We start from the raw sequence: 57,671 nt of genomic DNA, 5'->3' as shown, positions 1-57,671 counted from the left end.
TGGGCACTGTTCCAAAGTGTGCAAAATATAGGGTTGCCGCAAAAAGTGTAAATGAAATAATAAAATTTAGGCTCCAATATATAACCGCACGTCTGCGCCACTGAGTTGGAATTATCAGCTCGATGGTAAATAAAAGGAGTAACAGCGATAATATGTCACCAGGCATCCCTTTTGCGTGAATACCATCATAAAAGAAATATCTAAGTAATATCACCTTAAACACAATTAGAAGTAATGTAAGCCAAAACTGAGACTTACTTTTAAATAAATTAAAAATAATGTCCATCTCATTTCTATAATAAAATTAACTTTTTATAGTTTCCTATTATAACATGCTCATTTTATTTCTCCACCCCACAATAAATAGATGAATATAGCCATGCTTTAGTTCATTTTTAAATTTTGAGGTAGTGATTGTTTAGACACAACCTATATAAAAAAAGAAGCCTTCTCTTCGCTTACGCGATGGGCTTCTTCTTATATAAATCATATCGAATTTTATTATATTTATTAATCAATTCATCTAAGAACATAGATTGCTCTAATACCCTTTGGTCCATAAACCCGTTTATCTCAGCTAAATGATGTAACTCTACTCTTGCAACTTCTATTTTATTTTTCAAGCCCTCATGCCCTAGCACACGATGCACCTCCCATGAATATTTTAGGAGATGATGCTAAATATTTGATACCTGAGCCTTGTGCATATCATAAAAATTCCCATTAAAATAATAAATGACTATTTCGCTATTAGTGATTAATAGCAAATCCATTGGATTACATTATAATAGAAATAGTAATATATATCAGGAGGATAACTTAGATGGGAAAAACTGCACTAATTATAGGTGCCAGCGGGTTAGTAGGTCAGCACCTTTTGCAAATATTATTACATAATGAAGCCTATGACCATATTGTTGCACTTGTTCGTTCATCATTAAATGAACAGCACTCGAAGTTAACTGAACATATCGTAAATTTCGATAAGCTAGAGGACCAACCTTCTTTATTTGCCGTTGATGATGTGTTTTGCTGTTTAGGGACAACGATTAAAAAGGCTGGAAGCCAAGAAGTGATGTATCGGATTGATGTAGAGTATCCGGTTACAATTGCAAAATTGTCACAGCAGCAAGGCGCACAGCAATTTCTCGTAGTTAGTGCTATGGGGGCAAACCCTAACTCTTCTATTTTTTATTCTCGCATGAAGGGCGAACTGGAGCAGAAGCTCGCAAGACTTGCCTACCCTTCTCTATCGATCCTCCGTCCTGCATTATTACTTGGAGAACGGAATGAAGTAAGAGTTGGTGAACAACTAGGCGCGATTGTGGCAAAAGGGACGACTTGGTTGATGGCAGGGCCTTTAAAGAAATATAAGGCGATTGAAGGCAAGCAGGTGGCACAAGCGATGTATAACCTAAGCCAGCAGAACAAGGCTGGGGTTCATATTTATGATAATAAGCAATTACATGAATTAGCTTTCTCTTTATAAATAAGCAAATTCACTTCTAATTAAACTGTAAAAACAAAAAATAGAGACAATGTGGTTTCTTCTGTTAAAAAGTAGTCACCACAACAAACTTTTTTACGAAGACGAAATCACTTTTGTCTCTATCACCATCATCTCCTATCACCATCGAACAAATTTGACTCTTTTCTGACTGGTATATTTACTTTTGTAATGAAATTTCAAATTTAGAACCAACCTCACCTGCAAATACAATGCGGCCGTTCTCTGGTAAGACAACCTCATTATTACCGCTGACTACGGTGTGATTAATACAAATTCCAGTCTGGTCATAGATAGCAAAGGCTCCATTTGCAGGCAACTGCACTGTCATAACTTTTCCTTTTGCAGTAGCTGGTACTGAAAACCATTTGGCATATCCATCTGCTTGAATGGTTGTTGCAGATTTTTTGCCCGAATAGAGTGGTTTCACCAGTTCCTCACTAGCGTATACATAACCTAAAGCTGTAAGATACTCGCCTCCGTCCTTTTGAGAAAAATGAATGTGCATCGTATCACGTCCGGCAATGCCAGGAATCTGCAATAGATTTTCTGCTTCGTTTGCTCCAATAATTTTATGATTAGACATATACCCTGGATTCTCTTTATTCAACTGAATAGGCAGGATGGATTTAGAATTAAGATAAAGCATGGATGTATATTTCTCATTCACCACATAGTATTTTTTACCATCACGCTTTTTCCATGTGTCTGAAATCTCCTTGGATAATTCATTGGCTGTAAGCTTCTCCGCTTTATATTCTGATGTAGCCACTTGTCCGAGTCCTGGAACGGATATATACGATCGAGACCATAGGTAGGTATGCCCGTTTTTCTCCTCAACAAATTTCAACTTTTCTGTGCCTTTATCGTTAACAAACGTACCATCCGCGGTATATGTGTATTCTTGATCCGGGTTATTTGGAGCTGTTAGCGCGGATACAGTCATTTGTCCGGTGGGATTTATTTTGATCTTCGTAACTGAATTATTTCCACCATACATCCCCGCAAACTCGGAGATTTCTTTAGGCATATCAGCCTTCACAGGTACACCAAATGATTTTTCCGGTTTCCGTTCTTTAATAATGCCCTTTTCTTCAAGTGCGTTAAGTAATAGCTCACTCGCAATGAATTGATTGGTTGTGCTTGCTCCGCCTGAAGAGGTTACGGCTGCAGCCATCTTATATTCCGGAAGTATGACGAGTGAAGAGTGATAAGATAACGTATCTCCACCTTTCGTAACAGCCTTGATGCCATAGTCACTGAATGGGAACAAGTCCACACTATCCCACCCTAATCCGTAAGATATAGAAGAATCACTATCCTCTGGCCACATGCCTCTTCTGTATTCTTTTTGCTCCATGGCTTCTACCGACTTGTTGGAAAGAATGCCTTTGACCTCACCCGTGAAGATTCGTGAAAATTTGACCAGATCTTCAGCAGTGGAATACAAACCTCCAGAAGCAATAACATTATAATTTCCTGTTGGAAGTTGTCCTTCATAATTAGGGGAATAGACTCCTGCCATTTCTGCCGAATTAACCACATCCTGTGGTGTTATCGTATGGTTCATATCCAAAGGCTCCGTGAAATACTTGTGTATAAATGCGGTAAAGTCGAGGCCGCTAACCCTTTCAACCAGAATTTCACCTAACGTAAAGCCGTCATTGCTATAGACTGAGTATGCCCCAGGATCTGCCTTCAGATTTTGATTCGCCAGTTGATCGAGAAACGTATCATGTGAATACGTGTCATTATCTCCATACAATGCGGCATTGCTGGCTGAGGTACCTAGAAGACCCGAAGAGTGATTTAATAACATACGGGGTGTAATTTGTTTGTATCGATTATCTTTCATTGTAAAATCAGGCATATAGTTCACAACAGGCACATCCAAATTGATCTTGCCCTCATCAACCAGCTTCATAACAGAAGCTGTAAGAAACATTTTACTGGTTGAACCAATACCATAGATGGTGTTCGAAGTAAGAGATACCTTGTCATTTATGTCGTTTTTTCCGGTTTGATCGGACACCACAATCTCTCCACCATCAATAAGTGCATATTGCAGACTCGTCGTACCGTACGTCTCAGTCAGTAATTTGGATTTTTCAATTGCAGCATTCTTCGTTTTTTCATAAGTAAGGATATTGTCGTTATTCGTGGCAACGGGTGTGGCAATTGCAGACGTTGGGGCAAGTATCGTCAGCATAAGAGTCACAGCAACGATAGTATTTCTTTTTATCGCTGTCCTCATACTCATTTTTATTTTAGTGTCTTTTACTTTCATTCTTCATCTACTCCTATCTCCATTAATGTGTTAAGTCACCTTAACAGGGGTGCTAAAGACAATGTAACTAATCAAGATGTCCCCCTTATGACTACATTATGAACAGAGAATGAACAGGAAAAAATCTGATTAACAAAAAAGTGCTTGATTGTGAGTGAAAGAAATTTTGTTGCTTCTTCCACTTTTATCAAGCACCAATTTGGTGTAGAGCCCATTTTATCAAATTATATTCTAAGCAATCAGGCTCGATGCTGTTCTTCAAAGCATTATAGTTTATTTATCTAACAACCTCGCAGCAGCAGCATTACTACTCACTTGCTCTGGGCTTTTACACCCAGGGATAACTGCGGTAACTGCCTCATGCCCCAGACACCATGCAAGTGCCCATTGTGCCATATCCACACCTTCTGGTACCTCATGTTGCGCAATACGCATCACTTCCTCCAGCTTCTGGCGTGTGGCTTCAGCATCATGCCGATGACGAACATCATTTTGCTCAAAGGTTGCTCCTGGCTTATATTTTCCACTCAAATAACCACTTGCTAATGGCACACGCGCAAGCACCCCTAAATCCTGACGTTGGCAGGAAGGAAACACAGTATCCTCTGGCGTGCGATCAAGACGATTATATACGACTTGGATTACCTTTGCATTCACACTTGAAGCTGCATCTGTCTGATGTAGATTGTTATTTTTAGCAATAGATAAACCAAGATGACGGATTTTCCCTGCCTGCACCTGCTTGTCCAACATCGTCCATAACTCGTCGTTATCAAACACTTGATCAGGGCCAGAATGGAATTGATATAGATCAATATAATCTGTACGTAAAGCACGTAAGGAAGCATCTAACTGCTGTAAAACATCTTGGGGTGCAAATACGTCTGTACGAGAGAAGTTATAATGAAAGTGATGACCAAATTTCGTAGCAACAACCCAATCCTCGCGCCGACGGCGGTGAAGATAATCACCAATCAAGCTCTCGGATAAATGATCCCCATAACATTCCGCTGTATCAATAAGGTTAATGCCTTCCTCTTTCGCTTGGTCCAAAATAGCATCGACTTCAGCCTGAGAAAAGGAACGCCCCCATTCCCCACCAAATTGCCACGTGCCAACTCCAATAACGGATACCTCAAGCTCCGTTTTCCCTAAACGGCGATAGTTCAATGATAACATCCTCCTTTATGATGGTTTGTTATCATATCATTATAAATGAAAACGTCGTTTACTCAAAAAATCTTATTTCTGGCTCAAGCCAAAATTAATGATTAACTACAAGAGAAGGCACTACGTCAAAAGGGTTGCTTCACTTGCTGTTAAAACTGGATTCATATTATGCAATCTATTCAAGGTAAAAATCCAGTTTTAAAGGCAACCATTCCATTGTTCCACAATCCCTTTTTCCTTCGTTTAGTGTCTCTTTGAGGTTTAACCATTAATTTAAAGCAAAAACCAAAAATAAATGGGCTACCTAATCAGCCAAAGCGCTGCGTTTTATACCACTTATTCCCCTCTCGTCCTGTTATCTTATCCACGATAATGACCCAAAAGGCTTTAACCGATATGACAAGAAACAGTTGGGAATAGGTGAAATAAGATACGCAAGAAACGATAAAGTTTTCAATGTTACTTTGCCCGATATCGGAGGCTAAGGCTAAGTTAATTTGCAGTACGTAGATAAAGTACATCAATGCCCAAGCGATGACGAGATATACATAGACGTCGCTGGAAAATTGAATTGGGCTTTGCAACGCAGGATTAAACAATCGAGCGATCTGGTAGCCAATATTAAACAAGAAAATAATATCTGAAATAATAATCGCCAGCATAAACCAGAAATAACTAGCGGCAAAATAAAGCACATGAAGCTTGATACGCCAGCTTGTACGATCAAATAAATGATGGAAATTGTCCATAATGACATGAAAATTCCCTTTAGACCACCGACCACGCTGCTTCATATATACACTTAGCTGCTCTGGCTCCTGTTGATATGCCTCGGCTTGAGGTGCTAATGCAATCAGCTTGCCCTTTTTCATAATCTCAAAAGAAACTGCCGTATCTTCTGTAATCGCATTTTCATCCCAGCCGCCGATCTCACGCATCAGCTCTGTACTGACAATAAAATTCGTACCTGGAATCGTTCCCACCTGAAATAATTCCCATAAGCCAGTATGATGAACACGTTGAATGGTAACTAACTCTTGATTAATGCATTTTGACAAAAAGTTCTGACCGCGATTGCGTGCCTTGTTACGTCCAAATACTGCTCCGTATAAGTCTGGCTTCTCTAATGCCTTTTGCACCAAAAACATAAGCGCATTTTTTTCCGGTGCTGCATCCGCATCATACACACAAATCCAGTCACCTGTAGTTAGCTTTAATGCATCATTTAAAGCGCCTGACTTCCCGCCTTTTCCAGTCCGCTCTAAAATCTGAAAATTACGATGCTGGTAGCTTGGACGATTTTTAAGCTCCTTTAGCTTAGCAGCCGTTGAATCTGTGCAATTATCCGCAATCATAATGATCTGAACCTTATCCTCAGGATAATTAAGCCGTAAAATATGCTCTGCGGTAATAGCAACCACAATTTCTTCATTATGTGCAGGCACTAACACGGTTACCGTCGGATAATCATCCATGGATTTTGGGAAAATAACTTTACTTTTATTTTGTCTACTCATAAAGCGAATCGCGCCAATCATAATGACAATGGCTTCCGTCACGGCAATCCAAATACTAATAATCGAAAACAGTAATATAAAATCAGTCATTATTTTGCCCTCGATCATATTTACGATACACTTGGGCGCGGAATCTTAATGTCGCAATCGTTAGACCAACAATCGTAATTGCAAAAAAGGAACTCACTGCAATACATAGCGGGATAAACCAATTTAAATAACTCGCCATTACCCCAATTCCTTTCCTAATTAAATGAATTCAGCGATTAAGTCCGTCTCTGTACTTCTCTCTAACGTATTAATGATATCATCTGCGGTTTCATATTGACTAAGCTGATCCGGTTGAAACACAAGAGTGCCTGCGCGAATAACAAGCTTCAAAGAACCACCCTTTAAATCTGTCACAGGCATATCCATCATCGCCCATTTAATTCGATTCGTTAACGCATCTAAAAACTCTGGACGTGTTAATGGACAAATGACAACAAAACGTCCACCATCAATCGAAAATTTATAATCTTCGTATCTTAATTGCTTCTGGATTGTTTCAGATAAATTAAGTAGCAAATCAGAATAACCCTCTGCACCAAGCGATTCCTGAACTAAAGGTAAAAATTCAATTTTAAATAAGGCAATACAGAAATTATATTTATCAGGATAACGTCGTGCTAAATTTGATTGTTTCACAAAAGCATCTGCAAATGCAAGCTTGTTGCCCAGCGCAGTATCTAAGTCAATTTGCGGATTTCTTTGCTCTAAGTTTTCTAAGCGTTCGACAAATTGATGACTACGAATAAAGTACGTTTTAATAAGTGCAGCAACAAGCATATTAGCAGGAATCACTAATAACCAAGTGATCGTTATAACCTCTGAGGGTGCATAGGTCGCTAACCAAACTAAATACAACACAAAATATACAAATATAGAAACCACGGTAACTCCGAAAGGTAAAACAACACCTGCAAGCAATCCAAGCAAAGCTATAACGTTAAAAACTAAATCTAACGGTGTAAAGGCTTGTGTGTTTTGGATATGCCAGAAAACAAAAACCTCCTGTAGCAAGACCAGCATAATAAGTAAAATGTAACCTAGCTGTAAGCCCTGTAGAGGAGTTTGTGGTATAATACTACGTTTAACTTTGACTGGTTCCAATTACTCACCCTCTTTTCTTATAATTAAACATTCTGGCTAATTTCATTCACTAGTAGTTAATAAATTTTTGATAGAGTAAAAAAACAATTTTTATAGTTCTTTGTACCTACAATACAATAGTACGCTCAGAGCAACATAATATCAAATTGAAAAATTATGAAAAAAAATGAGATTAATTTCTGTGCTATGCCACATTTCAACTACCCTTAATCGTAGTACTAAATATAAGGGCAAATCTTCGACGTCGAATAGATTTTAAAATGTAATTCATGTCCCTTTAATATTCTAACAGAGCCGGCTTTTAGTTAAGGAGTGAAGAAATGGATGAAATTGACCTAAATCAAGCTATAGTAGAAGTTTTGCAGGGTGATTTGTCCTTATTTGAAAAAATTATGAGGTCCTATCAGCAACAAATTTTTACGTATTGTTATCATATGTTAGGGCAGCATGCAGAAGCCGAGGACGCCACACAAGATACTTTTATTAAGGCTTACCAAAGATTAGGTTCCTATCAGCCTGACAAATCCTTTGAAGCTTGGCTATATAAAATTGCTTCGAACACATGTATTGATGTTTTGCGTAAACGTAAGCTCTCTAAATACCTCCCATTTCTATATAAAAGTGATGAAACCCATCGCCCTGTAGATCAGGCCATTGAGGAGCATTACTGGGATGAAGCTGTAGCCAAAGCGATGTCTAAATTGTCACCTGAAGAACGTAGCCTACTTATTTTAAGGTGTGTTGAGGATAAAGACTATAAGGAAATTGGGGAAATTCTACAACAAAATAGTAATAATCTTCGAAAAAAGTTTCAAAGGACGGCATCAAAATTTAGAAAACATTATGCTCAAGCTACAGGAGGTAAAGTAGATGAAGGACACTCAAGCTCAAGACCTCAAAAAAATATTTCATAATAGCGATATTCCACAAATTGATGTGACAAACGCTGTTATGACTAAACTAAAGGAGAATAACATGATTAAGCCTAAATCATTTTTCAGAGTGGGTACAGTGGTTGCACTTGGGAGCGTAATGCTTGCTTCCTCTGCATTTGCAGCTTCTCAATTTTTAACTATAGATAACAAAAAAGGCGAAGTGGTATACGAGGAAAAACAATATGAACGTCCTGCGGATTATAGTAAAGATAAGCAATTACGCAGCTTAAAAGCACATCATTTTGGTTCTAAGCTATTAAATCCTGGAGAAACTGCTGTTGTTTATGTAGCTGGTCCAGATAATGAAGGTGAACTTTATAAGGTGAATGGGATGGGAATTGGGTTTTCTAGTCCTGCTGAGTTACGCACAAAATTAAAAGGCTCTGGCGCTACAGTGTTAGATACTGTATTAAAAAAATATAAATATACAGACGGAAGTATTTCGTACAGTCTTCCTTCTTTAAGTGATACAGAGGAAAGTACGCTGATCGCTGAGTTGGAACCAAAGGCGAGACAATCTGACGAACAATTCGCAGTAAAGAAAATCCAACATTCAAGTAAAATTTGGAATGCAACAAGTAATTATGGAAATGGAACGATTAGACTTACACAGATGAGAACCAATGAGAAGATCACATTGAATTTAGATAAAGAAACCTATGAGAAGTTTAAATCAGAGGAACTGCAAATTGGAGATAATAAGGTTATTTATGCCGAATATGATCAAGAACGTACGATGCGCTTTATTACGGAAACAGGTGAAGAAGGTTATCACATCCAGCACTTTTTGACCGTAAATAAAAATAAAATAAACAAAAACGAAATGATCTCTATCGCAAAATTGTATTTGAATGTAAAGTAGGATTAACAAAGACGTATAATGGGACCCTTGTTCAGCTTGAATAAGGACATTGTACGTCTTATTTTTGGTGAGCATTTATGTATACTTTTATTTTATTTTATACATATGTCACATTTCATGGACAAACCTTCGTTAAACCAATTGAAGGAAGGGAGGGAACAAAGGCACCTTGGATATCACAAATGAACAGATTGTTAAGGATGTGCTAGCAGGAGAGAAGGATCAGTTTACGATCATCGTTATTCGCTGTGAGAAATTCATTTTTAATTACTGCTACCATATGCTAGGGGATTATGGGGAAGCGGAGGATTGCACGCAAGAGGTATTTCTAAAAGCTTATCGGGGACTAAGCAGCTATCAGCCTGATCGACCTTTTGAAGCATGGCTATATCGTATAGCCTATAATCAATCAATTGATATGCTCCGTAAACGAAAAGTAATGAAGCTACTCCCCTTTTTATACAAAAGTGATCGGGACAACAACCAAGTGGATCAAGCCATTGATCATAAATATTATAATCCTGCTGTACTATTTGCACTAGCCACACTGTCTAATGAAGAGCGTAGCGTAATAATTTTACGTTGTGTTGAGGATAAAAGCTATAACGAAATCAGTCTTATCCTTAATCAAAGCTCCACTTACTTACGTAAAAAATATCAGCGAGCTGTTGAAAAATTCAGAAAAAACTATGATCGGACGAGGGAGGAAAAACAGTATGCAACCGAACCATCCGGAAGAAGATCTGAAGCTACTGTTTCAAAAGGTTGAGCCTTCAGGAACTACCCTACAGAATCGAATTATAAACCAGATTGAAGCTGAAAAGCCATCATACAAAAAGGAGCGATTTTTAGTGAAATATAAAGTTAGCTTTCTTATCCTGCTTGGTGCATTGTTAACTGCTTCCACAGGATTTGCTGCGGTAAAATACCAGTCTTTGACGAGCGAATCAGGAAAGGTGCTGTTTGAGGAAAAGCCTTTCACACATACTGAAGATAAACGTACCGAAGAGGAATATAACAGAATATCAAGAATGAACGAGATATGGGTAAATAAATTTAAACCAGGTCAACTAGCGTTTATCTATGTTGTGCCAAACAATCCAAATCAAGAAATAGACCTCAAAGGAACAGCACATGAAATAACTAGCTTCAATGAATTGCAAAAAATGGTTAAAATTCCAGATAAGCCTCTTTTAAAGGAGATTTCAGCCAATAATAAATACAAATTTAAAAATGCAAGCGTCCATATGGAACATGGAGTTGACATTTACAAGCTGTCAGACGAGGAAAAAAAGGAGATTGCAAACAAACTCCTAGCAGAAGCTCAAGCTAACGGGCAAGATTATGCTTTAATGCCGGTTCCGTTCAAAGATGACTTTTGGCTTGCAAATATTAATTATGTAAGTGGGAAAAAGGAATTTACATTACAAATTATACATGCTACCTCAGTCTCAGCCTCCACACAAAATAAAAAAAATGTCAGTGAAAAAATCAAGATAAACGGGGAGGATGTCATTAAAAAAACTGACGGTAAAGAATTGATTTGGGCTTATGAGGCACCAAAAGCAAAAACAGCATACGTCTATAGTCTGAGAACTAATAAAGGTGAAGTTTCTGATGAGGAGTTAATTGAAGTTGCAAAACAAATCATTCCAAAGGCAAAGGCAAAAAAATAACAGTGGGTTATAGTTTGTATCAATAAGGAGCTTATTTACTTCTAAAAATGAAGCTAGATAAGCTTCTTTTTCTATGTTTAAAGAAAACTCCCCTTACCCTTTACGCCCGTAGTCCGCCTTAATTTCACCCCACACCTCTGTTTCCCATTTCAATACTTTATTGCTGTAGGTATTGTTGTGAAGCCAGTCAAGTGCGCGATCAACCAAATTCCATACTTCTGCTGTCGTCTCATCACGAACAAGTGTGGTCGCCACTTTTTTATCACGTAGCCATTTAAGTGCTGTTCTAGAATCACTATACACCGTTTTATTGCTGCCTAACTTCTTTAAATAAGCTAATGAATGCACGATTGCCAGAAACTCCCCTAAATTGTTAGTCCCCTTCGCAATCGGTCCTTTTGCAAATAAGACTTCCCCTGTGCGTGTATCTACGCCCTGATATTCAATTGGCCCAGGGTTCCCATGTGTGCCAACATCGACGGAAATGCTGTCATAGTCAATTTCAGCACTAGTTGCCTTACCAGCAGTAGAGGTAAGATGCTTATTAGAGCCCCATTCCCCTGATTTCTCTGCTATTATTGCTGATCCTGCTTTTCCTGTATTACCTCCTGTTTTACTCTTACTCCCACTTGCTGCGCCTTTGCCCCAATGCTTTTTCCAGCCTTCCGCATACGCGTTTTCCGCCTCTTGTTTAGAAGTATACGACTTGAATTTAGCATCTTTGTATCCAGAGACATGCTTCTGACATTCCGCCCAACTCGTATATATACCTGGCTTATGCCCTTCCCAAATAACATAATATTTAGATCCTGCCATAAATAATATTCTCTCCTCTACCTATTCGCTCACATAAAAGGCTGCTCCAAAGATAAATCTAATTGGAACAGCCCCAATTTAAAATGAATTAGACTTTTAAGCCTGAATGACCTTAATTAAGTTCGTATTCCCAGCTTGTCCTAGCGGAATTCCTGCGGATACGACAATGGAATCGCCTTCTTTAGCGTAACCGGTTTTGAATGCCGTTTGCTTTGCCGCCTCAAACATATCATCCGTTGTAGGGTAAACCTCTCCCTGCACAGGGATTACACCAAATAATAAACTAAGCTTAGCTAAAACGTGCTTTTGATGTGTAATCGCAATAACAGGCACATTTGGACGGTACTTCGAGATCATCCGAGCGGTAAATCCACTTTCAGTTGCCGCAACGATTGCTGTTGCTCCAATTTCAAGCGCTGTGCTTACAGCCCCTTGGCTAATAATCTCTGTAATATCTGTCGCATGCTGCTCACGTTTTTTATTAAACTGATTACGATAGTCGATCATGCCTTCCGCTTTACGAGCAACCGCAGCCATCGTGGTTACTGCCTGTACTGGATATTTCCCTGCCGCAGATTCACCAGATAACATAACAACATCCGCACCTTGTAAAACAGCGTTAGATACGTCACTCACTTCTGCTCTTGTAGGACGCGGATTAACCTGCATCGATTCAAGCATATGTGTTGCAACGATAACTGGCTTTCCAGCTAAGTTACATTTCTCAATCATCGTTTTTTGCAGCATCGGCACATCTTCAACTGGGACCTCAACGCCAAGATCTCCACGAGCAACCATAATGCCATCTGAGGCTTTAATGATATCATCTAAGTTATGAAAGCCTTCTTCATTTTCGATCTTAGAATAAATTTGTACATGCTCTGCATTGTGCGATTTTAGAATAGATCTAATTTCCTCAATATCTTCCCCTTTACGTACAAAGGAAGCCGCGATCATCTCTACATCATTTTCTAAGCCAAATTGAATATGCTTAACATCTCTTTCTGTTACACCTGGCAATGTCGTTTTAATCCCAGGTAGGTTAACACCCTTACGTGGCTTCAATACACCACCACTCACAATTTTACAATGGATATCATTGCCTTCCGTAGATAAAACGGTTAGCTCAACTAAACCATCATCAATCAATAGACGATCTCCCACTTTAACGACTTTTGGCATATCAGGATAGTTGACACTAATACGCTCTGCATCTCCTAGAATCTCATCCGCCGTTAAAATCAATTCATGCCCTGCCTGTAGCAAGCATGACTCTTCTTTTAGCTTACCAATTCGCACCTCAGGTCCTTTAATGTCCATCATAATTGGGATAAAGGTATGTAGCTCTTCTGCTGCTTGACGTACACGCTTAATTCTTGCTACATGCTCCTCGAGTTCTCCATGTGCCATATTAAGTCGTCCCACGGTCATCCCAGCCTGAATCATTTGTTTTAGTGTATCTACTGAATCACATGCAGGGCCTAACGTACAAATAATTTTAGTTTTAAGCAAACGTTCCGCCTCCTACCATTTAATATGTAGCCTGTCTTTATCTTACCCAAATGCCGGACTTCAATCAAATGATAAAACTCTCTAAGTCTGTTGAAATAATGTCGTTGTCAATTGATCCTCAGCACATACAAACATATAATAAATCCCTTCATAACCCTCGACTACCTGCTCAAAGTCAACTTGTCCTATAAAAGTCATCTTTTTGCTACAGCATGGACACGTCGGATAATAAGCATCTTGAATCCATGCAGGATGTCCTCCAATTTGAGAATTTGTCCCCTCTAGCATCCATTCTGCGCTATGGTACAGGGCTCTTGGCTGTTGTGCTAATTTAAAGGTTTCTTTTAACGTAAAGGTTATAGCCTCTTCATCCAGTTCTGGTAAATAACTTGGTTTACGATTATATTTACTCCATATCCCTTCACCGTTTTCATTCATTTCCATAAAAATTTCACCATAGGCACTACAGTTAAGACAGGTTTCAATCGTAATGTAGGGATAAGGCCATCCTAGTTCCTTCACGGAAGCATGCTGACTGCCTAGCTCAATCAGCTTCGTTAGTTCCCCACCACACCACGCACAGATATGCTTGCTTGGGGCAAGCAGCTTAAACTCTACGTGATCATTATTATGAAAATGATCCTGTTCTTGTCTCTCAGCATTGTTTTCATTATGATCGTTACGATATTCGATCGCATAATTCACAGGTAAAAATAAATCCTGCCTTTTACCCTCAGCAGTTAATTCCCAGCCTGCTTCATAACTAAATTTTTCTACTGGAATAAACATTTCATTTGCCCAGCTTGGCGGATTGTGACGCCATTGATTAAATTGCTGGACAACCTGATCATCTCCAATCCATGCTAGGGCTAATAAAAGTGCATGTCTCTTATTTTTATCTACCTCAATCTGAGCTAGGCATTGACTACGAATAGAATCAGGAGCATTTCTAAACAAAATGGCAGCATTATAACTTCCTTGTAGCACAAGCAGAAGCATCTCATCGGAAATAATATAGTCACGATAGCAGCTTAAACTCAACAAAATTCTCCAGCCAACGTTTTCATCTCCAAGTAACCACTTCTCTTTTGCGTATTGCTCCATTTCCATCATCTGGCGTCTATCTAATTGTAAATAAAGCTGCTCTTCTGTTAACGGAGCTGGTACATATTTTATAAGTTCATCATAGGTTCTAGGTGTATACATAATTTTAAGTATTTCAACAGGGTTGGTTACCCCTGCATATAAATCAACCGTTTTCCGGTTATCTTCTACATAGCGCATGTGTGCTTCACGCTCGATCGCTTGATAACATGGCATACAATACCCCCCTGTCTTTGCGGCAGTGGTTGGTAAAATTGTTGCAGTACAATCCAAGCTTATACATGGAATCCGTTCAGTCATAATCTCCCCTCTTCCTAATATTCATTTTTTATAGATATCCTGTTTTTATTATCAACTTAAAGGAAAATATAAACAAGAATTAAGAATAGTTTGAAAAAGGGGTTGCATTTTTAAAAGCAATATATTATATTACTTGAGGAGTCAATCATTGATACATCAATCAATCGAGAACAATTAAATTTAATGAAGGGGGTATCTCTTGACCTACTCTAAACAAGATGCAACGGAAGCTTTTGACCAACTGCAATTGCTAAACAAGCAATTAAGTCTAAAGTTTGAACGATGCGCGGGCATCAGTCCATCTCGCTTACATTTATTAATGACTTTATTTGAAGCAAATGAACTGAGTCAAACTGAATTACAAAAGCAGGTGGGCATTGATAGTGCTGCGATTACTCGCCATTTGAAGCAGCTTGAGGCTTCTAATATGGTAACTAGACGTACCAATCCCGATGATAATCGGATTACATTAGTATTACTTACAGAACAAGGTCATCAGAAGATGGAAACCTACTGTTTGGAAAAACAAACCTTTATGAACCAACTATTTTCTGGCTTTAGCGCTGAAGATACTCAAGCATTAACTGCCCTGTTGACGCGATTAATTCAAAATATTGAAAAATTATAATTGTATATTATAAAAGGAGAGAAACATAATATGAGTAAAACTAATGATTTTAACGCAATTGTAACTGGACGTCATTCTGTACGGAGCTATGACCCAACCGTAAAAATTAGTAAGGAAGAAATGACTGAAATTCTAAACAAAGCAATGACAGCTCCATCCTCTACCAACATGCAGCCATGGCGTTTCCTAGTTATTGATAGTGAAGAAGGTAAAGCGAAATTGGCGCCACTTGCTAAATTTAATCAAACCCAAGTAAATACATCCTCTGCGATGATTGCCCTGTTTGGCGACCTTAGAAACTACGATAACTTGGAAGAAATTTATGGTACCGCAGTAGAGCTTGGACTAATGCCACAAGAAGTGAAAGATAGACAAGTTGCAGCACTATCCAACCATTTTGCAAATATCGATCCACAGGTTAACAAAGATACAGTTTTAATTGATGGGGGTCTAGTTGCAATGCAGCTTATGCTAGTTGCTCGTGCTTATGGCTACGACACTTGCCCAATTGGTGGATATGAAAAGGATCAAATCGCAGAAGCATTTGGCCTAGACAAAGAACGTTATGTTCCTGTAATGTTGATTTCTATTGGTAAAGCCGCAGATGCAGGATACGAATCTTATCGTCTACCTGCTGATAAAGTTGCGGAGTGGAAATAAGGAGGCGTCTCAATCCATGATCATTGTTCACGCTAAAATGCAAATTCAAGCTACCGCTAAAACACAATTCTTAGAAGAAATGAAGACGCTACAAGCAGCATCCAGACAAGAACAAGGGAACATTTCATACGAGCTACTTGAACATACGGAGCAACCTAACACGTATATCATGATCGAAGTATGGAAGGATCAAGAAGCGATTACTGCGCATAATGCAAGCAGTCATTTCCAAGCCTTTGTAAGTCAAGCTCCACAATTTATGGCAGCTCCATTGCAAGTACAAGCATATGAGGCATCTAGTTTGCAAGCCTAAAATAGAGTTGATTGAAAATAAACCTTATGATTATTTAGATCATAGGGTTTATTTCTTTGTATGCTTGTAGGTGTAAGTGCTCTTTTATCGTGACGCTCATAAGCAACTTTTAATTTGCCTGTTACGTTATAATAGATGACAAACTTAACAAAGCTTCACCAAGGGGGATCATAATGAATATCAAAAAGAATACTAAAAAGAAAATGTTAGCCCTTACCATGATGGTATTGTGCCTCATACTGGTTAGCGCTTGCTCTTCAATGAATGCGTCCTCTAAAGAGGAGAAACCAAAAACCGATCAAAATCCACAAAATGTCCAAACGGTAAAAAATGAACAAGAACAATCGGAACCCATCAGTCCAGCGACAGCCGAATCTACAACGGTGACGAAAGAGGAAAACCTTTTAACCATCTTCAACAGTAAGCTGGAGGTTCAAGAAAAGGTTGCGGAATTAGTGAAAAACCTGGACGGTGTTGATTTCTCCAAGTTAACAAATGGAGAACAAAATGATGGCATCAACATTATGGACTACTTGGTCAAGCATAGTGATAAAATTACGCCCGACAATTATAATGCGTTGTTCTTTGCAAGCAACAATCAATTTGATGGTGTTCTATCGGAAAGCTATGCCAGCATTGTGGGTCAAGTGTTTATGAAGGATAAGGAAGCAGTCATTATTACACTGGCGAGTATGGAAAATGAAGCCACGCAAAAGCAAGTAATTTCTTCGATTGGCTACAATCTTAGCTATGTGGAATATACCAAAGTAAAAAAAGAGTTAGACGAATTTAAGGAAAGTACACCTTTAGGTGAAAAGGAAAAATCAATCGTGGATCAAATTTTAAAAAAGGTTGAAAATCCTTACTAAACGTAGAAAAGTGAAAAGTATCATTCACGACTCATTACTAAAGCTCCTAAATGTCCATGGGATTAGTCCCTAACTGACATCTAGGAGCTTCTGTTTTTGTTACAAACCAATTTTCGTGCGATTTTCCATCTATTTCTCTTTCTATTTCTCTTTCATTTAATGACTTGAATCACTAGCTGTTGGCGTAAACTCACTGCCATTACTTTCAATGACCTTTTTATAAAAATGGAAGCTATCCTTTTTAATTCTCCGTAAAGACCCTGTCCCATCATTATTTCTATCTACATAAATATAGCCATACCTTTTTTTCATTTCGCCGGTTCCAGCACTCACTAAGTCGATTGGCCCCCAGCTTGTATAGCCTAGAATTTCTACGCCATCCTCAAGCGCCTCTGCCATCTCAGCAAAATGGCCTCGCAAATAATCGATCCGATACTGATCGTGAATCTCTTCCCCTTCTAACGTATCCACGGCACCCAGTCCATTTTCCACAATAAATAAAGGCTTGTTATAACGGTCATACAACTGATTACATGTAATCCGTAGCCCCTTAGGATCGATTGGCCATCCCCATTCGGATGCTTTTAAATAAGGGTTTTCTACAGATGGGAACGCATTGCCCTCCGTCATTTGTGACAAAATTTCTGGGTCGGTACTAATACAACGACTTGAATAATAACTAAAACCAATATAGTCAACTGTATTCTCACGTAAAAGTTGCTCATCCTGAGCTTCCATCTTAATTTCAATTCCATGGTCACGGAAGAAACGTTTCGTATAACCTGGGTAATACCCTTTGGATTGCACATCAATGAAGAAGAAGTTTTCTCTGTCTAGCTCCATCGCACGCCACACATCATCAGGGTTACTGGTATATGGATATACAGCCCCCGCCGCCAACATACAGCCTATTTTCGCCTCAGGAATGATTTCGTGACAAGCCTTTACCGCTAACGCACTGGCAACTAATTCATGGTGAGCAGCTTGGTACAATATTTTATTCTTATCTTCACCTGCCTCAAATACCATCCCTGCACCTATAAAGGGAAGATGAAGCAACATATTAATTTCATTAAAGGTCATCCAATATTTCACTTTATTTTTATAACGCTTAAATAATGTAGTTGCATACTTCTCATATAGCTCAACCATCACTCGATTTTTCCATCCACCATATGTTTTCACTAAATGTACTGGAATGTCAAAATGGCAAATCGTCACGACAGGCTCAATGTTATATTTCAGTAATTCATCAAACACATCATCGTAAAATTGCAGACCTGCCTCATTTGGCGTAGCTTCATCTCCATTTGGAAAAATTCTTGACCAAGCAATAGACATACGGAAGCATTTAAAGCCCATCTCCGCAAATAAAGCAATGTCCTCCTTGTAGCGGTGATAAAAATCAATCGCTTCATGTGAAGGATAAAAATGCTCTGGACTTGGTTCAAATGAGCTTAACGCCCCCATCGCAATTTTCATACGCTCTGGTCCAGTAGGAAGTAAATCAACTGTAGTTAGCCCTTTTCCACCCTCAAGATATGCGCCTTCAAGCTGGTTCGCTGCTGTAGCTCCTCCCCATAAAAAATCACTTGGGAAGCTAGATTTTCGCTGTGCTGCTGTCATAACATCACCCTCCAATTTTATTTTTATTGAACTAAACTCTACCCATATACACTTGCCTGAACAAACCTAATTATTAGATTTACGCAAAAAAGACAAAACCATACCTATCTCAATAGGTAAATGGTTTTGCCTGATTAAACAGTGACAACCCAACATTTGTATGCGTTTACTTCATGCTATCATAACATTTTGACGTGTGCAAGTGGCAGTGCCAGCTCAACTCACTTCGATCCTATATTCGACCTTGGAGCCAATTGCAGTGAGTATATCTTGAAGCTGGAACAGCTGTTCAATATGATAAACACCATGTGCTAACCCTCCACGATATACTCTTTCAACAACCTTTGCAGCTACAAGGGCGGTAATTTCCGCCTCTTTTAGTCCATACAAGTATTGCTGAACATGCACTGCATGATCCCTATTTGCATACCCCCAAGAATCTACCTTGACCGCAAATTGTGGTTTTCCCCCCGCTAGTAATCCCATCATTGCCATAAAAGTACCACGAATAGAACGATATTTTAACAAATTCAGTATACCTAACTTTTTAGATACGCCTAATAAGGCATTAATAAACCTAGAATCTAGGCACATTCGTGTTGAAACTGTAGGGATATTTAACGTCGTAGGTAGCACTTGCTGGTCACTAAAGTTAAAGCGGTAGGCTGTACGCTTACCAAGTTGCTTTCCAAAGTTGACCACCTTACCTTCTGTAAAGCTTGAGACGCTTTTTGATTTGCCTTTTTCAATCACGGTAAAGGTTTTGTTCATTCCACCTACAGTCCATTCCATCGCCGCTTGACCATGTGCTTCACCTAATCCAAGCAAGATGGAAATATCGGTTTGTTTGTTCTGTGAAAAATATTTTTGCGCTTCTAACGCTAACAAATTGGTTACACCTGGTGCGAGTCCAATGCTCAATAAGGCAGTGGAGCCCGATTTAGAGAAATCCTTATCTAACTTCTCTACCTGTTCAAAAAAAGGGTAACTTGCTGTAATATCAACATAATGCGTACCTGTCTGAGCGCATAGCTCAACAATATGTGTATCCTGCTGATCCATACACATCACAATCACGGCAGCCTGTTCCACAACGGCAGGGTCTATCGGTTTCGTAATATCAAGCTGTAAGGATAAAACCTTCCCTTGTGTAGTATCACAATACGTCTTTGCTTTATTTAAATTGCGTCCAGCAGCTATAACCTTCCCAGGAAACCTTTCGCCCAATTGATTACAAATCGTCTGGCCCACCTGTCCATAGCCACCAATGACAACAATATTGTCCTTGTTCATTATCTCTTTCCCCCTTGCTTAAACCTCTAACTATTTATGTATTAATAATTATAGTTTTCTATTCTCACTGTTCCTATCCCACAAACATGGGATAAAAAAGCGTACCCTAATGTTTTCATCAGGATACGCTAATTTAAGTTAATTCAAATGTTCAGTTCTTAATGGAATATTAATTTACATTTTAAATTTAATAATGACTTGTTGAAGATCCTCTGCCATTTTGGCCAGCATTGTAGATGAAGCCGAGATTTCTTCCATTGTTGCTAATTGCTCCTCTGTGCTTGCCACGACATCTTGGATGCTGGATGAGGATTGCTCTGCAACTTCGTGCACATGATGCATGAGGTTGTCCACATTGTTAGCTCCTGCTGCCATTTGCTTCGAGGCTTCACTGACTTGGCTCACTTGGTCTGCCACTTGTCTAATTGCTTGTTGAATTTGACCAAACACTACTCCAGTCTCATCCACCTTGCCTACACCTTCCTTCACCTCATGACTCACGAGGCTCATCGCTTCCACTGCTTCTTCCGCTTCTTGCTCGATTGCGGTCACAAGCTCAGTGATTTGCGCTGCGGATTGATTAGACTGTTCTGCCAAATGGCGGATTTCTGTTGCTACAACGGCAAAACCTTTTCCATGCTCACCAGCTCTTGCCGCTTCAATAGAAGCATTTAACGCAAGTAAATTCGTTTGTCTTGCTATGGAGGAGATAAAACCTATAATTTCAACAATTTCATTTGAGCGCGTTTTAAAGCCTTGAATCGCTTCAGCTAGACTTTCGACTTTTTCACCCACGGCATTCATTTGCTCAACAGCAGCTTGTGCAGTTTCATTTCCTTGCTGTGCTTGGTCATATGTTTGGTTCGAGATGTCTGATACCGTATCTGCCTGAGTCGTTACCGATGCCAGCTGCTGGATCATCGTATTTAACTCTTGGTATGTATCTTGAACCGCATTACTTTGTTGATCCGCACCTTCAGATACCTTTTGAATCGCTAACGCAATATATTCACTTGAAGTGGAGCTTTGGTCTGCGCTAGAGGACAATTCCTCACTAGAGGCTGCGAGCTGCATCACATTTTGATTCACTTGCTCAATCACATGGTGTAGCGACTCTGTCATTTTGTTAAAGGAGTTACTTAATTCGCCTAATTCATCATTACCTTGAAAGTCTACACGTTCGGTTAAATCCCCTTCGCTAATTACAGTAGAAGCATGTTGTAGCTTTCTCATCGGCTTCAGAATCGAGATAATAATCCCAATTACAAGTACACCGCCAATGACTAACGAGGTAATCATCACATACACTAAAGCTCTAAGAATGGAGGAGGCATGCTCACCAACCTCACGCTCATACATTGTGCCGACTATTTTCCAGCCTGTAGTATCACTTGTCTGATAGACTAGATTTTTAACTTCCCCATCAGAAGCAGTAAAAGAAAATGAATCTGCTGGCTTTTTACTCATTCGCTCTACCTGCTCATCTGGAGTCGCTGCTGCTCCCGCCTCTAGGTTTGGATGATATACGATATTACCAAGTGCATCTACAATATAAGCGTACCCATAGTCTCCAATGCTAACGGATTTTACCATCTCCGCTAATTGATCAATACGTACAGATGCAGCTGCAACTCCTCGTCCATCCTCCGTTACTTTCCCAACGGTAACAAGCACATTTCCACTTGTGCTAGATTTATAGGGTGAGCTAATATAGACTTCGCCTTTTTTTTCCATCGTATCTTGATACCAAGGACGTTTTCTCGGATCGTAGTCCAATGCATTTTTTTGAGACTCAGGCGCATTCATGTATAATCCTGTATCTGTGCCTACAAAGGCTAATTCCACTTCAGGATGGATTTCTTTATAATTATTAAGATGTTTTCTTATGAAATCATCATGCCCAACATTTGTATCCTCTACTGGTGTCACATCGCCCGCTGTAAACATTTTGGACATAAAGTCAATTTCTCCCGCCTTCCCCTTGAAGAAGTTGTTAATGACTTCATTTAGCATGGTGACATTGTTTTGTGCACCCTCTTGTAGTTCAGTACTTAGTTTTCCTTTCGATGAAGTATAGCCAATTACCCCTATGGTCAAGGTTGGAACAACCAAAATGAATATAAAAGATAACATTAGCTTGTTTTTAATAGTGAGGAATTTGAGTCTTGTTTTGGGGACTTTTAGTTCCTTTTTCTTATTTACTTTTTTCATTTTCTGACCTCCAAATAGTTTATGTCCCCTCTATATCGACATTTTTATTGTTATATTTAGATCATTTCTAAAAATATAGTCAACTTCACCAAAAGGCAAAAACAAACTATACTAGATAAACAAAAAAAAGAAGCATGCCCAAAATTGAGTAAATTTACTCTTGTTTTTGGAACGAAATTACAGTAGAATAATACTTTAAATTCTAAATTTGATAATAACTTCTTGTAGATCCTCTGCCATTTTTGCTAGCATCGTAGATGAGGCAGAGATTTCCTCCATCGTCGCTAACTGCTCCTCTGTACTTGCCACCACGTCTTGGATACTTGATGAGGATTGCTCTGCAACTTCGTGAACATGGTGCATGAGGGTGTCAACTTTATTTGCCCCTACTGACATTTGCTTAGAAGCTTCACTTACCTGACTAACTTGATCTGCAACCTGTCTAATCGCTTGTTGAATTTGGCTAAACACGACCCCAGTCTCATCTACCTTACCTACGCCTTCCTTCACCTCATCACTCACTAGGCTCATCGCTTCCACTGCTTCTTCCGCTTCTTGCTCGATGGCGGTTACAAGTTCGGTAATTTGCACTGCGGATTCATTAGACTGCTCTGCTAAACGACGAATTTCTGTAGCCACTACTGCAAAACCTTTCCCATGCTCCCCTGCTCGTGCAGCCTCTATAGAAGCATTTAGTGCAAGTAAATTTGTTTGTCTCGCAATAGCTGAAATAAAGCCAATAATTTCAACGATCTCATTTGAGCGAGTTTTAAAGCCTTGAATCGCTTCAGCTAGACTTTCTACCTTTTCACCCACTGCATTCATTTTCTCTACAGCAGCTTGTGCAGTTTCATTTCCTTGCTGTGCTTGGTTATACGTTTTGTTCGAGATGTCAGATACGGTATCTGCCTGAGTCGTTACCGATGCCAATTGCTGGATCATCGTATTTAACTCTTGATATGTATCTTGAACCGCGTTACTTTGCTGATCGGCACCTTCAGACACCTTTTGAATTGCTAAAGCTATATATTCACTTGAAGTGGAGCTTTGCTCTGCGCTTGAAGACAGTTCTTCGCTGGAGGCTGCCAGTTGCATTACATTTTGATTTACTTGATCAATCACATGATGTAGCGATTCCGTCATTTTGTTAAAGGAAGTGCTTAATTCTCCAAGCTCATCCTTGCCCTCATAGTCTACACGTTCAGTTAAATCGCCTTCACTAATAACATTAGAAGCATGTTGTAGCTTTCTTAAAGGTTTTAGGATTGAAATGATAATCCCAACGACAAGTGCACCACCTAATACTAATGAGGTAATAAGAACAATGAGTAGCACTTTTAGAACGGAAGAGGCGTGCTCCGCAACCTCACTTTCATACATCGTGCCGGCAACTTTCCAGCCTGTTGTGTTATTTGTTTCAAATGTTAGCTTTTTGGCTTCGCCGTTTGAGGTTGTGTAGGAAAACGCGCCACTTTGGGACTGATTTAAACGTTCAGCCTGATCATCTGCTGTAGCAGGAGAACCCGCCTCTTGGGTTGGATGATAAACCACATTCCCAGTGGTATCTAAAATGTAAGCATACCCATGATCCCCAATACGAACAGATTTGACTAGCTGAGCAACGAGATCAATATTAACATCAACAGCAACAACCCCTGCGCCATTATTTTCCGTCTTAGAAATGGTGACTACAAGCTGTCCGCTTGAGCTTGATTTATAAGGGGAGCTTATAACGACCTTTCCTTTATTGTCCATCGCAAGCTTATACCAAGGGCGTTGTCTTGAATCATAATCCAATTTATTAACGTGGGACTCAGGTGCGTTCATATATAATCCGCTTTCTGTCCCAACATACGCTAACTCAACCTCTGGATGAATTTCTTTGTAATCGTTAATTTGCTGACGAATGTAATCCTCCTGTCCAACATTCGTATCATTCACAGAGCTAATATTAGCTAAAGGAAGCATACGAGACATCCATTCTACATCTGCCATTCTGCTAGTAAGGAAACTATCTATTGAATTATTAAGCATATTTACACTGTTTTGCGAACTACTGATTAGATCTTTATCAATTTGCTTGCTAGAAGAGTTATAGCCTGCAAAGCCAACTGTTAGCGCTGGAATAATTAAAATAAGTACAAAAGATAAAACTAGCTTATTTTTAATAGATAAAAATTTGGTCCCCTTTCCTTGTTTCATTTTTTTTATTTTTATCTCTCTTTTTTTCTTTTCTTTTTCCACTGTATGACCCCCAGTTAGATTTTTTTCCTTTCTTTCTCTATTATCCCCATTAATGTTTGTATTTTCAAATGATTTCTGGAAATTTCATTTCTATTTCATTTATTGGTATAATTAAACTTCAAGGTTTAAATCAAAAAAACCATCGATATCAGCTAAAGGCTTCTTTTATCCCTAAGCTAATACCGATGGTTTTCGTATTTTGTGTATTAAAAACGTTAGAATCCCTTCAACTCACCTTATTTTGTAGCCGCCACAGAAAAAATAACCGATTTCTCAGCGCTATTCACCAGCACATTGATTGTATCTGCACCCAAGGTAATCTTTTTAGAGGCTAGTGGTCTACCTGCTTCCACCTCTGCACATACGCTGTTAAACCAACGATGAAATGCGATCGCATTATAACCAAAAATCTGATTACCAAAGGTTTCAATCGCTTCTTTATTTCTCGCAAGCGTCCCTTCCCGCAAGTAAACGGTAAATCCATACGTATTATAAGCAGGGTCAACCCACAGTGATACCTCTGGTTCACCTTTACCATTAGCTACTGCTGTTTTTTCTGCACTATCCTTGTATAACCTCACTGTTGTTTCTACGTTATCAAAATTCGTGCCTCGAATTTGACCTGCTTGTAATAACGTGTCATACGCATCCCACATTCGCTGATCTGGGAATTCAACAATCTTTTGCCCACCACCACTTGCAGGTACATATCTTTGTAAGCTTTGCGCTGAAGGTTTTACTGGAATTCGTTGTGATTTATCTGTTAGGCGATTCAAGATCACCAATGCCTCCGCACGTGTCACGTAATTGCCCACCCCAAACTTTGCATCAGGGTAACCTTCCATGATCCCTTTTACTAAAGCTTCAGCGATAAAGCGTTGCTCTCGATCCGATGCGCTTGTAATGTCACCATACGCTTGAGCTAAAGAGGTGCTAAAGGCAGTATCCTCTAAAAATTCAGTTTCTTGTAGCACGTAATATACCACTTCTGCTACGTTTTCGCGGGTCATATCACTTTGAAAATCTGCATATCTATTTTTATTGAGAAAATGAAGATCACTTGCAATATCGATATATGGCTTAGCCCAATATCCTGTCGTTGCTGGCTTAAAATCATAATGACGATAATCCTGCTTTAAGATCGTTTGATTATCTTCACTTAAGGAGGCTAAAAAGGATTTTTGCCAAGTGCGCCCTGTGTTGGGATGCTGATCACTGTATGACAAAATGAGCATTTTAATAAACTGATCCACCTTAATTGGATCTTTAGGGCGAAAACTCCGATCTGGAAAACCATCTAATATGCCCTGATTCACCATCGCATTTATGGTTGCTTCTGCCCAATGATTTTTAATATCTGTAAATGTACTGGAGCCCGCCGCACTTACCTCCTGATCATTACTCAAACCTAGCATAGATGTACTCCACATTATAGTGGAAGCAATTAAAAGAAATAAAACCTTTGTAACACGCTTCATCTATATCCTCCTCACATTAAATGAACCAACATCTGTACGCATCTCATTGTCCCTTATCTCTATTTGGGGACTAATTCTCTATGTATTGTTGATTTGCCACACAAACATTAGATAACCATAAATGAACGAGGATGTGAATAGGTCAAATGAACGTCTAGATCAGAAGCACTGATTATCGTTATTCCAAATAAACTTAAGTAAGTCAAATCTCCTATCAAAAAAATAAAAATTTTTGAAACTCTTATATTAGATATGCGTATTTAACCATCAAGAAGCTAAATAACATTATGTGGAGGAATGAACCTATGTCTATTTTCAAAAGATTACGCGATTTAACGATGTCAAATATAAATGCAATGATTGATAAAGCGGAGGACCCGATTAAAATGACTGATCAATATATTCGGGACATGACCGAGGATTTAGAGGATGCGGAAAAAGCAGTTGCAGCGCAAATTGCAATCGAGAAAAAATTCAAAGCTTTATATGAAGAGCAAGAAGCACTTGTAGCACGTCGTAACGATCAAGCACATACGGCTGCACAAGCAGGGAATGTTGACCTTGCACGTCGAGCTTTGGAAGAAAAGAAATCGGCTGAAGCTAAGCTTAATGAATACAAAACAAGCTATGAGCAAAACAAAGCAGCAGCGGATCAATTACGTGGTAAGTTAGAAGAGATGCGTAAGCAATTAACAGAAATGAAAAATAAGCGTGAAACGTTAGTGGCTCGCTACAATGCAGCAAAAGCACAAACTGAGATCAATAAGGCAATGAGTGGCTTTAATTCCGATTCCGCTTCAGCAGGCTTAAAGCGTATGGAGGAAAAGATGTTGCAAGCGGAAGCTCAGGCTGAAGCAAGCAATGAAATGAGTGCTAAGGGTAAATCACTAGATGATGAATTTGAGGCATTAGGCAAGGATAAACAAGTCGAGGATGAATTAGCAGCGTTGATGAAGCAATATGAGAATAAACAATAATATTCTAATGTTGTGACTACAATAACTAACTATGTATAGATTTATTTAAGATAACAAGGAGAGGTGGCAGATGAAGCCCCCTCCTTCTTATTTGTCATTATTTTGGTGAAGAGGAGCTTAAAAAATGAGCTTAGATAATTTGATTGCGATGTTAATCTGGACAGCAACGGGTTCGGTGCTTTTATTTATTTTGATGTATGTGGATTCACTATTTACGAAGTATAAGGATTTGGAAGAAGTTAAAGCAGGTAATATGTCTGTAACAACCAGACTTGTTTTAAAGCTATTAGCCCAAGGCTGGATTTTAGCTTCATCCATTAGTTCCTCTGCATTTTTGGTTCAAGCCATCGTTGTTTCCGTTGTTTCGTTCTTTATTTTACTTATCATCGAATCGATTACTCGCTATTTACTTCATAAGGCTGCAAAAATTGATTTAGATGCAGGCACTAAGGAAGGTAAGGTTGGATACGGTTTATTTGCAGGTACTTTACACATTGTTGGAGCGTTAATTATTACTGCGATCTAATAAAATAAATACAGCTATTAAAATTTAGTCACAAGTTTATCATCTGAAAGGAAGTTCATTACTATGAGCTTATGGAAACGAATTAATAATCTATTTTCCAAGCCCGCCCCACCTCCAGTCCAAAAAAGTATCTTGTCGTTATCGCCAGGAGATATTTGTGAGGTTGCTTTAGTGACCTATGAGGTGACAGGTCGAGTCCACAATCGAAGTAGAAATGCTGTCATGCTAACATTGCAGGATGGTTCAAGAATTGCTTATTTATATATTGAGGAAAGAGAAACATTACAATATGCATTATATGAGCCCATCGACGGTAGATTAGATACACCAAACGAAGTTCCTACTACGATTGAGCTTGATGATCGCGCCTTTTTTCTTGAAGAAGAGTATGATGGAAACGTGTCGATTGTAGGTAAAACTCCATTTACTCAAAATGGGGAGCAGCATATATGGCAATACCAATCCGATGATTATCGTTTGTTACGAATTGAGTGGCAGCATGGTCGCTTTATGTTATATGAGGGAGAGAAAGTTATCGCCGGTGATGTAAAGATCATTCGGGCCAGCTAGGAGAGGGTTCAAAATGAAGAAAATGTCTTCACTGTCACTGAAATTAATGCTTGTATTCGGACTGTTAGTCTCACTACTTAGTGGCTGTGGCGCACCAAATGTAAAAGAAACATACCCACTAGAGTCTGTCAATCGAGATGGTAGCTCAACCTCATATGTATATCGTGCCGCAAATACGAGTGTACCTGAGGTAGCTTCTGCCCTCATCAGTGAGAAAAAACCTGACCAGGCTTCTCCTGAAAGTACAGAACGAATGTTTCTCGTTTATGGAAGTAAGTATTACCATCTTCAACAAGACCCTAAAAATACAAGTGACACCTTAATTGAAATTAGCTCTAAAGAATATGTAAAAAGAAATTATAGCTCTAGCTTTTTACAAGGCTATTTAGCTTCCTCCTTACTACGTGATTTATTTGATTCACTAGGCCAAGGAGGTAATTATCGAGGGTATACAAGTAAAGATATTTATAAGCCTTCCCAAGGGAATTATCATAAGCCTACAGATGCCGATAAAAAAATAAGCCCACCTCTTACCGTGGAACGCAAAGGCAACATATTCCGCCGAGGAAAAGATAGCGATTCGAGCAGTGTGGGTTCCAATGGAAGCTGGTTTAATCGTGATTCTAGCAGCTCTAAGGACCAAAAAGGGAAAATCGAACGTAAAAAGGGTGGCAGCTCATCCTCTGGATGGTTTGATTCCCCTAAAATAAAGAAGCCAAAAACCCGCAAAGGAACAGGGAGTATTTTTAAACGGCGAAGATAAATAGAAGCAAGATAAGTAGAAGATAAATAAAACATGAGCAGAATTTAAATAAAAGCCAAGAACAGGTAATCAAAAAGGTAAGAAAACAAAGTGGACGCTCTTAGCTCAGAGAATCCACTTCTTTTTATATTAACTAGCTATACATTATTCTAGCTATATCATCACTCTATATTTACTTCAATTTCTCTTATTTCATAAAAAGGAAGTGAACTCATGCTTAAGTTAAAATCTTTTCGTTTCTGGTTCTTGATGATAGCCCTTCTTATCGTTATCATTAATGCACTTGGTTACGATGACTATGGTATATTACTTTATTTTAGTAATCCATTTTTATGGATGGTTAACCATTATCCTACTATGAGACAAGCTCACATTCCTATCGGTATTTTTTATGTAACTGAACTTATTAGCTGGTATGGTATAGGTTGGATTATAGACAGCTTAATTCAAAAAGTTAAAAGATGAACTATTGGATATGGAATCGATTAAATGAGGTATTATATTTAAAATACAAAAAAGACTGCCTCTTTATGATTAATAACTGAGACAGTCTTCTTCTTATTTGTTTCTAGTCCTCTAGCTCTACATTATGATAAACCTGCTGTACATCCTCTAAATCCTCAAGCAAATCAATCATTTTCTCAAATTGCGCCTGAGCATCTTCAGCTAATTCAATATAGTTTTGTGGTAGCATTGTAATTTCAGCAACGGTAAACTCAGACACACCTGCATTAGTAAATGCTTGTTGCACGACATGGAACTGATCCGGATCAGCATAAACGATCACCGCTTCATCTTCCTCGATGATATCACGCACATCTAAGTCTGCTTCCATTAACAATTCCAACACTTCATCCGCTGTTTTGCCAACTAAACCAATGACTGCAGTCTGATCAAACATATAACTAACAGAACCACTAACGCCTAGGTTTCCACCATTTTTAGTAAAGGTAGAACGCACTTCAGAGGCAGTCCGATTTACGTTGTTGGTCAACGCATCCACAATGACCATGGAGCCATTGGGTCCAAAACCTTCATATCTCAGTTCATCATAGTTTTCCTCTGAGCCACCTTTTGCTTTTTCGATCGCACGATCAATAATCGCTTTAGGTACGTTATAGGTTTTAGCACGCTCTAACACAAATTTTAATGCTTGGTTCGACTCTGGATCTGGCTCGCCTTGCTTGGCAACAACATAAATTTCGCGTCCAAACTTAGCATATATACGACTTGTATTAGCATCCTTGGATGCCTTTTTTTCTTTAATATTATTCCATTTACGGCCCATACGTATTTTCGCTCTCTTTCAACATTGGATAAATACAGTCTATATTATTATAGCCCTTGCATCCATCTTGTTCAAATGATATATTTCTCTTTCATTAAATGGATAAAATTTGTATATCAGGTAAAACCTAAGTGAAGTCATATATTTATTTAATGAGGTGATATCTAAGTTGGAATTGATTAAAGATCTTGGCATTATTTTCATTAGAATTGTTACCATTTTTCCACTCATGTTATGGGTGACCTTATTTATTATGGGGCGCAGAGCAATTGGTGAAATGCCTGTATTTGATTTTCTTGTTGTGCTCGCACTAGGTTCTGTTGTTGGGGCGGATATCGCTGAGCCTAAAATTCAACATATTCCTACTGCATTTGCGGTACTTGTCATTGGACTTGTACAAAAATTATTTTCTTATTGGGTGATCCGTTATCGACGTTTCGGTAAGCTCGTGACCTTTGAGCCAATCATCATTATATATGAGGGGAAGCTGGTTCATAAAAATTTAAAAAAGTCTAGATATTCAGTCGATAATATTTTTCAATTGTTACGTGAAAATCAAATTTTTGATCCAAGCACAGTGAAGCTAGCCATTATTGAAGGGAGTGGTAATTTAAGCTTTCTAGAGGAGGCACAGGCCAGCACAACAAGTATATCCTATCCGGTCATTCGTGAAGGTGTAATAGAAGAACACATTTTATCTACCTTTGGCTTAGATGTAGTCTGGTTATTTGATCAACTAGAGCAGCAACAGCTTGATTTGAAAAATATTTTTGTTGCCACAGTAGATGATAAGCATCAATTGCATTGCACGAGATATATTGAACCTGAGCATCAGCAATTGCCGCCTATTGCGCATTAATAAACCCAATAATTCCATCTATGAGTATGTATAGATATTTCTTCCATTTTTAAAAAGCATATGCTAGAATTGTGAAGAAGCTAGTAAAATATCATGGAGAGAAGGTCAGTGAATAGACATTACGGTGCAATCTACAAATATATGAAAACGCTCACATTTTCTCAAATGGTTTTTTAAGCTTATTTTATTGGGATAGGGAGGTTTTTGAATGTTTTCATCGTTTCAAAGGATTGGCAAGCTACTCTTATCATTTGCATTACTAGCAAGTATTAGTGTGTACGCTGGTGGCACAACAAGAGCCGCGGAGGAAAATCTTTATTTTCACACTGATGGTAACAAAATTGTGGATGCTTCTGGTAAAGAAGCCGTATTTAATGGACTCAACTGGTTTGGCTTTGAAACCCCCAATTACTCTCCTCATGGTTTATGGACCCGCTCAATGGATGACGTATTAGATCAAATCAAAGAAGAAGGCTATAACTTAATTCGCTTACCTTTCTGTAATCAAATGTTTGACGAGGACTCTGAGCCTAATAGCATCCGGTATGATATCAATGCTGATTTAGTTGGACTAAAGCCGATTGAAATTATGGATAAACTAATTAAAAAGGCTGGAGATCGTGGTATCCGCATTTTCCTTGATCGCCATCGCCCTGACTCTGGTGGACAATCGACATTATGGTACACAAGTGCTTACCCTGAAAGTCGTTGGATTAGCGATTGGGTTATGCTAGCTGATCGTTATAAAGATGACCCAACTGTCATTGGTGCTGATTTGCATAACGAACCACACGGCGCAGCAAGCTGGGGTACTGGTGATTTAGCTACTGACTGGCGATTAGCTGCTCAGCGTGCAGGGAATGCAATTTTAGCAGCCAATCCAAATTGGCTCATTATCGTTGAAGGCATCGAAAAAAACGTACAAGGTAATGATAGTAAATACTGGTGGGGTGGTAACCTAACTGGAGTTCGTAATTATCCCGTACAGCTTAGTGTACCAAATCGTGTTGTTTATTCACCACACGACTACGGCCCAGGCGTAGCATCACAGCCTTGGTTTGATGACCCTACTTTCCCTAACAATATGGCTGCGATTTGGGATGCAACTTGGGGTTATATTAGCAAGGAAGGCATCGCGCCTTTAATCGTTGGTGAGTTTGGAGGTCGCAGTGTGGATACCGTGACAGTAGAAGGTCGCTGGCAAAATGCACTCGTAGATTACATTGGCGAAAACGGATTGTACTGGACGTATTGGACTGTGAATCCGAACAGTGGGGACACAGGAGGATTGTTACAAGATGACTGGGCAACATGGAATCGTCCAAAGCAGGATATGCTTGATCGGATTATGAAGCCAGTTACATTTATCCCAACCAATCCGGATAATGGCGGCGGAACACAACCTGAAGTGATTGAAGTTGCCCCATTATATCTAGTTGGAGATAAGACCGCTTCCACCGGTTCAATTCGCGCTAATTTACAGCTAAAAAATAACTCTAACGTACCTGTTAAGCTAAGTGATGTTACGGTTCGCTACTGGTATACAGAGGATGGAAATTCCGATCAGAACGTTGTGATTGATCACGCTACTGTAGGTAAAACCAATGTCGTAACTAGTGTGGTTCCTGTGACACCAGCTAAACCTAAAGCAGATAAGTATGTAGAGTTTTCATTTCTTGATGGTGCAGGTAAGCTAGCCGTCAATGGCAATAGCGGTGAAGTTCAATTTCGAGTGCATAACACCAATTGGACTAATTTAAATCAAGAAAATGATTATTCCTTTGACCCCACTTCAACTAGCTATGCTGCAAACGATCGAATCACTGTATATTATAAAGGCAATTTGATTTTTGGAATTGAGCCGTAAATAATACAAAAAAGAAGTACTTTTGATTAAGAAATGAAATAGAAAAGGATAGCGAATTTAAAATGTACCCTTTGTAAAGGACATTTCAATTCTTGCTACCCTTTTTTATTTCTATACTTATTTAAGATCAAACAATTTTAAAGCCCCATCCTTTGTGCAAGGGTTAAAATCCAATTGTTCAATAGGAACTCCATGCTTAATTCCATATTGAATGACCTCTTTCCAATCACTTTGATTCGGGGTGGTCTTAAATACAGCATCTTGATAAACCACAAACATTGTATCGTCCGAGAAGAAATGATTATACCAACAGTCTTCGTTAATCGGTATCATATTGTCTTGCAGTTTTTTTAATTGGTTTTTCTACTTGTTTTCCACTTTGATCGGCACGATATAATCTATCGTTACTTTTTCACCTCGACTGGAGGGCTCACAATAACGATCATCTGTATATACCTCACACCAGTAAAAATTTTCATGGTCAATTTGCTTGCCTGTCTTCTCCACCGCTTCCGTAATTAACAAATAAGCAGATTCCACAATATCAGGAACTTGATTTCCCTCTATTTGAATATGTGCTGTTAAGCCACGTGGGATATGCTTTGAATAAAGTCCTTCTGGGATTTCTGTACCAACCTGTACGAAGTCGCCAATGATCAATTCAAAATTGTGCATATCTTTAAAATTGTACATCATCCCGATCCCAGCATTAGCATCAATATCATCGGGGCGCTTCACATCAGATACTACACTAAGTTTTGTAGGCGTATCCCCCTCAAAAAATGCCTGCCACACCTTGCCTGCCTCAAAAAACGAGGTTTCGGTATGCATCCCAATCATAATGCGCTCTTCCACTTCTTTGTAAATAATTTTTTTCATTTCCGCCATAATCCGCTTTCCTCCTATAAATCTCATTTCTAAGTAATTAATCGGAAGAAAAATATTTAAGTTCGCAGTTTCGAGCTTGGCTTCTGATGGGGTAATCCCATGATGCTCCTTAAAGGCACGCGAAAATGCTGAATGCGACTGGAATCCATACTTTATAGCAACATCCAGCACAGAGATATCACTATTTTTTAGATTTAAGCCCGCCAGTGTAAGCTTACGCTTACGCACATAGTCCGCTATACTGACACCGGATATAAATATAAAAATACGTTGGAACAGCGCCGCGGGACTCATCGCAATTTTTGATATTTCATTATAGTCAATTTCACCGCCGTAAAGTATCACCTTCTCAAGATATTGGATTACATCATCAAAAGTTTTACTGCTTTTCATCTATTCACCCTCCGTTATGGCTAGATTAAATGAAATTAAAGCGCATTGCTTTACATCAAGCGTACAGTTTTTGCACAAGGAAGTTATAACAATATGTAAATTGTGCTCCATTTAGAAATTAGCCCATGACAACGATAGGAGTCTGGTAGTTACGATCCAAAAGGAACAATACTAAAAATCCCCTTGCGTTTAACAGTATGGAGTTTAAATGCTTATCCACTCCTCTTCTGTTAAACATAAGGGGATTAAAAATTATGATCAAGCTTACTACTTCCTCTGAGCATTACCTTAATTAAGCCTCATCATTTCATTAGTGATTAACACACACACCAGCTAGCGAACGGGCAGAGGGATTCTGGAGATCGTCTCTTAAAACCAGATTTTAACATTTAACAAATCATTCTAAACAATCTGGTTTTAACAACGACCGTAGGAACCTCTGCCCCGTAGCTTCCACCTTCATCGTGTCAATCACCTAATTCCTCTATGCATTAACCTCAATTAAGCCTCATCATTTCATTAGTGATTGACACCCACCCCAACAAGCGAAGGGACAGAGGGATTCCGGAGATCGTCTCTTAAAATCAGATTTTAACATTTAACAAATCATTCTGAATAATCTGGTTTTAACAACGACCGTAGGAACCCTCTGCCCCGTAGCTTCCACCTTTATCGTGTCAATCACTAATCGGTATGAGCCTTAATTAACTACAACCGCTTAAATTCAATCCAGTCAATCTGTAGCCCTGGCTTAATGAAGTCAAGCTTCATTTCATATGCGCCAGTATCCAAATGAACTTTAACTAGCTTTTGTTTAATCCAACTTCCTTCCGTACCATTGGTTTGGATCGTAACCACCGCTTGATCGTTAAGCGTTAGGTTACACGCACTTTGTGCAAGGAAAAACTCATCTGACATCAGTTGTACATAAATTCGATACTCTCCTGCTTCTTCCACCGCAAATAGGGTTGTCCCTGCTTCATTAGGTCTCACTTTAGCATCTACCGAGATGCTTTGGACTTGCTTAGCTGTTGTTGATTCTAAGCTAGAATTGCCTTTGATCGTAGCAGCTACTTCCTCTGGTTTAAGTGCTCTGAAAAATACAGGCGCCTTCATGAGAAACTCACAAATGTTAATCGCACTACGTTGAAGCTCCCCACGTGTCAAGGAACCATTTTCTAACGATTCCAATGTATTATCGCCCCATACGTTCGTTTCTGCACCATAATTCGTGACTACCTTATACAAATCATTTTGTGCACGCACCATCATATTCGTAAGCTTCCGGTCTGCTGGACCACCGTTGACGACATCGTTCATCACTGCCCACCAGTCTGTCATAACAATCCCCTTAAAGCCCCATTCACCACGTAAAATGGTTGTATTTAAATCGTAATTGGAAGCGGTCCAATGTCCGTTTATTGGATTGTAGGCGGTCATGATGGAGTTCGCCCCACCTTGCTTCACTGCAATTTCAAAGCCCTTCAAATAAATTTCACGCAAAGCTCGTTCAGATACAACCGCATCTACCTTGTTGCGGAATTTCTCCTGATTGTTACCCGCGAAATGCTTCAGCGTAGCATTGGCGCCACCCTTCATAATCCCCCGCGTACAAGCTGCGGCAAAGAGACCAGAAACTAACGGGTCCTCTGAGAAATATTCAAAGTTACGTCCGTTTAAAGGGCTACGACGAATATTTAATCCTGGTCCTAACAGTGCATCGATCCCGTTACGCAACAATTCTTGACCTTCCATCACGTACAAGGCTTCGACTAATTCAACATCCCAAGTTGCAGCCAGCAATGTTCCAATAGATACTTGGGTTGCTTTATGTCCACTATCCATACGAATTCCAGATGGACCATCTGCAGTACAACCAACAGGAATTCCTAGCTTACTCAAACTATCACTCACACCACCAAATGCAGAAGCTGTACCTGGGGTAACAAGTGGGCTACTCATTCCTTCACTACGCACAATGACAGCTAAATCCTCGTCACTTAACTGGGCAATAAATTGCTCCATGCTTACCTTACCTGCGGCTACGTCCTGTAGGGTATATCCTTGGTTGCCTGTCTGCTTAATGTCTTGTGGTAAACGGCTTGTAATCCGCTCAGCCATATCCACCTTACGTGTTGGTACAGGAACAAAGGCGATTTCATATGTGCCATCTTCCTTACGTGCACCTGGCTTCATTCTCGTAAATTCCTGTACTGGCGCCATCGCTTCCTCAAGCTGTTCTACCACTACTAGCTGATCAAGGTTAAACCCATCCTTGCCATCCACCTGAACCTGAGTTGTATTACGAATGCTGTTGCCAACATGGAACAAGTACATACCAGCCTCTAAAACATAAGCAAAAGCTACTCCACTTTCACCGTTATCGTCATACGCCGCCATATTAGATACAGGGAAACTCACAGTGACACGTTGAGATTCACTTGGCTGTAACTCCTTTGTTTTTGCAAACCCAGCAAGTGTTTTTACAGGTCTGCCTAATTTACCTTGTGGTGCTTCATAATAAACCTGTACAACCTCTTTACCAGCATAGGTTGCGCCGATATTTTTTACAGTTGCGGAAACTTCAATCCACTGCTGACCTTCTTTTGCTACCACATGTGCTTGCTCTGTCTCAATTGAAAAATCAGTATAAGATAACCCAAAACCAAACTCATATTGCACCTTTTCTGGGCAAAACGTTTCAAAATAACGATATCCTACATAAATATCCTCTTGATAAAAGTTTCTAAATTCATCCCCATAATTTCGTGTAGAAGGGTAATCCTCGATGGCGTAAGCAATCGTATCTGTGAGCTTGCCGCTTGGAGTTACATCGCCAGCAATGACATCTGCAATTGCATTGCCCCCCTCCATTCCACCATGCCATGCATAAATGACAGTAGGAATATCACGAAGTTCGTCTTCATTTAACCAGCTCATATCTATAATATTGCTCACATTTAGCACCACAATCGTCTGGGTAAAATGAGCACATACCTTTTTCAGCATATTTTTCTCATCGTCTGTAAGTCTATAGCTACCAGGCTCATCTGCATTATCCTGATCTTCCCCTGCTGTCCGACCAATGACCACAATCGCCTTTTGGGATTGCTGTGCCGCATTAGCTACGATCTCATCGGTTAAAGGCATCTCCTTCTGATGCCATGGCTCGGCAGCCCAACCGCCACCACCATTATCAAACGGGTTTTCCTTCACCCATTGCTCGTAAATTTGCGCTAACTGCTCGTTGATCTCAATATCCTTTTTATTACGAAGTCCTTCTAGCAGGCTTGTTGTATGGGTTACATTTACACTCCCACCTGAACCCGTACCACTACGATAATAGTTAATTTGAACTCGGCCAAAGACCGAAACCTTCTCATTTTTTTGAATAGGCAAAACATGTCCTTCATTTTTCAAAAGCACTGCCCCTTGTGCAGCAACCTCTCGACTAAATTCAGCAAATCCCTCTAAGGGTATCCCTAATTTCTCCATACCTTATCTATTCCCTCCTGATGTTTCTTTCAAAGTACTGCTACATCAACAATGATAGCGCATTCTTAAATCAGTATTAGAATTGAATTTAAAGCTAGTTCTCTAAATTATAGCCTTCCCCCAGCAAGCATGTCCATATCACAACTTAATAGAATATCATGCTAAAATTACAGATTTCGAGCATGAGCAACATCATATCCCCCAATAAATGTATATCGTAAAATAATGCTAGGTTCTATACATTCCTATATCTTCTAAAGTAATAAATTGGATTAAAGAGGGCGAGACAGGCAATAACAATAAACATGATAAATGAAAGGGGATCTCCAGCTATCCCTAATTCATCAGCAATAATACCAATTTGATAAGTTATTATTACAGACACAAATAACGAAGTGACTGAAAAACTGATCACCATAAAACCATTTATTATCTTTCTCTTGAAAAAAGCCATTGCAAACAATGAACACACTAACATTAAAATAAATAAAATATAGATCGGCCTAAAGCCTATGTAGGCTCCATCAACAATTCCGTTTACCATTAAAATATTCTCCTTACGGCATCAAAAGTATATACAAAAAAATAGCGGTTATGCACTCCTTTAGCTTTATTTAACAATTAAATATACGGTTATCCCCATTACTATAAAAGGCAAACCAAACAAAAACAAAAATTGAGATTGCTTTACTCTCGACGTCCGATCCTCCTCTGTCTCTTGATGATAGTTAGCTCTAGAACGATCTCCACTTATAAATGAACCTGTGAGTAAACCTGAAATAATCCAAATAACTACACCTGTAATGAAGGTAACATTTAATGCAGTGTCAATATCCTTTGTTAATCTCATAATTGTAATAGTCAGTACACTAACAATTGCGCCATATAGTATTGATTTCAACCTCATCACCCCGTTATAAGTAGTGAGCTATAATATGTCAACTCAATCACTTGTATATTTTCTATGGCCTAACTCCGATAACTTTACTTTAGCATATCACCAATATATTAGAAAATGTGAGATCAAGAGCTACAAGGTGCATAATGGTAATGACGAAGCACATACTAAGATTCAACTACAACTACAAAGGAGATGGCTTCCACTTGGATCAACAACAGCACGAGCCAGATAAGAACCTAGTTAATACAGTGAAAAGGCTGGAGGAAACACCGGTAAATAGTCATGAAGCACAACAGCTGCAACAGGCGCGTAACGATCGTCGTAAGCAAGCCTTGCATAACAGTGATGGAAAATATAAAGAAAATGAGTCTGGAAACTTCCATTAAGTGAATTTCATCAGCCATAAAATTAAGCTTTAAATCTAGACTTTAATTGGACACTCAAACATAATTGAGGCATTAAAAATATTAAAACACAATATTTCATATGAAAAAGAAGCTTCTTCGCCCACATATACGTGGATGTAGAAGCTTCTTTTTGGCTATCCTTACTAAATTAGAAACTCTAGATTTAAAAATTTGAGCTCAAGACCTGATCTTCAAGCTTGCGTTTCCTTACTTCTTCAAGCCTTTCCATACCCAGTTTTCAACCTCTGGCAAGTCAGTACCTTCTTCACGAATAAAGTGGTGGTGTTTGTTCACCATTTCATCCATTTCATTTGCAATTGCAGTATGTGCTTCAGAAGCAGGCAAGCTAAGCACAGCTTCCTTCACGAGGTCGAAGCGGTCCATTTGGTTGACAACACGCATATCAAATGGGGTAGTGATATCTCCGTTTTCACGATAGCCATGTACATGCAAATTATGATTGTGACGATCAAAGAACAAGTCTTTGATTAAGCCTTCATAACCATGGAATGCAAAAATGACAGGTTTATCTTTCGTGAAGAAGCCATCAAATTCAGCATCAGAAAGACCACGAGGATCTAGCTTTTGACTTCTTAATTTCAATAAATCAACGATGTTAATGTATCTAATTTTAAGGTTTGGCAGCTTCTCATTTAAGATGGAGATTGCCGCTAGCGCCTCCATGGTTGGTTCTGTTCCTGCGGAAGCAAATACAACATCAGGTTCAGCGCCATTGTCTGTGCTTGCCCAATCAATAATTTTAAGACCTTTATCCACTAATTCCTGCGCTTCATCCCCATTAAACCATTGTGGACGTGGGTGCTTAGAAGAAACAATCAAGTTAATTTTTTGACGGTCATTCAAAATGGTATCAAATACTGCAAGCAACGAGTTTGCATCTGCTGGCAAATATTCACGAATGTATTCTGGCTTCTTATCTGCTAAGTGGCCTAGAATACCTGGATCTTGGTGCGTATATCCATTATGGTCTTGTTGGAACACGGTAGATGTTGCCACAATATTCAAGGATGGAATTTCTGCACGCCAGCCTTGATCTGTCGCTTTGCGCAACCATTTGAAGTGTTGTGTAATCATGGAATCAACAACGCGTAAGAAAGCTTCATAGCTTGCAAAAAATCCATGTCGTCCAGTTAATACATAACCCTCTAGCAACCCTTCCGCTTGGTGCTCAGACAATTGAGAGTCAATAACGCGACCATAATTAGCTAAAAATTCATCATTAGGTTCAATGATTTCTGACATCCATTGACGTTTCGTAACCTCGAACACAGGTCCTAGACGGTTAGACATTGTTTCATCTGGACCAAAAATTCTGAAATTTTTGTTGTCTTCGTTTTCAACGAGGACATCCTTTACGTATTTACCAAGCACGGACATATCCTGCGCTAATACTGCGCCTGGTTGGCTTGTATCTACAGTGTATTTACGGAAATTAGGTTTTTTCAATTCCTTCACAAGATGCCCTGCATCAGCATGCGGATTTTTACCCATCCGTCTGTTACCCTTTGGAGTCAGCTCAGCAAGCTCTGCTTTTAATTTACCATTAGCCTCAAACAACTCTTCTGGTCTATAGCTGTGCATCCATTCCAACAATGCAGGTGCATATTCCATATGCTTTTGATCTACTGGAATCGGTACTTGGTGAGCACGGAAGGAGCCCTCATTTGGCACCTTATCCCATTCCTTAGGTCCAGTCCAACCCTTAGGGGAACGGAAAATTAGAACAGGCCATGCAGGAATCGTTAAATCGTTATTTTCACGAGCATTTTTTTGAATCGCATGTATTTTTTCAATAATGATATCTAAAGTTTCAGCCATCGCTGTGTGCATTTTTTCAGGCTCGCTACCTTCTACAAAATGAGGGTCCCAGCCTAAGCCTTTGAAATATTGAGTTAGCTCTTCAGTTGATTTGCGAGAAAGAATGGTTGGGTTACTAATTTTGAAGCCGTTTAAGTGTAAAATTGGCAATGCGCAACCATCTGTAATTGGGTTAATAAAACGGTTAGAGAACCAAGAAGCTGCAAGTGGTCCTGTTTCGGATTCTCCATCCCCGATGACAACAGCAGAGATTAGACTTGGATTGTCTAAAATTGCACCAACACCATGAGAAAGAGAATAACCAAGCTCGCCACCTTCATGGATAGATCCTGGTGTTTCAGGTGCGGCATGGGAAGCAATACCACCTGGGAATGAAAATTGCTTAAACAATTTTTTCATACCTGCAATATCTTGTGTAATTTGTGGGTAAATTTCAGTATAGCTGCCGTCTAAGTAAGAGTTAGAGACCATGACTTGACCACCATGACCTGGACCTTCAATATAAATCATATTTAAATCGTATTTATTAATAACACGATTAAGATGAGCGTAAATAAAATTTTGACCTGGAATTGTGCCCCAGTGTCCAATCGGTTTTACCTTTACATCTGATGCCTTTAAAGGCTCCTTCAATAAAGGATTATCCTTCAAGTATAGCTGACCTACTGAAATATAATTTGTTGCTCTCCAGTACGCATCAACCTTTGCCAAATATTCTTTAGATGAGTAATCCAACTTCGGTGCGATCATTGCCATTTCTTCCACCCCTAAACAATTTTTTTTGTAATTTCTTTCCGTTTTCTTTATTTTCAAGTACATCATACCGCTATCAAAATTAAATTCAACCTTTTTATCAATTAATACGGTCCAATTATGTGAAATTTTGAACATAGTATGAAATTTACAGCTATAAACTAGTTTTTATTCCTTTTATTTATAAATTATTATAAATTTTTACTTATTATAGATACACAAAAAAACTAGGGTATTTTCCCCTAGTCTTTTCTAAACCTTGTTTATTATTCTGATGTCTACGTTGTCAAATAATTCTTGCTTACTGCACCGATACAAAGGAATTAAACTTCATATATTTATAATGAAAACGCATATGCGAAAATTCAAATGGTGTTCCATTATCTAAAAAGAAAATACCTTCCATTACGCCTACCGGCTCATTTGGCTCTAACTGTAAAAGCTGCTGATCCTCAGCCTGAGAAGGCTCTGCAAACACGGACAGAAACGACTTCGTTACCGCAAGGTTGTGCGCATCCTCCAAATAATTAAAGATGGAGCCTTCAATAATTTCCTGATTTAAATTTTGCACAATTTTAATCGGAATATAGCCCGTCTCAATCATAAATGGCTGATCATCAAACAAACGTAAACGCACGATTTTATAAACAAAATCATATCTATCTATAAACAAATCTCGTTGTAACTCCTCTGTTGGAGAAATCACCTCAAAGCTGAGTACTTTGACCTTAGGCTTTTGCCCATGCATTTGAAAATTATCTGTAACCCCTAGGTTTGAGCCTTCATAATTGAAAATGGATTCATTTTTAATGTATAAAGGATTGATAAATGTTCCTGAGCCACGTTTTTTAAAAATGATGCCTACGTGCTCCATTTTATTCAAGGCATGTTTGACTGAACTTCGACTCACCTGATATGCTTCACTTAATGTCCTCTCGTCTGGTAATTTCATATCAGGAAATTGCCCTGCGAATATTTTCCTTTTGAGGTCATCCATAATTTTTTTATACACAAACTGCGTCATATCTTACTCCTCTTTTAAGGTCATTTTTCAGTTAACCCCAGTAAACCTAGTTTACCATATCCAATTAGGAGTTAGGTAAGCTTTCAACCGCCGTAAAAAATACATCCAACAATTTTTCGCCAAACTCAGCTTCGACATAAGCTTCAATTTTGTCTAGCTCCTCAAGGCTGTCATACTCCAAGCATGGTCTTCCTTCACTCCATAGCACTCTGCATTGGAATAATTGCTGCACCTTCTCGATGATGAAATCTTGCTCTACAGACTTACGGCTAAGCGACACGAAAAATCATTCCTTTCTTCTTTCTTTGTTTCCTATTTCTTTTGTTCATCGTTTCTGTGTTCATTGTTTTTCTTTCTTGGAAATGAGGGAGAATATGTAAATAATTTATTGAGTAGCTAAGGAAATAAGTTCACTGACCGTCACTAATTGATACCCCTCAGCAGTAAGCTCCTCCGCCAATAGCCGCACTGCCTCAATGGATTGGGAACGATCCCCATAACCATCATGGAAAATTAAAATACTTCCTTTTCTCAGCTTCTTTTTGGTCTGATCGATAATAAAATCTACACCTGGTTGTTCCCAATCCTGTGCCTCATTGTTTACTGCACCGATCGTATAATAACCACGATTCCCAACAAACTGCTGTACCTCATCATTAATGCCAAAGTAAGGCGGTCTAAAAACAGCAGGTTTTTTCCCTGTAATTTGAACAATTCGTTGTTCCATTTTTTCAATTTCAGCTTGAGCTTCCTCTAAAGAAACTGTCGCTAAATTGGGATGGGTATACGTATGGTTTCCAATCTCATGTCCTGCCGCGTGCGCCTCTCTTGCTACCTGCTCTGCGTCTTCTGAAGCATCCATCTGTTGACCTAACATAAAAAAGGTTGCTTTGCCCCCAACCGCACGAAATATATCAAGTAGCTGTCTCGTATATAACGGATTAGGGCCATCATCAAAAGTAAAAGCAACAATCTTGTCCTCTGTAGAAACCTGTTCAAGCACGCTAAATTTAGTTAACTTATCCATTACACTCACCTCGAATTTAAGTTACTCCTATCGCTATGCCCCTACATTATACCGTATCTCACTATGTCAAAAAGTGAATGTTGCCAAACATTTCTTAAATTGTTGAAAAAAAGCCCACCCCGATAAAGGGATGGACTTAGAAATAAGTTAAATTTGTTTTATATCTTACGTGTTGCTACAATGATTTCAAATGGCTGGATCTGCCATGAGACGGCAGTATCTAATTGACGAACTCCTTCATTATCAACTACAGTCCACTTTTCATCTAAAGCAGGCATCTCACACGCAACACCGTTATAGTTTTGAACAAATAGGTACTCGGTATCAGCATTTTCACGCGTAGTTGCATACACGCCATATGGTAATGATACCTCAACCGCCTTTTTCAACTGTAATTTAGCAGCTACATCATAATAAAAATCGCGATAAAACTGCTGCTCAAATCGACTAGCCACATAGTAGGCTTCACCTGTCCCAAAACGGTGACGGGTTAAGGCTGGCTTACCTGCGTAAAAGTCATCGCCGTAAGTCATGATGGCTTCTGCACCTTGCAAAGAAACTAAATCACATAACGTACTACAGAAATAGAAGCCAGTTAGCTTGCCCTTACCCTCCTGCACGATGGGTGCAGCCTCTACGTTAACGATGCCCTGATTCGCCTCATGATCATACAGTCCATCGATTTCATCACTAACTAGACCAACAACATCAGTTAGCTTATGCGGTGCAACACCTCTAAACACAAGATCATTTTCGTCAACAATGCCACTCCAGTACGTTAATACTAATGTACCACCCTGCTCAACAAATGAACGAAGCTTATCCTCAAAGCCAGCCCGAAGCATATACAACATTGGAGCAACAAGCAGCTTATAGTCACTAATGTCACATTCCATATCTACAAAATCGACAGAAATACCTTGCTCTAGCAATGACCGATAATGACGCTGAACCTCTTCAATATACCCCATACCTTGGTTGCGTGGTCCCTGTGAATCCTCGATTGCCCATTTATTTTCCCAGTCATATACGATCGCAGCTTGGGACACTGTTGTTGAATTTGCTACATCTACTACTGACAACTGCTGGAGTAGGTTACCTAGCTCTGTCACTTCTTTAAATACACGATGCTCATTCGAGCTATCATGGGACACAACTGCACCATGGAATTTTTCACTAGACCCACGACTTTTACGCCACTGAAAATATTGCACCGAATTAGAGCCGTGTGCCACCGCCTGCATCGATGATAATACATGCATACCTGGTTTTTTTAGCTTAGAAACGCCTTGCCAGTTCGTCATGCTTGGTGAGCTTTCCATGAGCAAAAATGGCTTACGCTTAATAGAGCGCATCATATCATGATTCATTGCTGTATCGATCGCAATATCGATATCCGGTTTTTTGTGCCATAGCGGGTAATTGTCCCATGAGACGATATCAACGGAATCCTTATACTTAAAGTAGTTTAAGCCATCAAAGTAATACATAAAGTTGGTGGTAACAGGGATGTCAGGATTATAGGTTTTTACCGCTGCAATTTCATGGTTCATAAAATTAAGACTTTGATCGGTTACAAATCTGCGCCAATCTAGGTTTAAGCCATGAGTTGCACTCTCGCCATGTGGGGCAGGAGAGTCAATTTGTGACCAATCAGTATACGTATGACTCCAGAATGTCGTCCACCAAGCCGCATTTAATGCATCCAAAGTACCGTACTTATTTTGAAGCCAAGTCCGAAACGCTTCCTGACACAAATCACAATGGCATTCGCCACCATATTCATTGGAAATGTGCCAAAGCTTGACCGCAGGATGGTCACTATATCGCTTGGACAATGCTGTATTAATAATGCTTATTTTTTCTCTATATATAGGTGAAGTATAGCAATGATTATGACGTGCGCCATATAAATTACGTTGGCGTTCTTTGCTTACACGCAATACTTCGGGATATTTCTGAGCGAGCCAAGTTGGACGTGCACCTGATGGGGTTGCCAGAAAGACAGAAATGCCATTCGAATAAAGGGAATCAATCACATGATCCATCCACTCAAAGTTAAACTTCCCTTCCTCAGGCTCTAATGCAGCCCAAGAAAAAATCCCTACAGACATTACATTACAGCCCGCTTCCTTCATATAACGAATATCCTGTTCCAGCACCTCTGGTTCATGTAACCATTGCTCAGGATTATAGTCCGCACCATGCAAAAGCTGATCTCCAAAAAGATGTGTCTCTTGTGTTCTTGTTTTTGTATTCAATGGGTTCCCTCCACAAATTAAATGTACCTAGTCCAAACAAGTTTAAGATGTCTAACAATGTATAAATATGTGTAAAAATAAAGCCTGATTTCACCTTGATGCATAACACTTAGGATGAGAATCAGGCTATCAAATTTAAAATTAATGAAGATTAAATAATGGTTCGATTTTTAAATTAGTGGTTGACAACTAACCCAAACTAGCGAAGGGACAGGGAGATTCTGGAGAAGTGAAACGTTCGTCTGGTTTTAACAACGATCGGAAGAACTCTCTGTCTCGTAGCCTCCATCTCCATTGTTGTCAACAACTAATTTTATCGAGATCTGTTATTTAACCGAACCAATCATTCCCTGCACAAATTGCTTCTGTAGCAAGAAGAAGATTAATACCGTAGGAATGGTCGTAATTACAATTGCCACCATAATGATGCCATAATCGGGATTATAGGATGAAGCCAAACTCGACACGATCAGTGGCAAGGTTTTCTTTTCCTGCGATTGCAAGGCAATCAATGGCCATAAGAAGTTGTTCCAATGGTTCATGAAGGTTATAATCGCTGCTGCCGCATACGTTGGTTTCATCGTTGGCACATATACTCTAGTAAAAAGCTGGATTTCATTTAAGCCATCCACACGTCCTGCCTGCAACAGCTCACGTGGGAAGGACTTCGTATTTTGCAAGAAGAAAAAGATCATAAATGCTGTCGTCATCATTGGCAAAATAACAGCCGTCGGAGAGTTTAGCAATCCAAATTGACTAAACATCCGGAACAATGGAATCATAATCGCAGCAAATGGCATCATCATCGAGAGCATTAAAACTCCAAATAATCTATCCTTTGCACGACTACGATAAATTTCAAAGCCATAGCCCGCCATCGAGCTTAAGAGCAAGGTTAAAATCGTACCAATCACCGCAATAATTGCCGAGTTCCAAAAGGCAGAACCAAGCGTTGTTGTGTCCAGCAATTTTGTAATGTTATCCTGCAGCATACTGCCAAAGCTAAATTTACCCTTAACAATATCTGAGGAAGTGTTTGTCATGCCAATCAGCATCCATAAAAACGGGAACAGGGAGATGACAGAAACAATAATGAGGAATATGTGAATACCTAAATTCGATAACTTTCTCATTTTTTCTCCCCTCCAATTTTAAGCTGAAGCAAGGCTAAGATCGCAACCATAATTACAATCGCATAAGATACTGTCGCCGCATAACCAAAGTTAGGTGTATATACAAAGGACAAGTTATAAATGTACTGAGAAATCGTCATGGTTGAGTTACCTGGACCACCGTTTGTAATGTTGACAACCTCATCAAATAACTGCAATGTACCGTTCGTTGAAATGATCGCTGTAAACAAAATGATGGGTCTTAACATCGGTACAGTAATTTTGAAAAATTGCTTTGTTTTAGAAGCCCCGTCAATTGAAGCCGCTTCATATACACTTGGGTCAATGCTTTGCATGGCAGAGAGGTAAAAAATCATATTATATCCTGTCCAACGCCATGTAATTGCTGCAATAATAACTACTCTTGCCCATACTGGGTCCATGAGCCAAGCGATAGGCTCATGGATAAGATGGCTAGAAATTAACATTTTGTTCAGTATGCCATCTACAGCAAAGATACTTTTAAACAATACAGCATAAGATACGAGTGATGTCACACAAGGTAAAAAGATTGCTGTACGATAAAAACCTTTAAAACGAAGTTTCGGCAGGTTAAGGAAATAAGCGATAATAAGGCCCAAAAACAACATGATTGGCACTTGTACAACTAGGTAAAGCATCGTGTTTAGTACAGCTTGCTTAAACATCGGATCAGAGAATAGACGTGTATAGTTACTAATACCTGAATATTGATATACAACCCCTTTACCTGACTGGAACGACAACAGCAAGGACTGGACCATCGGATAAAAGCTAAATACTATAATGAGTAAGGAAGGCCATAATACAAATTGCCATCCTATAATATTTGATTTGTTCCATTTGTTACGCATAATTCCACCTGCCTAACTTTTAATTTATTGCACCTGTTGCTCAAACAGCTTTTGAATATTTTCTAAGCTTTTCGTAATATCCGCACCGTTCAAGATGTTAGGCAATTCATTTTTCAACGCGTCTTTTGCTTCTTGTGTGTACATTCCTAAAGAAATACCTGGAACTAATGTTGACCATTTTGTAAAGTCGCTATAAATTGCTTGTCCACCAAAGAACTCTGATTTTTGTCCATAAGCTTCACTTGTGAAGGCAGGCATATAAGAACCAACACCACCATTTTCCTTCAAGAAGCGCTCGTAAAACTCACTGCTTCCTCCGATAGTTTTTGCAAGGAAATCCATCGCTGTGTCTTTGTTTTTGGAGCCATCTAATACGAACCAGCTAGAGCCACCTTCATTGGAAGCATTCGCTGCGCCTTCAACGTTTAATTTAGGGATTGGTGCTACTCTCCATTTACCACTTTGGTCTTTAGCATCCATAATAGAAGCCACTTGCCATACTCCAGATACAACTGTAGCTACATCTCCTGCGTTAAAGCTTCCTACAAATTCGCTCCAGCCTGTAACTGGTTTTGCAATCCCAGAGTCTGCAATCGCTTTGTATACACGAAGTGTTTCAGCCATGACTGGGTTGTTCACAAAGTTACCTTTGTTATCTGCTGTAATGTACCATGAGCCACCAGATTGCAATAAGATCGATGTCAACGCTTCATCGTTAGGATTGATTGTTGCCATATATTTTCCTGTTTTTTCTTTTACAATTTTACCGATTTCAATATACTTATCCCATGTAATGTTCTCTAAGTCCTCAGGTTGGAAGCCTGCTTGCTCTAAGTAATCAGAGCGATAAAACATCCCAGTTACACCGATATCAAACGGTACACCATAAATCTTGTTATCAATGCGAAGAGCATCTACTTTATATGGTGAGAATTTAGTAAAATCGACTTTATCCGTAAAGTCAGCAAATGTATTTGGGTAGGAATTTACATATTTTTGAATGTTAGGGTCATTAACTAAAATGATGTCTGGAAGTCCGTCTTTAACGCCAGAAGCAAGGTTTGTATTTAACTTTTGCTCCAAGTCAGCTTTCGCCATCTCAACAACTTCTAATTCGAAGTCTGGGTGCTCTTTTTTGTACAATTCCTCAGCAATTTTTAGTGCCGCACCGTTAAAGGAAGGGTCCCAAGCCCAAGCAACTACTTTTGTTTTTGCGCCTGATTCCGTTTTAGTATCTTTTCCTGCCTCTTTATTGCCTGACGTATCTGAGCTAGTGGAACCACAAGCTGCAAGTAATGAAGCTGTCAACGAAAGCAATAACAACATCGATAACCATTTTTTCAAAATACACAACCCCTTTTTTCTATAATGTGAAAACGCTTTATTTACTGGTTTGAATTTAATTTTAAATATAATTGCATTCTAAGTATAATAATTATTAGCTGAGAAATAGTAAAAATTTTAGCATTATGAAAACGCTTCTTTTAAAATTTTTAGCAATAATTTTGGATAATAGTATTTTTTATTTATATCCTTTGTTGTTACTGTCTGCCCAATACCCTTCTGCGTAGGCATCGGTTATGATGAAGGTAATAATTAGAGGTAATGGGGTGAATCTATGACTACAGCAAGTACAACAACCTATCGGATTATGATCGTGGATGATGAGGTGATCTTACGATCAGGCATTGTTCATTTATGTAACTGGAGCGACTATGGCATTGAATTTGTTGCACAGGCAGCCAATGGACAAGAAGCGCTTGCTTTAATTGAGGCGCATTCCCCACACGTTGTCATCACTGATATCGTTATGCCCGTCATGGATGGTGTCGAGCTGACTAAAAATATAAAAAAAATGTACCCTCATATTAAAATTGTGGTACTAAGCAGCTACAGTGAATTTAACTATGTACGTGAAGTTTTCAAATATGGTGTAACCGATTATCTCCTAAAACCGAAGGTTTCTGCTGAGGAATTGATTGCTTTAATCCAATCACTATGTAGTGATGTAAATCTACCCGAACTAAGTCATGAACCACCTAAATTTGATCGTTCACTTGTGTTAAGCCAATGGCTGAATCAGGATACAACGCTAGATCCAACCCTAGATGATGCCACAATTGAGGAGTTGAAGGCTCAATTTCCGTTCCCCAATTTTCACATGGTTAAGGCCAGCACAAATCTCATTTTAATGCGGACAAGCTATAACCAAAGCCAAATTGAGCAAATTATACTCCAAAATGCCGAGACGTATTTATCTGAGCTACATTACACGGTTGTTTTTTTAAAAAATGAGATGCTAGTTCTGTCTAACTATGACTTGTCACAGGAGGAACGCGTAAGATTCGCGCTCTCCCAATTGGCAAATGAAATTCAAAACATCTTTAAGTATATTTCCTTTGTAAGCACTCATCCTTTTCAGACATTTGAGGAAATTTTGCCACAACATGAACGAATTACACCGTATTTAGGTAAAGTATTTTATTTTCCAGATCAACCTATCGTGGACGAAGGTAAAATTTCATTAACAGGTGAAAAGGTTGATTTCGACTTAAATACGTTTACAACGATGTTGCGGATGTTTGCCTTAGACGACGCTTGTAAGATGCTAACCTCGTTTTTTGATGAAGTGAAGCAAGGACAAGCCTATGACGATTATAGCTTAAAGCGGATATGCCAAAATATTGTTTACACTGCAACTAGCACACTAGAGCAATACAAACGACTGGAGTCTGGAGGCACCTCCTCTAAGCTAAAGCAATTTAAAAGTATTGATTTAGCCCATGATATCGCTGAGCTAGAGCATGTTATGACGATATTTATTACCGAATTACAATCGGCATCAACCCAAGGAGATCAACAGCATTCTATTCTTCTCCATCAGATATACGAGTATGTACAGGGCAATTACGCCAATGATATTTCGCTCACTGAGATGGCTAATCATTTGCATATGAACTACAGCTATTTGTCTTCTTACTTTAAGCAACGTACAGGTGAAAATTTAACGACCTATATTAATCGAATTCGTGTGGAGCAAGCTAAAAAGCTACTATTAGACTTAAATCTTTCTGTATCTGAGGTTAGTGCGATGACGGGCTTTTCCGAGCATAATTACTTTTCAAAGGTATTTAAAAAGCTTACAGGCTTTACGCCACTTGAATTTCGCAATCAAGCTTTACACTCATAAAGCTATAAAAAACATACGTACAATAGGGTGAAGGTGCATAAGATGCTTCGTAAAAACAGTATTTTTATTAAATTTGTAGCGTTGATGCTGTCAGGCATTATCGTCATTTCTACCCTGCTCGTTTTTGCATCCTCTACAATTTCAGAACGAATTTTGCTGCAACAAGTCATTAAAAGCGCCTCGGCAAACATGAATTTAGTCAAGCATGATTTATTGCGCTATAACGATCAGGTCGTGAATACCATGCTACAGGTAAGCAGTAGCTCTGAATTCAAAAATTACATTACGAAGCCCGTTACCACGACGTTAGAGCATATTAATTTAGTGATTTCATTAGGAAGATATATTGATTTATATAAAGATTATTTAAGTCCTGATAACTCCCATGTTATCGTTTCTTCGCTTCCGGGCATGGGTGGGCGGCACTATTCAAGCAATGCTTTAAAATGGGACAAAATCCCACAGGATATCGTGTCTAAATATATGACGATTGAGGGAGAGATTCCTAACAAAATTTTGTATCACAGCAGTGATAACTTATTTAAAGAATCTGTCACTTATAAAAATTTTATTTTTGCAACTAAACCTTTAATGGATAAAAACGGCTGGATGTACGGTTATGTTGCAGTTGTCATGAATGAATTAAATATTTCCCAAAAATATAGTCCTTATATTTCAAACGGCACCCATATTTCACTTATTACGCCAGAAGGCGTCATTTTATCTAGTAGTAAAAAAGAGCTGATCGGCCAAAAGGACCTTCCACTTTTAAATCTCGCTACTGAGACGAAGGAGCAAGGTGGGGTAAAGTCAGATGCACTACAAAAACAAACCTATATCTCTTATTTTTTACCTGAATTTAACGCTTATCTTGTGGAAGAAATTGATCAGCTTGTTGCCTTTTCACCCTTGTATAATATTTCTTGGGAAATTTTCAAGGTAGTCAGTATTTTAGTTGTTATTAGTATGATTTTTGTATATTGGCTAAGTCGACGGATTACACATCCCCTTAATAAGCTAGTGAAAACGATGACTACCTCTAGTGGGAACAACCTTAAGCCACACCCTCTTCAGGAAAGTGGTAGCTATGAAACAAATGTACTAACCAAAGCGTACAATTCACTTATTAAAGAAATTGATGAACATACGGAGCAGCTACTACATGAGCAGCAGGAGCGGAGGAAGGCGGATTTAAATGCTTTACAAATGCAAATCAATCCTCACTTTTTATACAATACATTAAGCTCAATTAAGTATTTGGCTAAAATGCATCGTACCGAAGAGGTGGATCAAACGATAGATAGCTTAATCTCTATGCTACAAAGTACACTTGGCTCAACTGAAGATGTTGTAACCGTGATGACAGAGATTGAAACGTTAAAGCATTATGTATTTATTAACCAAATTCGTTATGGCAATCAGATTAAAGTACATTATGAAATTGGCGAAGGCTGTGAAGATTTACTGATTCCAAAGCTCATTATACAGCCGTTTGTTGAAAATGCTTTTTTCCACGCCTTCCCTGGATCGGTTGGTGGTAATATTCATATTTTTATTACACAACGCAATGAAAAGCTAATTATCGAAATTATGGATGATGGCATTGGCATGTCACCAAATCAACAAAGTGCAAAGGAAAAGAAAAAATACCATTTATCTGGAATCGGTATTCAAAATGTACATGGACGTGTGCAGCTTTTGTACGGGCAAGACTATGGGGTGCAAATCGAAAGTGAAGAGGGTTACGGCACTGCGGTCAAGATTTTGTTGCCGATTATTCAGTCGGAATCAGAGCCAGAGGTTTATAGCGATTATAAAGAAGATTAATGCGGCCCGTTTTTCATAGTCACTTTGTGATAGGACCAAGGGAAGATAATAGAGTAAGGAGCAAAAAGGCGGTAATAGATGACCTTTATCAGATTTTCAGACACGCCCAAGCTTTCCCCCTAGCCTCCTATTCCTCCAATCTCCGAAGATTCACGACTGAATCTTCGGAGACCCCACTTTCAGTAGATTTATCACAACTAGAAATGAGATTAATCCCAACCCATAAGGCTCTGAATGTGCGTCGTGAGTTTATTTGCTGCCTTGTTATGTGTTGTTGTAGACGGATGCCAATCCGCACCAAAGCCATCTTCCGGCAACTGCACCTCAAATTTCATTGTAGTAATATTAGTATCGCCTGTTTCGTTACTATACGCGGCTACCGCTCTCTCTACATAAGGAAATAAACGATCCCCCATAATACCTAACGTACATAATATTTTAGCATGTGGATTGTTAGCTCGAACTTGTTTCAGAAATAAGCTGTACTGCTGTTCATAGTCCGCTTGGCGTTCAGGATGATCCTTGGTGTAAGAGTCATCGTTTGTGCCTAAATTTATGACAACAAGGTCGGGTGTAAATTCATTGAAATTCCAAGCAATAGAAACTGGATTCACCGTTTCATGAAAATATCCCTCAGATTTGGCAACCTTATCATAATAATGCGGCAAAATATGCGTGGTTAGCTTTTGATCATTTTCCGTATAACCCGAAATAATTCCGTATCCACTATAGCTGACCATACTGTAATCCGCGTTAAGCTTTTGTGCCGTCAGATAGGCAAATGCCTTCGTCACATCTTCCGTGCCTGTCGTGAAGGGGCTTTCCGCATGACTTGCATCCACACCATACCCACATGTAATGGAATCACCAATAAATTCAATTTTGCGAGTTTTGATTGGCGTTGCCTTAATCCCATCTATCGCATCCACTTTTATATCTGCTACACCAACGGTAGACATTGCCGCTTCAGACAACTTAATTATCCGAACAGTAACTTGTTTATCCCCATGTTGATTTTCTATCTCATTTTCATCATTAGCAAAAATAGAATACGTTTTCATTTTTTCAGTAACAAGCTCATCTATAACTCGTTGGCCGTTTACTTCAATCGCAATTCTAGCTTCATTAATACCACTTGTTGCGATCTGATCACCAATAATCGTAATTTCAGCCCTTTTCCCGTAAAAAGAAAACTCAATGCCACTACCTGATAAAGCAAGCCATCGTATGTCATGGTGCATATGTGTCCGTCCGATTAGCTTGACGTGTTGTGGAGTAAGTTTAAAACTTTTAAGCATTTCTACTGACATTGTTCAGCCTCCCATTATATTATTTGAATAAATTTATGTTGGAAAAAAGTATCTATTTATGATCACTATTTCTATAATCCAAGTTCTTTTCTTGTTCAGTAAAATCTTCTGGTAATACGATTCGTCTATATAGCTTATCAATTTCCTCCCCAAAGGAGTAAGGAACTGTTATAAACTTAATGTATTTTATTTGAGATTTTGAAATCAAATATTTATTTATATCAGAAACATTATTAGTATCACAAACTAGTAAATTACCGTCAACATTGTGATTAACTAAATATTTATTAAGATAGATACTGCCATCAGTACAGTAAACATTAATAAATATTTCAAATTTCAATAAAAATTTACTAGACTTCTCAATAAGTACATATATAAAATAAATAACCAATAACATCAATAAGTATAAAAATATAATTTCCTTATCATATAAATAAATTTGGAACAACAGATCAGAAGATGTATTAAACTTCATTTCAGGCTTAACATTATTTAATAATGTTTCATTCATGAATAAACCGTGAAATACTGTACAAGAAATAATACAACATGCCCAAATAAATAAATAAGATAGTATTATTACATTCTTATTTAAACGGCTCTTATTAGCAAAATTCTTTATTAATTTTTTTACACTAGGAATCTGCAGAATAGATATTATTAGAACCGTTCCAAAGAATATATAAAGTGTTGTTGCGGCTCCTACAACTTGAGTCACAAATTTATGAATCCATGCTTTTTCGTACTCTTTATCAATACTAGTTAATACTATAGTATAAAGACTTGAACCTAATGTAACTATTATTGCGAAGTATAAATGTCTAATCATTTTCATTCCACTACTAATGAAATTCAGTTCTTCTTTCGATATGAACAGCCTGAACGGATTTATGGCAAGTAATGACCCAGTGAATATAGCAATAATTAATGAACCGATAAAACCTGAGAAGGCAATTGTAGGATGAAAGATCACATCTGATAGTCCCCTTTAGAGTTATTTTGTTTTAAATCTAAATCCCGCCATTTCAATAATTGTTTAGCAAAAAATTTCTAACTCAAATATTTCTACATATATCGCTTCATTCCTCTATCTTTTTTTTCGCAGTTTCTAGTGTTTCGCCCTAGTTATTTCCTTTTACACGAAATGATTCAATATATTGATAAATCTCATCCTCAGGCGTACTTAGCAATTGGACAAGAGCTTCCTTTATAGCTAGAAACTGATTCACTTTTTCATCGATATCCGCAATTTTATCCAATACTCGTTCCCTTAGAATATCCGGTTTAATCTCATCCCCTAATAGTTGCAACACCTCTTGAATTTCTTTTAAGGGGTAACCTAACTGCTTAGTATCCTTTATAAATTTTATCTTCACTAAATAATCTTCAGTATAAAGACGATACCCATTTTCCCCACGACTTGGTTTAGGTAAAATACCTTGCTCCTCATAGTAACGAATTGTCGCTGCCGATAAGCCTGTCTGCTTGGCAAGCTGTCCTCTTGTCATTTTCATCTGTATATCCTCCTCCTTTATCATCGTTATTATTTAAATATTTCGTCCACTTCATAAGCAATATATTATAGGCTCAACCTTGAAAATTAATACTTGACCACTAACCTACACTAGCGAAGAGACAGAGAGATTCTGAAGGTTGTCTCTTAAAATCATCTTCCATCTACAATTATACTTCAATCAAAAGGGCTCAACTTAGAAATTAGTGGTTGACGGGAAGCAAAATAGCGAAGGGGTAGAGGGATGGTGGAGAAGTGAACACGTCCGCCTTTACAGACTGTTTTTCAATCCATACGATCTAATTCAAGAAAATCAGGCTGTAACAGGGGTCGAAGCCACCCTCTGTACCGTAGCTGCTTTCCCCCTGAAGTTAGCAACCACAAGAACTTATAAAACAACAATTATTTATTGTAAAACAACAAAAAAGATGATAAAGTTTTGATGAAAATGATTAAAAGAGATGTTTGCTATCAAACGAGAAACCGTATTTTTAAAGGTGATTGTTTTTTTACTTGCTTTACCTATTTTCGCTTTATGTATTTGGATTGTGCCTCGTATAGGTAGTGACCTAGCAGAAGCCTATCCAGATTTTTGGGTTTATTTCCTGATGGGATCAGCGTACGGATCAGCCCTAGTCTACTTTGCTGCGTTATATCAAGCTTTACAACTGTTAAGCTATATAGACAAAAATAATGCTTTTTCTCATGAATCCGTTCGAGCTTTAAAGCTAATTCGAAATTATGCCTTTATTATAAGCGTACTCTATTTAATTGCTTCCCCATTTTTGTATTTCATTGCTGATCAAGAAGATGCTCCTGGTATTATCGCATTTGGATTAATCATCATTTTAGCCTCTACCACGATTGGCGTATTTGCCGCCGTACTAAAAACATTATTAAAAAACGCAATCGATATGAAAGCAGAAAATGAATTAACGATTTGAGGTGATACTCTTGGCTATAGTTATAAATATTGATGTTATGTTAGCAAAACGAAAAATGAGTGTGACTGAGCTTGCTGATCAGGTGGGCATCACGATATCCAATCTTTCTATTCTAAAAAATGGGAAGGCAAAAGCAATCCGAATTTCCACCTTAGAATCGATCTGTAAAGCTTTAGACTGTCAGCCAGGGGATATTTTAGAATATCGCAAAGAGGAATAAGCCTGTCGAATAGGATAAAGGGGGCAAAATATGAACGCGATCAAGCAACTGTTTCGTTTTGGGATAGCTCAAGCTCTATCTTGCTTATTCCCTGTCGTTATTTTCAGCTCACTGGCATTGACTAAGTATGTCCCTCTTCCCTTTTTGCCTAGATATGATTGGCTGCTCATTATTTGTATACTGATGCAATGGTGGATGGTTCACGCCAAGCTTGAAACGATGGATGAATTAAAGGTCATTTCCCTATTTCATGTTATAGGGCTGGCACTAGAGCTATTTAAAGTACATATGGGGTCATGGTCGTATCCAGAGGAAGGCTTCTTCAAGGTTGGGGGCGTCCCCTTGTACAGTGGCTTTATGTACGCAAGTGTTGCTAGCTATTTATGCCAAGCGTGGAGAAGGTTACACGTAGAGCTTGTTCATTGGCCTTCATTAAGGATAGTTGTGCCTGTTGCTGCTCTTATTTATTTCAATTTCTTTACTCATCATTTCTGGATTGATGTGCGCTGGTGGTTATCTGTGCTCGTCATTATCGTTTTCTGGCGGTCTTCCGTGAATTATAAAGTAGGAGCAATTCCTGTAATGAATTAATTTGAGGTTTGAACAAAAAAAGCGCCTCCTGTATGCTGGGTTCCGAATGGTGTACATTCATTCCCTAATT

The 57,671-nt window shown here is 38.8% G+C and carries 53 protein-coding genes and 1 pseudogene (1 of these 54 running past the window's edge); 22 read left to right on the top strand and 32 right to left on the bottom strand.

Annotated elements, in window-relative coordinates; translation table 11 throughout:
* Together J2Z32_RS13270 and J2Z32_RS13265 are read right to left on the bottom strand one after the other, a co-directional pair.
* Nucleotides 1-286, bottom strand: partial view of an LTA synthase family protein gene (locus J2Z32_RS13270; RefSeq protein ID WP_210089653.1) — the start only. The gene continues 1,703 nt to the left of window position 1, outside the view; the window shows 286 of its 1,989 coding nt (coding positions 1-286); its start codon is at nt 284-286; its stop codon lies off the left edge, out of view.
* A 172-nt stretch (nt 287-458) separates the two neighbouring features.
* Nucleotides 459-641, bottom strand: a complete 183-nt coding sequence (locus J2Z32_RS13265) for an aspartyl-phosphate phosphatase Spo0E family protein (RefSeq protein WP_210089652.1) — start codon at nt 639-641, stop codon at nt 459-461.
* Between the two features lie 182 nt (nt 642-823).
* On the opposite strand from J2Z32_RS13265, the gene J2Z32_RS13260 reads away from it, so the two are divergent.
* Entirely contained in the window at nt 824-1,489 is a 666-nt protein-coding gene (locus tag J2Z32_RS13260; RefSeq protein ID WP_210089651.1) for an oxidoreductase, read from the top strand.
* A 178-nt stretch (nt 1,490-1,667) separates the two neighbouring features.
* On the opposite strand, the gene J2Z32_RS13255 is transcribed toward J2Z32_RS13260, so the two are convergent.
* From J2Z32_RS13255 to J2Z32_RS13235, 5 genes are all read right to left on the bottom strand, one after another.
* The gene (locus J2Z32_RS13255) at nt 1,668-3,794 is read right to left on the bottom strand and encodes a serine hydrolase domain-containing protein (RefSeq protein ID WP_210089650.1); all 2,127 of its coding nucleotides are present in this window, start codon (nt 3,792-3,794) and stop codon (nt 1,668-1,670) included.
* Nucleotides 3,795-4,067: 273 nt separating this feature from the next.
* Complete coding sequence (locus J2Z32_RS13250; RefSeq protein WP_210089649.1) at nt 4,068-4,964, bottom strand: aldo/keto reductase; 897 nt, start codon at nt 4,962-4,964, stop codon at nt 4,068-4,070.
* 308 nt (nt 4,965-5,272) lie between these two features.
* A complete protein-coding gene (locus J2Z32_RS13245; RefSeq protein ID WP_210089648.1) occupies nt 5,273-6,571 on the bottom strand; it encodes a glycosyltransferase family 2 protein in 1,299 nt (432 codons plus the stop codon).
* Entirely contained in the window at nt 6,564-6,710 is a 147-nt protein-coding gene (locus tag J2Z32_RS13240; RefSeq protein ID WP_210089647.1) for a hypothetical protein, read from the bottom strand. Before J2Z32_RS13240 ends, J2Z32_RS13245 begins: the two co-directional genes overlap by 8 nt.
* Before the next feature lie 20 nt (nt 6,711-6,730).
* Nucleotides 6,731-7,552, bottom strand: a complete 822-nt coding sequence (locus J2Z32_RS13235) for a GGDEF domain-containing protein (RefSeq protein ID WP_210089713.1) — start codon at nt 7,550-7,552, stop codon at nt 6,731-6,733.
* A 401-nt stretch (nt 7,553-7,953) separates the two neighbouring features.
* Between J2Z32_RS13235 and J2Z32_RS13230 the strand changes: the two genes are divergently transcribed.
* From J2Z32_RS13230 to J2Z32_RS13215, 4 genes are all read left to right on the top strand, one after another.
* Nucleotides 7,954-8,547, top strand: a complete 594-nt coding sequence (locus J2Z32_RS13230; protein ID WP_210089646.1) for an RNA polymerase sigma factor — start codon at nt 7,954-7,956, stop codon at nt 8,545-8,547.
* Nucleotides 8,504-9,430, top strand: a complete 927-nt coding sequence (locus tag J2Z32_RS13225; protein WP_210089645.1) for a hypothetical protein — start codon at nt 8,504-8,506, stop codon at nt 9,428-9,430. Before J2Z32_RS13230 ends, J2Z32_RS13225 begins: the two co-directional genes overlap by 44 nt.
* Before the next feature lie 169 nt (nt 9,431-9,599).
* Nucleotides 9,600-10,199, top strand: a complete 600-nt coding sequence (locus J2Z32_RS13220) for an RNA polymerase sigma factor (protein ID WP_210089644.1) — start codon at nt 9,600-9,602, stop codon at nt 10,197-10,199.
* Nucleotides 10,099-11,106: a DUF4367 domain-containing protein gene (locus tag J2Z32_RS13215; protein ID WP_245251446.1), complete on the top strand. Its 1,008-nt coding sequence runs from the start codon at nt 10,099-10,101 to the stop codon at nt 11,104-11,106. The genes J2Z32_RS13220 and J2Z32_RS13215 overlap by 101 nt, the downstream gene beginning before the upstream one ends.
* A 93-nt stretch (nt 11,107-11,199) precedes the next feature.
* On the opposite strand, the gene rnhA is transcribed toward J2Z32_RS13215, so the two are convergent.
* The 3 genes from rnhA to J2Z32_RS13200 all read right to left on the bottom strand — a co-directional run bounded on the left by rnhA (nt 11,200) and on the right by J2Z32_RS13200 (nt 14,838).
* Entirely contained in the window at nt 11,200-11,922 is a 723-nt protein-coding gene (gene rnhA / locus J2Z32_RS13210) for a ribonuclease H (RefSeq protein WP_210089643.1), read from the bottom strand.
* 96 nt (nt 11,923-12,018) lie between these two features.
* A complete protein-coding gene (pyk, locus tag J2Z32_RS13205; RefSeq protein WP_210089642.1) occupies nt 12,019-13,434 on the bottom strand; it encodes a pyruvate kinase in 1,416 nt (471 codons plus the stop codon).
* Between the two features lie 81 nt (nt 13,435-13,515).
* Nucleotides 13,516-14,838, bottom strand: coding sequence for a DUF1963 domain-containing protein (locus tag J2Z32_RS13200; protein ID WP_210089641.1), 1,323 nt, complete (start codon nt 14,836-14,838; stop codon nt 13,516-13,518).
* Nucleotides 14,839-15,037: 199 nt separating this feature from the next.
* Here J2Z32_RS13200 and J2Z32_RS13195 point away from each other — a divergent pair, with 199 nt between their 5' ends.
* The 4 genes from J2Z32_RS13195 (at nt 15,038) to J2Z32_RS13180 (ending at nt 17,308) form a co-directional block, all read left to right on the top strand.
* Complete coding sequence (locus J2Z32_RS13195) at nt 15,038-15,466, top strand: MarR family winged helix-turn-helix transcriptional regulator (protein ID WP_210089640.1); 429 nt, start codon at nt 15,038-15,040, stop codon at nt 15,464-15,466.
* Nucleotides 15,467-15,496: 30 nt separating this feature from the next.
* Nucleotides 15,497-16,126, top strand: coding sequence for a nitroreductase family protein (locus J2Z32_RS13190; RefSeq protein ID WP_210089639.1), 630 nt, complete (start codon nt 15,497-15,499; stop codon nt 16,124-16,126).
* A gap of 16 nt (nt 16,127-16,142) precedes the next feature.
* Nucleotides 16,143-16,439 carry a putative quinol monooxygenase gene (locus J2Z32_RS13185; RefSeq protein ID WP_210089638.1) on the top strand — a complete coding sequence of 99 codons (297 nt, stop codon included), beginning with the start codon at nt 16,143-16,145 and terminating at the stop codon, nt 16,437-16,439.
* Nucleotides 16,440-16,612: 173 nt separating this feature from the next.
* A complete protein-coding gene (locus tag J2Z32_RS13180) occupies nt 16,613-17,308 on the top strand; it encodes a hypothetical protein (protein WP_210089637.1) in 696 nt (231 codons plus the stop codon).
* 156 nt (nt 17,309-17,464) lie between these two features.
* Here J2Z32_RS13180 and J2Z32_RS13175 read toward each other — a convergent pair whose 3' ends face one another.
* The 5 genes from J2Z32_RS13175 to J2Z32_RS13155 form a co-directional block, all read right to left on the bottom strand.
* The gene (locus tag J2Z32_RS13175) at nt 17,465-18,934 is read right to left on the bottom strand and encodes a 6-phospho-beta-glucosidase (protein WP_210089636.1); all 1,470 of its coding nucleotides are present in this window, start codon (nt 18,932-18,934) and stop codon (nt 17,465-17,467) included.
* Nucleotides 18,935-19,150: 216 nt separating this feature from the next.
* Entirely contained in the window at nt 19,151-20,227 is a 1,077-nt protein-coding gene (locus tag J2Z32_RS13170) for a saccharopine dehydrogenase family protein (protein WP_210089635.1), read from the bottom strand.
* Between the two features lie 174 nt (nt 20,228-20,401).
* Complete coding sequence (locus J2Z32_RS13165) at nt 20,402-22,438, bottom strand: methyl-accepting chemotaxis protein (protein ID WP_210089634.1); 2,037 nt, start codon at nt 22,436-22,438, stop codon at nt 20,402-20,404.
* 195 nt (nt 22,439-22,633) lie between these two features.
* Nucleotides 22,634-24,682 carry a methyl-accepting chemotaxis protein gene (locus J2Z32_RS13160; protein ID WP_210089633.1) on the bottom strand — a complete coding sequence of 683 codons (2,049 nt, stop codon included), beginning with the start codon at nt 24,680-24,682 and terminating at the stop codon, nt 22,634-22,636.
* A gap of 236 nt (nt 24,683-24,918) precedes the next feature.
* Nucleotides 24,919-26,160 (bottom strand): S-layer homology domain-containing protein, encoded by a 1,242-nt coding sequence (locus J2Z32_RS13155; protein ID WP_210089632.1) that lies wholly within the window; start codon nt 26,158-26,160, stop codon nt 24,919-24,921.
* A 305-nt stretch (nt 26,161-26,465) separates the two neighbouring features.
* Here J2Z32_RS13155 and J2Z32_RS13150 point away from each other — a divergent pair, with 305 nt between their 5' ends.
* The 5 genes from J2Z32_RS13150 (at nt 26,466) to J2Z32_RS13130 (ending at nt 29,461) form a co-directional block, all read left to right on the top strand.
* The gene (locus J2Z32_RS13150; RefSeq protein ID WP_210089631.1) at nt 26,466-27,137 is read left to right on the top strand and encodes a PspA/IM30 family protein; all 672 of its coding nucleotides are present in this window, start codon (nt 26,466-26,468) and stop codon (nt 27,135-27,137) included.
* A 124-nt stretch (nt 27,138-27,261) separates the two neighbouring features.
* Complete coding sequence (locus J2Z32_RS13145; protein ID WP_210089630.1) at nt 27,262-27,663, top strand: DUF350 domain-containing protein; 402 nt, start codon at nt 27,262-27,264, stop codon at nt 27,661-27,663.
* A gap of 63 nt (nt 27,664-27,726) precedes the next feature.
* Nucleotides 27,727-28,233, top strand: a complete 507-nt coding sequence (locus tag J2Z32_RS13140; RefSeq protein ID WP_210089629.1) for a DUF4178 domain-containing protein — start codon at nt 27,727-27,729, stop codon at nt 28,231-28,233.
* A 13-nt stretch (nt 28,234-28,246) separates the two neighbouring features.
* Entirely contained in the window at nt 28,247-28,996 is a 750-nt protein-coding gene (locus tag J2Z32_RS13135) for a DUF4247 domain-containing protein (RefSeq protein ID WP_210089628.1), read from the top strand.
* A gap of 213 nt (nt 28,997-29,209) precedes the next feature.
* A complete protein-coding gene (locus J2Z32_RS13130) occupies nt 29,210-29,461 on the top strand; it encodes a hypothetical protein (protein ID WP_210089627.1) in 252 nt (83 codons plus the stop codon).
* 103 nt (nt 29,462-29,564) lie between these two features.
* Here the strand turns inward: J2Z32_RS13130 and J2Z32_RS13125 are convergent, their stop codons facing one another.
* Nucleotides 29,565-30,284, bottom strand: coding sequence for a YebC/PmpR family DNA-binding transcriptional regulator (locus J2Z32_RS13125; RefSeq protein WP_210089626.1), 720 nt, complete (start codon nt 30,282-30,284; stop codon nt 29,565-29,567).
* A gap of 169 nt (nt 30,285-30,453) precedes the next feature.
* Between J2Z32_RS13125 and J2Z32_RS13120 the strand changes: the two genes are divergently transcribed.
* Complete coding sequence (locus J2Z32_RS13120; protein WP_210089625.1) at nt 30,454-31,143, top strand: DUF421 domain-containing protein; 690 nt, start codon at nt 30,454-30,456, stop codon at nt 31,141-31,143.
* Between the two features lie 208 nt (nt 31,144-31,351).
* Nucleotides 31,352-33,010, top strand: a complete 1,659-nt coding sequence (locus J2Z32_RS13115) for a cellulase family glycosylhydrolase (protein WP_210089624.1) — start codon at nt 31,352-31,354, stop codon at nt 33,008-33,010.
* Between the two features lie 117 nt (nt 33,011-33,127).
* Here the strand turns inward: J2Z32_RS13115 and J2Z32_RS13110 are convergent, their stop codons facing one another.
* From J2Z32_RS13110 to J2Z32_RS13090, 5 genes are all read right to left on the bottom strand, one after another.
* A complete protein-coding gene (locus J2Z32_RS13110; protein ID WP_210089623.1) occupies nt 33,128-33,343 on the bottom strand; it encodes a hypothetical protein in 216 nt (71 codons plus the stop codon).
* Between the two features lie 30 nt (nt 33,344-33,373).
* Entirely contained in the window at nt 33,374-34,291 is a 918-nt protein-coding gene (locus J2Z32_RS13105) for a helix-turn-helix domain-containing protein (protein WP_210089622.1), read from the bottom strand.
* Nucleotides 34,292-34,999: 708 nt separating this feature from the next.
* Entirely contained in the window at nt 35,000-37,786 is a 2,787-nt protein-coding gene (locus J2Z32_RS13100; RefSeq protein ID WP_210089621.1) for a glycoside hydrolase family 3 C-terminal domain-containing protein, read from the bottom strand.
* A gap of 235 nt (nt 37,787-38,021) precedes the next feature.
* Entirely contained in the window at nt 38,022-38,330 is a 309-nt protein-coding gene (locus J2Z32_RS13095; protein ID WP_210089620.1) for a hypothetical protein, read from the bottom strand.
* Nucleotides 38,331-38,396: 66 nt separating this feature from the next.
* Entirely contained in the window at nt 38,397-38,687 is a 291-nt protein-coding gene (locus J2Z32_RS13090; RefSeq protein WP_210089619.1) for a DUF5316 domain-containing protein, read from the bottom strand.
* A 149-nt stretch (nt 38,688-38,836) separates the two neighbouring features.
* Between J2Z32_RS13090 and J2Z32_RS13085 the strand changes: the two genes are divergently transcribed.
* Nucleotides 38,837-39,073, top strand: a complete 237-nt coding sequence (locus tag J2Z32_RS13085) for a hypothetical protein (protein WP_425343001.1) — start codon at nt 38,837-38,839, stop codon at nt 39,071-39,073.
* A 228-nt stretch (nt 39,074-39,301) separates the two neighbouring features.
* On the opposite strand, the gene J2Z32_RS13080 is transcribed toward J2Z32_RS13085, so the two are convergent.
* From J2Z32_RS13080 to J2Z32_RS13045, 8 genes are all read right to left on the bottom strand, one after another.
* Nucleotides 39,302-41,689 (bottom strand): phosphoketolase family protein, encoded by a 2,388-nt coding sequence (locus tag J2Z32_RS13080; RefSeq protein WP_245251444.1) that lies wholly within the window; start codon nt 41,687-41,689, stop codon nt 39,302-39,304.
* A gap of 298 nt (nt 41,690-41,987) precedes the next feature.
* Entirely contained in the window at nt 41,988-42,710 is a 723-nt protein-coding gene (locus J2Z32_RS13075) for a GntR family transcriptional regulator (RefSeq protein WP_210089618.1), read from the bottom strand.
* A gap of 64 nt (nt 42,711-42,774) precedes the next feature.
* Complete coding sequence (locus tag J2Z32_RS13070; protein ID WP_210089617.1) at nt 42,775-42,990, bottom strand: hypothetical protein; 216 nt, start codon at nt 42,988-42,990, stop codon at nt 42,775-42,777.
* Between the two features lie 105 nt (nt 42,991-43,095).
* Complete coding sequence (locus J2Z32_RS13065; protein WP_210089616.1) at nt 43,096-43,737, bottom strand: polysaccharide deacetylase family protein; 642 nt, start codon at nt 43,735-43,737, stop codon at nt 43,096-43,098.
* Nucleotides 43,738-43,895: 158 nt separating this feature from the next.
* Nucleotides 43,896-45,998, bottom strand: a complete 2,103-nt coding sequence (locus tag J2Z32_RS13060; RefSeq protein WP_245251442.1) for a beta-galactosidase — start codon at nt 45,996-45,998, stop codon at nt 43,896-43,898.
* A gap of 326 nt (nt 45,999-46,324) precedes the next feature.
* Nucleotides 46,325-47,131, bottom strand: coding sequence for a carbohydrate ABC transporter permease (locus J2Z32_RS13055; protein ID WP_210089615.1), 807 nt, complete (start codon nt 47,129-47,131; stop codon nt 46,325-46,327).
* Nucleotides 47,128-48,003: a carbohydrate ABC transporter permease gene (locus J2Z32_RS13050; RefSeq protein ID WP_210089614.1), complete on the bottom strand. Its 876-nt coding sequence runs from the start codon at nt 48,001-48,003 to the stop codon at nt 47,128-47,130. The genes J2Z32_RS13055 and J2Z32_RS13050 overlap by 4 nt, the downstream gene beginning before the upstream one ends.
* Before the next feature lie 24 nt (nt 48,004-48,027).
* The gene (locus J2Z32_RS13045; RefSeq protein WP_210089613.1) at nt 48,028-49,347 is read right to left on the bottom strand and encodes an ABC transporter substrate-binding protein; all 1,320 of its coding nucleotides are present in this window, start codon (nt 49,345-49,347) and stop codon (nt 48,028-48,030) included.
* A 274-nt stretch (nt 49,348-49,621) separates the two neighbouring features.
* Between J2Z32_RS13045 and J2Z32_RS13040 the strand changes: the two genes are divergently transcribed.
* Both J2Z32_RS13040 and J2Z32_RS13035 read left to right on the top strand, forming a co-directional pair.
* Nucleotides 49,622-51,193: a response regulator transcription factor gene (locus J2Z32_RS13040; protein WP_210089612.1), complete on the top strand. Its 1,572-nt coding sequence runs from the start codon at nt 49,622-49,624 to the stop codon at nt 51,191-51,193.
* Nucleotides 51,194-51,235: 42 nt separating this feature from the next.
* Nucleotides 51,236-53,020, top strand: a complete 1,785-nt coding sequence (locus J2Z32_RS13035) for a sensor histidine kinase (RefSeq protein WP_210089611.1) — start codon at nt 51,236-51,238, stop codon at nt 53,018-53,020.
* Between the two features lie 209 nt (nt 53,021-53,229).
* On the opposite strand, the gene J2Z32_RS13030 is transcribed toward J2Z32_RS13035, so the two are convergent.
* The 3 genes from J2Z32_RS13030 to J2Z32_RS13020 form a co-directional block, all read right to left on the bottom strand.
* Nucleotides 53,230-54,330: an SGNH/GDSL hydrolase family protein gene (locus J2Z32_RS13030; RefSeq protein ID WP_245251440.1), complete on the bottom strand. Its 1,101-nt coding sequence runs from the start codon at nt 54,328-54,330 to the stop codon at nt 53,230-53,232.
* Between the two features lie 52 nt (nt 54,331-54,382).
* A complete protein-coding gene (locus J2Z32_RS13025) occupies nt 54,383-55,306 on the bottom strand; it encodes a hypothetical protein (protein ID WP_210089610.1) in 924 nt (307 codons plus the stop codon).
* Nucleotides 55,307-55,454: 148 nt separating this feature from the next.
* Entirely contained in the window at nt 55,455-55,847 is a 393-nt protein-coding gene (locus tag J2Z32_RS13020) for a MerR family transcriptional regulator (RefSeq protein ID WP_210089609.1), read from the bottom strand.
* Between the two features lie 460 nt (nt 55,848-56,307).
* Between J2Z32_RS13020 and J2Z32_RS13015 the strand changes: the two genes are divergently transcribed.
* The 3 genes and pseudogenes from J2Z32_RS13015 to J2Z32_RS13005 form a co-directional block, all read left to right on the top strand.
* On the top strand, nt 56,308-56,790 hold the full coding sequence (locus tag J2Z32_RS13015) for a DUF2975 domain-containing protein (RefSeq protein ID WP_245251438.1): 483 nt from the start codon (nt 56,308-56,310) through the stop codon (nt 56,788-56,790).
* 10 nt (nt 56,791-56,800) lie between these two features.
* A complete protein-coding gene (locus J2Z32_RS13010; RefSeq protein ID WP_210089608.1) occupies nt 56,801-57,010 on the top strand; it encodes a helix-turn-helix domain-containing protein in 210 nt (69 codons plus the stop codon).
* 30 nt (nt 57,011-57,040) lie between these two features.
* Nucleotides 57,041-57,577: pseudogene (locus J2Z32_RS13005) on the top strand (DUF817 family protein); the annotation flags it as partial.
* Nucleotides 57,578-57,671: the final 94 nt, after the last annotated feature.

This window comes from Paenibacillus turicensis (assembly GCF_017873435.1).
GTDB classification, from domain to species: Bacteria; Bacillota; Bacilli; order Paenibacillales; family Paenibacillaceae; genus Fontibacillus; species Fontibacillus turicensis.
Note: the sequence above shows the minus strand (reverse complement) of the source record. Positions and strands in the feature narration are given on the sequence as shown.

What these genes read in the sequence shown, in the direction of transcription:
- J2Z32_RS13260 (WP_210089651.1), top strand. Translation starts at nt 824, where the DNA reads ATGGGAAAAACTGCACTAATTATAGGTGCCAGCGGGTTAGTAGGTCAG.
- J2Z32_RS13255 (WP_210089650.1), bottom strand. Translation starts at nt 3,794, where the DNA reads ATGAAAGTAAAAGACACTAAAATAAAAATGAGTATGAGGACAGCGATA.
- J2Z32_RS13245 (WP_210089648.1), bottom strand. Translation starts at nt 6,571, where the DNA reads ATGACTGATTTTATATTACTGTTTTCGATTATTAGTATTTGGATTGCC.
- J2Z32_RS13240 (WP_210089647.1), bottom strand. Translation starts at nt 6,710, where the DNA reads ATGGCGAGTTATTTAAATTGGTTTATCCCGCTATGTATTGCAGTGAGT.
- J2Z32_RS13235 (WP_210089713.1), bottom strand. Translation starts at nt 7,552, where the DNA reads ATGCTGGTCTTGCTACAGGAGGTTTTTGTTTTCTGGCATATCCAAAAC.
- J2Z32_RS13230 (WP_210089646.1), top strand. Translation starts at nt 7,954, where the DNA reads ATGGATGAAATTGACCTAAATCAAGCTATAGTAGAAGTTTTGCAGGGT.
- J2Z32_RS13225 (WP_210089645.1), top strand. Translation starts at nt 8,504, where the DNA reads ATGAAGGACACTCAAGCTCAAGACCTCAAAAAAATATTTCATAATAGC.
- rnhA (WP_210089643.1), bottom strand. Translation starts at nt 11,922, where the DNA reads ATGGCAGGATCTAAATATTATGTTATTTGGGAAGGGCATAAGCCAGGT.
- J2Z32_RS13200 (WP_210089641.1), bottom strand. Translation starts at nt 14,838, where the DNA reads ATGACTGAACGGATTCCATGTATAAGCTTGGATTGTACTGCAACAATT.
- J2Z32_RS13190 (WP_210089639.1), top strand. Translation starts at nt 15,497, where the DNA reads ATGAGTAAAACTAATGATTTTAACGCAATTGTAACTGGACGTCATTCT.
- J2Z32_RS13185 (WP_210089638.1), top strand. Translation starts at nt 16,143, where the DNA reads ATGATCATTGTTCACGCTAAAATGCAAATTCAAGCTACCGCTAAAACA.
- J2Z32_RS13180 (WP_210089637.1), top strand. Translation starts at nt 16,613, where the DNA reads ATGAATATCAAAAAGAATACTAAAAAGAAAATGTTAGCCCTTACCATG.
- J2Z32_RS13175 (WP_210089636.1), bottom strand. Translation starts at nt 18,934, where the DNA reads ATGACAGCAGCACAGCGAAAATCTAGCTTCCCAAGTGATTTTTTATGG.
- J2Z32_RS13170 (WP_210089635.1), bottom strand. Translation starts at nt 20,227, where the DNA reads ATGAACAAGGACAATATTGTTGTCATTGGTGGCTATGGACAGGTGGGC.
- J2Z32_RS13165 (WP_210089634.1), bottom strand. Translation starts at nt 22,438, where the DNA reads ATGAAAAAAGTAAATAAGAAAAAGGAACTAAAAGTCCCCAAAACAAGA.
- J2Z32_RS13155 (WP_210089632.1), bottom strand. Translation starts at nt 26,160, where the DNA reads ATGAAGCGTGTTACAAAGGTTTTATTTCTTTTAATTGCTTCCACTATA.
- J2Z32_RS13150 (WP_210089631.1), top strand. Translation starts at nt 26,466, where the DNA reads ATGTCTATTTTCAAAAGATTACGCGATTTAACGATGTCAAATATAAAT.
- J2Z32_RS13145 (WP_210089630.1), top strand. Translation starts at nt 27,262, where the DNA reads ATGAGCTTAGATAATTTGATTGCGATGTTAATCTGGACAGCAACGGGT.
- J2Z32_RS13140 (WP_210089629.1), top strand. Translation starts at nt 27,727, where the DNA reads ATGAGCTTATGGAAACGAATTAATAATCTATTTTCCAAGCCCGCCCCA.
- J2Z32_RS13135 (WP_210089628.1), top strand. Translation starts at nt 28,247, where the DNA reads ATGAAGAAAATGTCTTCACTGTCACTGAAATTAATGCTTGTATTCGGA.
- J2Z32_RS13130 (WP_210089627.1), top strand. Translation starts at nt 29,210, where the DNA reads ATGCTTAAGTTAAAATCTTTTCGTTTCTGGTTCTTGATGATAGCCCTT.
- J2Z32_RS13125 (WP_210089626.1), bottom strand. Translation starts at nt 30,284, where the DNA reads ATGGGCCGTAAATGGAATAATATTAAAGAAAAAAAGGCATCCAAGGAT.
- J2Z32_RS13115 (WP_210089624.1), top strand. Translation starts at nt 31,352, where the DNA reads ATGTTTTCATCGTTTCAAAGGATTGGCAAGCTACTCTTATCATTTGCA.
- J2Z32_RS13110 (WP_210089623.1), bottom strand. Translation starts at nt 33,343, where the DNA reads ATGATACCGATTAACGAAGACTGTTGGTATAATCATTTCTTCTCGGAC.
- J2Z32_RS13105 (WP_210089622.1), bottom strand. Translation starts at nt 34,291, where the DNA reads ATGAAAAGCAGTAAAACTTTTGATGATGTAATCCAATATCTTGAGAAG.
- J2Z32_RS13100 (WP_210089621.1), bottom strand. Translation starts at nt 37,786, where the DNA reads ATGGAGAAATTAGGGATACCCTTAGAGGGATTTGCTGAATTTAGTCGA.
- J2Z32_RS13095 (WP_210089620.1), bottom strand. Translation starts at nt 38,330, where the DNA reads ATGGTAAACGGAATTGTTGATGGAGCCTACATAGGCTTTAGGCCGATC.
- J2Z32_RS13085 (WP_425343001.1), top strand. Translation starts at nt 38,837, where the DNA reads ATGACGAAGCACATACTAAGATTCAACTACAACTACAAAGGAGATGGC.
- J2Z32_RS13080 (WP_245251444.1), bottom strand. Translation starts at nt 41,689, where the DNA reads ATGGCAATGATCGCACCGAAGTTGGATTACTCATCTAAAGAATATTTG.
- J2Z32_RS13075 (WP_210089618.1), bottom strand. Translation starts at nt 42,710, where the DNA reads ATGACGCAGTTTGTGTATAAAAAAATTATGGATGACCTCAAAAGGAAA.
- J2Z32_RS13065 (WP_210089616.1), bottom strand. Translation starts at nt 43,737, where the DNA reads ATGGATAAGTTAACTAAATTTAGCGTGCTTGAACAGGTTTCTACAGAG.
- J2Z32_RS13055 (WP_210089615.1), bottom strand. Translation starts at nt 47,131, where the DNA reads ATGAGAAAGTTATCGAATTTAGGTATTCACATATTCCTCATTATTGTT.
- J2Z32_RS13050 (WP_210089614.1), bottom strand. Translation starts at nt 48,003, where the DNA reads ATGCGTAACAAATGGAACAAATCAAATATTATAGGATGGCAATTTGTA.
- J2Z32_RS13040 (WP_210089612.1), top strand. Translation starts at nt 49,622, where the DNA reads ATGACTACAGCAAGTACAACAACCTATCGGATTATGATCGTGGATGAT.
- J2Z32_RS13035 (WP_210089611.1), top strand. Translation starts at nt 51,236, where the DNA reads ATGCTTCGTAAAAACAGTATTTTTATTAAATTTGTAGCGTTGATGCTG.
- J2Z32_RS13030 (WP_245251440.1), bottom strand. Translation starts at nt 54,330, where the DNA reads ATGTCAGTAGAAATGCTTAAAAGTTTTAAACTTACTCCACAACACGTC.
- J2Z32_RS13020 (WP_210089609.1), bottom strand. Translation starts at nt 55,847, where the DNA reads ATGAAAATGACAAGAGGACAGCTTGCCAAGCAGACAGGCTTATCGGCA.
- J2Z32_RS13015 (WP_245251438.1), top strand. Translation starts at nt 56,308, where the DNA reads ATGTTTGCTATCAAACGAGAAACCGTATTTTTAAAGGTGATTGTTTTT.